The following is a 55,035-nucleotide window of genomic DNA, read 5'->3' on the forward strand; positions in this document are numbered from 1 at the left end:
CGCAGTGCTTTTCAGCCAGATGTTCACCAACGAGGCCAGCACGATGCCGATCAGCGCCATGAACAGCATGCTGCCGAAGCCGCTCAGATCGCGCTTGGTGGTGTAGCCGTACAGGCTCATCGCGCCGAACATGCCGGCGGTGACCACGAAGGTGCTGGCGATCGAGCTGTAGGTATAAGCGATGAAGATGCTCGACAGCGTCAGCCCGGTCAGCGCCGAGTACAGCATGAACAGCGAGGTGGCCACCGCGCCGCTCAGGCGGTTGACCATGCCGGAAATCACGAACACCAGCGCCAACTGGGCGATGATCAGACCGAAGAAGGTGATCTGGCTGGAGAAGATGAAGTTGAGGATCGCGGGCGTATTGGCCGCATACCAGGAAACGAACGCCGTCAGCAGCAGACCGCAGGTCATCCAGCCGTAAACCTGCGCCATGTAGGCCTGAATGCCGCTGTTGGCACGTTCGACGATTGAACCATTAGAGCGTGGATATCGGTCCATGACGGTTACCTTTTGCGTTGTAAACAAGATTCCGAAGCCCCGCGAACGGGGCTTCGCCTGCTATAAGCGTACCACAGAATAGGCCGCGCGAAAGCGGCAAAGGTCTTGATTTGTTTCCGCTGTTGACGCGCTATTTAGCCGCTTTTTGCCAGCGCTGCGCCGCCTCGCGATCGCTGTCGCGGGCGTCCACCCAACGATCGCCCTGGCCGGTGGCTTCGCGCTTCCAGAAAGGCGCTCGGGTCTTCAGGTAGTCCATGATGAACTCGCTGGCGGCGAACGCCATGCTGCGGTGCGCGCCGGTCACGCCAACGAACACGATCTCGTCGCCGGGATACAACGCGCCGACGCGGTGGATCACCGTCACGCGCTGCAGCGGCCAGCGGCTGCGCGCCTCGGCCACGATCTCCGCCAGCGCCTTCTCGGTCATGCCGGGGTAGTGTTCCAGCGTCAGCGCGCTGACGTCGTCCCCGAGGTTATGGTTGCGCACCTTGCCGGTGAAGGTCACCACCGCGCCGTCGGCGTCACACTGCGCCAGCCACTGATACTCGTCGCCGACGTTGAACGGCGCTTCGCCCACGCGAATGCGGGTGTTTTCCATGCTTACCCCCCGGTGACCGGCGGGAAGAAGGCCACCTCATCGCCGGCGCGCAGCGGATGATCCGCCGCCACCAGCGACTGATTGACCGCCGCCAACAGCTTGCCGGACTCCAGCGCCAGCGCCCAGCGATCGCCGCGCGCGCACAGCGCCTGGCGCAGCGCCTCGACGGTCGGGTAATCCGCCGGCATCGACAGCGTGCCGGTGCCCACCAGTTCGCGCACCTGCGCGAAGAAAAGAATATCGATCATGCGTTCACCTTAAAATCGCCGGATTTGCCGCCGCTTTTCGCCAGCAGGCGCACCGGGCCGATCACCATGTCTTTCTGTACCGCTTTGCACATGTCATAGATGGTCAATGCCGCCACCGAGGCGGCGGTCAGCGCCTCCATCTCGACGCCGGTTTTGCCGGTCAGCCGGCAGCAGGTTTCGATGCGCACCCGGCTGTGCTGCGTCTGCGCCTCCAGCTGCACTTCGACTTTGCTCAACATCAGCGGGTGGCACAGCGGGATCAGTTCCCAGGTGCGTTTGGCCGCCTGAATGCCGGCGATGCGCGCCGTGGCGAACACGTCGCCCTTGTGATGGCTGCCGTCGACGATCATCGCCAGCGTGGCGGGCAGCATCTCGACGAAGGCTTCGGCGCGCGCCTCGCGCACCGTTTCGGCCTTGGCGGAAACGTCAACCATATGGGCTTCGCCGGCGGCGTTAATGTGGGTTAGCTGTGTCATGACTCAGGGCTTCTTCAAATGGGGCTGGAAGTTGCACGGGCGATGGCGCGCGTCCAACTGCTCTTCGATAATCCGCTCCCAGGCGGTGCGGCAGGCGCGGGTGGAGCCCGGCATGGCGAAAATCACCGTGCGGTTGGCCAGGCCGGCCAGCGCGCGCGACTGGATCGTCGCGGTGCCGATCTCTTCGTACGACACCATGCGGAACAGTTCGCCGAACCCTTCCACCTCTCTGTCGAACAGCGGCAACAGCGCTTCCGGCGTGTTGTCGCGCGCGGTAAAACCGGTGCCGCCGGTGATCAGCACCGCCTGCACGTTGTCATCGGCAATCCACGCGGAAACCCGCGCGCGGATCTGGTAAATGTCATCTTTGACGATGGCGCGATCCACCACCTGATGGCCGGCTTCCCGCGCCGCGTCCTGCAGATATTGGCCGGAGGTGTCTTCCGCCGCGCCGCGGCTGTCGGACACGGTCAGGATGGCGATATGTGCCGCAATAAACTCGCTGCTCGCATGGCTCATGGTTCAATAGGCTCCTATTGGCTGTCAGCCGCCGATAAACGACAGGTTCTGGGTGATCCCGCTGTTGCCCTGATGCAGGAAATGGGTCTGCTTCTTGCTCAGCAGCCCGCTCTGGATGCGCGCCTTCAGCGCATCGAGCTGGCCGTCGTCCGCCAGCAGATCGCGCAGGGGCACCCCCTGCTCGCCGAACAGGCACAGGTGCAGATTGCCGATGGAAGAAACGCGCAGCCGGTTGCAGCTGGCGCAGAAGTCTTTTTCATACGGCATGATAAGACCCACCTCACCCTGGTAGTCCGGGTGGCTGAACACCTGCGCCGGGCCGTCGCTGCGGCCGCGCGCCTGGCGCTGCCAGCCCTGCTGTTCCAGCTGCCGGCGAATCACTTCGCCGGAAACGTGGTGTTTGCGAAACAGCTCGCCGCCCTCGCCGGTTTCCATCAGTTCGATAAAACGCAGCTGGATCGGCCGATCCTTGATCCAGGCGAGAAAGGCGCCGAGCTGCTGGTGATTGACGTCGCGCATCAGCACGGCGTTGACCTTGACCTTGCTGAAACCGGCGCTAAAGGCGGCGTCGATGCCGTCCATCACCTGGCGGAACTTGTCCTGACCGGTGATGGCGTGAAACTGACGGGGATCCAGGCTGTCGATGCTGACGTTGATCGCCGTCAGACCGGCGTCACGCCAGGCGGCGACGTCGCGCGCCAGACGGTAGCCGTTGGTGGTGACCGCCAGCGTGCGAATGGCCGGATTTTCCCGCACGGCGGCGATGATCTCGGTAAAGTCGCGGCGCAGCGAAGGCTCGCCGCCGGTCAGGCGCACCTTTTCGGTGCCCAGTTCGGCGAACGCGCGGCTGACGCGGCGGATTTCATCCAGCGACAGGAAGCTTTTCGGGCTGCCGCTCGGCTTGTAGCCGTCGGGCAGACAATAGGTGCAACGAAAGTTGCACACGTCGGTGATCGACAAGCGCAGGTAATAGAACTTGCGCTCATAAGCATCAATGAGTTGCGGTACCATAACACCTTTCCAAAGTCGGGAGATGCGAGCGTTTCCCCTCTGCACCCTGGTGGCTGACTTCGCCACGGCCCAGGCGCCATATCGTTCCGGATGAACAACGTAGGCGCAGGGGCTAGGAGTTTGATTTCTCTTCCCGCTACCTTGAGTAGCCGGAATGAAACCGTGGTTTTCAGCAGAATTCTAGCGCTAATCGGCAACGATAGCCAACGCGTTAATTCGCTATATAATTGTCTATACAGCGTTTTTAGACGCCGTCTATTCGGGTAAACCATGATAAACATCGCTTGCGTGGACGAATTGACCAGAATCACGCAAATGACACTCTTTATCGCGTTTTTATGCCGGATCCGCTACCTTATGCGGGCAGTTCAGCCCCTTTGTAAGGAAATTTATGCGTAATCGTACCCTGGCCGATCTCGACCGCGTGGTGGCGTTGGGCGGCGGACACGGCCTGGGCCGTGTGATGTCGGCTCTGTCGTCCTTAGGCTCCCGCCTGACCGGCATCGTCACCACCACCGACAACGGCGGTTCCACCGGCCGCATCCGCCGTTCGGAAGGCGGCATTGCCTGGGGCGATACCCGCAACTGTCTCAACCAGCTGATCACCGAACCGAGCGTCGCCTCGGCGATGTTCGAATACCGTTTCAGCGGCAACGGTGAGCTGGCCGGCCATAACCTGGGCAACCTGATGCTGAAAGCGCTGGATCACCTGAGCGTGCGCCCGCTGGAAGCGATCAATCTGGTGCGCAGCTTGCTGAAGGTGGATGCGGCGCTGATCCCGATGTCGGAGCAGCCGGTGGATTTGATGGCGCACGATCACGAAGGCAATCACGTTTACGGTGAAGTGAATGTCGATCAACTGGCCCACATGCCGCAGGAGCTGATGCTGTCGCCCCCGGTCAACGCCACGCGCGAAGCGCTGGACGCCATCGCGCAAGCCGACGTGATCCTGATCGGGCCGGGCAGCTTTCTCACCAGCCTGATGCCGCTGCTGCTGCTGGACGATCTCACCCAGGCGCTGCGCCGCAGCAGCGCCAGCATGATCTATATCGGCAACCTCGGCCGCGAGCTGAGCGTGGCCGCCGCGGCGCTGTCGTTAAAGGATAAGCTGACGCTGATGGAAGAGAAGATCGGCCGCCGGATGATCGATGCGCTGATCGTCGGCCCGGCGGTGGACGCCAGTGAAGTGCAGGATCGGGTGGTGATTCAACAGCCGCTGGAAGCGAGCGACATCCCCTACCGCCACGATCGCCAACTGCTGCGCCAGGCGCTGGATCACGCGCTGGTGGGGCTGGCCGCCCGCCGCTGACCGAATTTAACCGTCTCGCCCACGCAGCCAGGGATTATCGCTGGCCGGGGCGGGATGGCTGACCATATCGATATACAGATCTTCCACCTCTTTGCGCGCCCAGGGCGTGCGACGCAAAAACTTCAGGCTGGACTTGATGCTCGGATCGCTGCGGAAGCAGTTGATGCGAATGCGCGCGCCCAGTTCGGACCAACCGTAGTGATCCACCAGTTTATTCAGCAGTTGCTCCAGCGTCACGCCGTGCAGCGGGTCTTTAGACTGGTGTTGGCTCATGTTCGGTACTCTTCGTGGTCAAATCGGGCCGCACACCATAACAGCTTTGGCGCGGCCGACAAGGAATTTTGACGCCCACGGCGCGGGCGCCGTCCAACGGTCAGGAAATCGCGATGAACTGCTCGCGCAGCTGGTGGATCTCGTCGCGCAGCGCAGCCGCCTGCTCAAACTCCAGGTTCTGCGCATGGGTGTACATCTGCGCCTCCAGATCGCGGATTTTCTGATCCAGCGCTTTCGGCGTGAGGTTCTGCAGCTGAGCGCCGCCGTCCGCCGCCTTGCTCCTGCCTTTCCCCTTGGCGCGGTTGACCGGCTGGCCGATCTGCAGAATATCGCCGATCTTCTTGTTCAGCCCCTGCGGCACGATGCCGTTGGCTTCGTTATAGGCCTGCTGCTTGGCACGGCGCCGCTCGGTTTCACCGATCGCCTTGGCCATCGAATCGGTGATGCGATCGCCATACAGGATCGCCTTGCCGTTCAGGTTACGCGCCGCGCGGCCGATGGTCTGGATCAGCGAACGTTCGGAACGCAGGAAGCCTTCCTTGTCGGCGTCCAGAATCGCCACCAGCGACACCTCAGGCATGTCGAGCCCCTCACGCAACAGGTTGATGCCCACCAGCACGTCGAACTCGCCCAGACGCAGGTCACGAATGATTTCGACCCGTTCCACGGTATCGATATCCGAGTGCAGGTAGCGCACGCGCTCGCCATGCTCTTCCAGGTATTCGGTCAGGTCTTCCGCCATGCGTTTGGTCAGGGTGGTCACCAGCACGCGCTCGTTGATCGCCGCGCGCTTGCGGATCTCGGAGAGCAGATCGTCCACCTGGGTGGCGACCGGCCGCACTTCCACGATCGGATCCAGCAACCCGGTCGGCCGCACCACCTGATCGATCAGATCGCCGCCGGATTTCTCCAGCTCATATTTGCCCGGCGTGGCGGAAACATAGATGGTCTGCGGCGCCAACGCCTCGAACTCCTCGAAGCGCAAGGGGCGGTTGTCCAGCGCCGACGGCAGACGAAAGCCGTACTCCACCAGCGTTTCCTTGCGCGCGCGGTCGCCCTTGAACATCGCGCCAATCTGCGGAATGGTCACGTGGGATTCGTCGACCACCAGCAGGCCGTCCGCCGGCAGGTAGTCGAACAGCGTCGGCGGCGGCTCGCCCTCGGCGCGCCCGGAAAGGTAGCGCGAGTAGTTTTCGATGCCCGAGCAGTAGCCCAGCTCGTTCATCATCTCCAGATCGAACTGGGTGCGCTGCGTCAGGCGCTGCTCTTCCAGCAGCTTGTTGTTGGCCAGCAGCACCTTGCGGCGGTCCGCCAGATCGACCTTGATCTCTTCCATCGCCTGCATGATCCGCTCGCGCGGCGTCACGTAGTGCGATTTCGGGTAGATGGTAAAACGCGGCACCACCTGTTCAATCTGGCCGGTCAGCGGATCGAACAGCGACAACCGCTCCACTTCTTCGTCGAACAGCTCGACGCGCAACGCCAGCTCGTCCGATTCCGCCGGGAAGATATCGATCACCTCGCCGCGCACGCGGAAGGTGGCGCGCTGGAAAGCCTGATCGTTGCGGGAATACTGCAGCTCCGCCAGGCGGCGCAAAATGGAGCGCTGATCGATGATCATCCCCTGGGTCAGATGCAGCATCATCTTCAGGTAAAGATCCGGATCGCCCAGGCCGTAGATCGCCGACACCGACGCCACCACCACCACGTCGCGCCGCTCCAGCAGCGCCTTGGTGGCGGAAAGACGCATCTGCTCGATGTGCTCGTTCACCGAAGCGTCTTTTTCAATGAAGGTGTCGGAGCTGGGCACGTAGGCTTCCGGCTGGTAGTAGTCGTAGTAGGAGACGAAGTACTCCACCGCATTCTCCGGGAAAAACGCTTTCATCTCGCCGTACAGCTGCGCCGCCAGCGTCTTGTTCGGCGCCAGCACCATGGTCGGCCGATTCAGATCGGCTATCACGTTGGCGATGGTGAACGTCTTGCCCGAACCGGTGACCCCCAGCAGCGTCTGGTGCGCCAGGCCGTCTTCCAGCCCCTCTTCCAGCTTGCGGATGGCTTCCGGCTGATCGCCGGCCGGTTTGAACTCGGAATGCAGTTTGAAAAGTTTACTCATTGCTCGGCTACCCTGTGGAGATGCGCGCGCTCAGGCGGCCAGCCGGCTCTGCGCCGGACATAGCCCCTAATTATGGAAAGTGTCGGCGATTTGCGCCAGTGCCCATGATACTGGATATAAAACCAGCTTCAAGCGGATTCGTCGCCGCGCCCGGCACTGCGGCAATGCCGTTGCACCGTGACGTTACAGCGGGGTGACATTTTTATTGTCAATAACAGATTTATCCCCAGAACTTGCCGCGAATTAACTTATTGATAGCACCGCGTCGAAAAATCATACATAGAGGCCTGATCAATACCCCTGCGTCTTGATTTTAATTAATCTATTGATATATAAGATATTTAATAAAAAGACGAGAATGCGGGCAAAGCGAACAGAACCCGCGTCCGCTCTCGCTTTACAGCGTTTTTCTAAATCTAATGCACAAGGTTATCCACAGGAATAGTGGATAACTCTCACCGCCCCGCCCGGGGCGGGAGTTACAGAAAGAAAGCTTTTCGCCCTTTACACTCGCCAAAATGGCTTTTTTAGTTATTTTTTCATAAAAATATCGCTTTGTTTATGCCGATTAATACTAAAAATCCCCATTGCCAAAATCGCATCGGCCCCTTTCTCGCGGATCGCGCTTGACGGCGGCGCAATGCCTTGCACCATGCCCTCACCGAAGAGCACCACAAGAGTGCAAAAAACGTCCGGGTTAACTTCCCCGCGTATTTTCAGGCTGTCACGGCAGCGCGCGTCAGGCCTGACCAGCGGTTAACAAGGCGATAACAATCCCCGTTTTCACCCGGCGGTAAAACTGGCCTGAGAGTTGCTTTATCTTCCTGCGTATAAATGCGGTTCGACAGCGTGATGCGCTGCCAGCCGCAGCGTGTACCCCTCGCGGTGCTATCGCCTGTAAAAGCGCAAGAACGACACCAAGTCGTCACAAGCGTCGTTTTTAACGACATATTGACTGTCATTCCGTCCACCGCAGACCTTGCTCTGGCTCATTGGACGGACGGCATCTTGTTCCAGACATTGCCACACTCGGGAAATTCGCCGCGCATGCGGCCTTTGCTGTCCCCCGCCAACGAGTGAAACGAGCGTCTATGAGGAGAATGCCAAATGCTGAGCCTGAGATCGGTCAATCAATTCTACGGTCAAAACCACACCCTGTGGGACATCAACCTGGAGCTGCCGCGCGGCCAGTGCACCGTGCTGCTCGGGCGCAACGGCGTGGGCAAGACCACGCTGGTCAACTGCATCATGGGGCATTTGCCGGTGGTGAGCGGCAGCATGACCTGGCAGCCGGCGGATCAACCGCCGCAAAACCTGCTGCTGCAACCGATGGAGCGCCGCGCGGCACTGGGCATCAGCCACGTCCCGCAAGGGCGGCAACTCTTCTCGCAGCTGAGCGTGGAAGAGAATCTGCAGGTGGCGCAGATGGCCGTGCGCGGCGCCCCTCGCCGCATTCCGCCGCTGATCTACAGCCTGTTTCCCAATTTGCGCCAGATGCGTACCCGCCGCGCCGGCGATCTGTGCGAAGGCGCCCAGCGCCAGTTGGCGATCGGTCGTGCGCTGGCGCAGGAGCCGGCGCTGCTGATCCTCGACGAACCCACGGCGGGCGTGCCTCCCTCGATCGCCGCCGACATCGGCAACGTGATCCGCAGGCTCAACTATGAGTTGGGCATGACCATTTTGCTGGTAGAGCATCAGTTGCCGTTCGTGCGCCGGGTGGCGGACCGCTTTTGCCTGTTGGATAGCGGGCGCACCGTGGCGCACGGCGCGCTGGCGCAGCTGGATGAGGCGCTGATCGGCGCCGGGCTGGCGGGACAGGAAGGAAGATGAGGGGGAATCCCCCTCATGGGGCGTTTGTTTATAGCAGGCTGATATCCAGATACTGCCCCAACCGCGCCCGTTCGGCCTGCGGCAGGTGCGGGATTTCGCCCAGCAGCGGCGCCGGCAGCATGCGGCGCAGCGTGGCCAGGTATTCCTGATGCCGCCGCCCCGGCGGCGTCACGTCGTTGGCGATCCAACCGGCCAGCGTCAGCCCCGCCTGTTGCACCGCCTGCGCCGTCAGCACCGCGTGGTTGATGCACCCCAGTTTGATGCCCACCACCAGGATCACCGGCAGTTGCTCCTGCCGTACCCAGTCGGCGAAGGTGTACTCCGCCGACAGCGGAGTAAACCACCCGCCGGCGCCCTCGACCAGCACCCAGTCGGCGCGCTGCTCCAGCCGGCGCAGGCCGTCGGACAGCCGCGCCGCGTCGATCGGCCGGCCTTCATCGGCGCTGACGATATGCGGCGAGGTCGGTTCGGCAAAAACGTAAGGGTTCACTTCGTCGTAATCCAGCGCCACGCCGCTGTTGGCCTGCAGCGCCAGCGCGTCGCCGTTGCGCAGCCCCTCGGCGGTCATCTCGCTGCCGGAGGCCACCGGCTTATAGCCGGCGCTGCGGTAGCCCGCCCGGTTGGCGGCCTGCAGCAAGGCGCTGCTGGCGACGGTTTTCCCCACTTCGGTGTCGGTGCCGGTCACGAACCAACGTTTAATCACGATAAATCACTCCATAAGCCAGATGATAGCTGAGCGGGAACTGCCCCTGCCGGCACGGGTAAGCCGCCTGCAACGCGGCGAGACGGCCGCGCGACATCAGGCCGCCCTCGCGCCCCTGATGCAAATGCGTCGCCCCGATACCCTTGAGCGAACGCATCAGCGTCATCACGTCCGGGTAGTTCAGGGTGCGTAATTCCGTCACCAGCTCGTGTCGATAGGCAGCGCAGGCGGCGCGGATCTGCGTCAACGGCAAAAAGGCGTTCACGTGACGTTCGCCGTCCACCTGTTGCCAGGCGTCCCCCAATTCCTGCAGCGAGCCCGCCGCCAGCGTGGAAAACAGGATCACGCCGCCGGGACGGGTCACGCGATACAGCTCCGCCAGCGCGGCGGGCAGATCGCTGCACCACTGCACTACCAGGCTGCTGAAACAGATGTCCATCGCCGCGTCGGGCAGTGGCACCTGTTCGATATCGCCCAGCAGATAATGGTGCGCCGCCTGTTGCTGACGGGCGAACGCCAACATCCCCGGCGCCAGATCGAGCGCGGTCACCTGCTTGCCGCGCTCACGCCACATACGGCTGAAATAGCCGGTGCCGCAGCCGGCGTCCAGCAGCCGTTCGCCCGGGTGGGAACTCCCCATCCCCAGTAAGCGCTCGCCAACGTCACGCTGCAGCGCGGCGGCGGCGTCGTAGCTGCCGGCCGCGCGGCTGAAGGCCGAGGCGACCGCCTGTTTGTTCACCCTGTCATTGGCTGACGTCATGCAATACCTCCAGCAGGCGATCGATGTCCTGCGGCTGGTGCGCCGCCGTCAGGGTAATGCGCAGTCGCGCGCCGCCCGGCGGCACCGTCGGCGGACGGATGGCGCTCACCCACAGCCCCCGCTCGCGCAGGCGGGTCGCCAGATCGAGCGCGCGTTGATTGTCACCCACCAGCAGCGGCTGGATGGCGGTGTCGGAGTCCGTCAGGGTCAGCGCCAACGGCGCCGCGCCCTGGCGGAAACGGCGAATATTGTCCTGCAGCCGGGCGCGCAGTTCATCGCCCTCTTGAATGCAGGCCAGCGCCGCCTGCAGCGCGCAGGCCTGCGCCGGCGGCATCGCGGTGCTGTAAATCAGATGGCGGGCGAACTGCAGCAGATATTCGGCGGTCGCCTCATCGCACAGCACCGCCGCGCCGCTGACGCCGAACGCCTTGCCGAAGGTCGCCACCAGCAGTTCAGGGCGCACGCCCTGCTGCCAGCAGCTGCCGCGGCCTTGCTCGCCGCGCACGCCGACGCCGTGGGCATCGTCCACCATCAGCCAGGCGCCCGCCGCGCGGGTTAAGCGGTACAGTTCCGCCAATGGCGCGCCGTCGCCGTCCATGCTGAACACCCCTTCGGTCACCGCCAGCCGCTGCCCGTCGCAGGGTTTGGCCAGCAAATCCGCCAAAGCCTGCGGCTGATTGTGCTGGAACCGGCGCAGCTCGGCCGGCGACTGCGCCGCCGCCTCCAGCAGCGAAGCGTGGCTGAGGCGATCGGCCAAAATGCGATCGCCCTTCTGCATCAACGCCGCCAGCACCGCTTGGTTGGCGGCGTAACCGGAGATGAACAGCAGCGCGCGCGGATAGCCGAGCCACGCCGCCAGTTGCTCTTCCAGCGCCTGATGCGCCACGCTAAAGCCGGTGACGTGGCCCGAACCGCCGCTGCCGACGCCGTAACGCTGCGCGCCCTGCTGCCAGGCGGCGATCACCCGCGCATCCTGGCTCAGCCCCAGGTAGTCGTTACCGGAGAAGTTCAGATAGAGACGATCGCCGAGCCGGATCTGGCGGCCGTTGCCGCCCTCGGTGGCCTGTCGCCGACGGTAGGCGGCGTTGAAGCGCCGCTCCGCCAGCGCCTGCTCGATGCGTTGTGGCCAGCTCATCACGGCGCCGCGTTGTAAAACTCGGCGGTATCGGCGTTCAGCAGTTGCTTGGCCAGCACCTGCTGTTGCTGGTTGTCGCCGTGTTCGGTGGCGGTCTGCTGCGGGTTCAATCCCAGCTTGCGGAACAGCTGCAGATCCTTATCTTCTTCCGGATTCGGCGTGGTCAGCAGCTTGCAACCGTAGAAGATAGAGTTGGCGCCGGCCATGAAGCACATCGCCTGCGTCTGTTCGTTCATCTGTTCACGGCCGGCGGAAAGGCGGACATAAGAGGATGGCATCATGATGCGCGCTACCGCGATGGTGCGGATGAAGTCAAACGGATCGACGTCGTCATTATCCGCCAGCGGCGTGCCTTTCACCTTCACCAGCATGTTGATCGGCACGCTCTCCGGCGGTTTCGGCAGGTTGGCCAGCTGCACCAGCAGCCCAGCGCGGTCGCGCACCGTTTCACCCAGCCCGACGATGCCGCCGGAGCACACTTTGATGCCGGCGTCGCGCACCTTGTCGAGCGTATCCAGACGCTCCTGGTAGCTGCGGGTGGTGATGATGTTGCCGTAGAACTCCGGCGAGGTGTCGAGGTTATGGTTGTAGTAATCCAATCCGGCTTCCGCCAGCCGCTCGGCCTGAGTGCCGTCCAGCGTGCCCAGCGTCATGCAGGTTTCCATGCCCATCGCTTTCACGCCCTGCACCATCTGCTGCAAATAAGGCATATCGCGCTCGTGCGGGTTCTTCCAGGCCGCGCCCATGCAAAAACGGGTCGAGCCGTTCGCTTTGGCTTTGCGCGCCGATTCCAGCACCTGCTCGACCTGCATCAGTCGCTCCGACTCCAGGCCGGTCTTGTAGCGTGAGCTCTGCGGGCAGTATTTACAGTCTTCCGGGCAAGCGCCGGTTTTGATCGACAGCAGCGTGCTGACCTGCACCTGACGCGGGTCGAAGTGCCGGCGGTGTACGGTTTGCGCTTCGAACAGCAGTTCAAGCAGCGGTTTATCAAACAGGGCCTGGGCTTGCCCTACTGTCCAGTGAATGCGATCGGCCATCATGGCGTCTCCAAAACGAAAAAGTGTCGCCAGTTTAAATATTGTGGATATACTGTCAACCAATCTTAATTCAATTCGGTTTACAAGCATGTCTGTCACCGCTTCCGACCTGGCGTTTGACCAACGCCATATCTGGCACCCCTACACCTCCATGAGCCGCCCGTTGCCCTGTTACCCGATCGAGTCGGCCAGCGGCGTCGAGCTGCAGCTGGCGGATGGCCGGCGTCTGGTGGACGGCATGTCCTCCTGGTGGGCGGCGATCCACGGGTACAACCATCCGAGTCTGAATCAGGCCGCCAGTCAGCAACTGGAGAAGATGTCGCACGTGATGTTCGGCGGCATCACCCATCCGGCCGCCATCTCGCTGTGCCGTCGGCTGGTGGCGATGACGCCGGAAGCACTGCAGTGCGTGTTCCTGGCGGATTCCGGTTCGGTGGCGGTGGAAGTGTCGCTGAAGATGGCGCTGCAGTATTGGCAGGCGCGCGGCGAGCGCCGGCAGCGCATTCTGACGCTGCGCCACGGCTATCACGGCGATACCTTCGGCGCGATGTCGGTCTGCGATCCGGACAACTCGATGCACAGCCTCTATCAGGGCTATCTGGCGCCGCACCTGTTCGCCACCGCGCCGCAGTGCCGCTTCGATGAGGAATGGCGCGAAGAGGACATTGCGCCGTTCGCCGCGCTGCTGGAGCAGCACGCCGGTGAAGTGGCGGCGGTGATCCTGGAACCGGTGGTGCAAGGCGCCGGCGGCATGCGCATCTACCACCCAACCTACCTCAAGCGGGTGCGCGAGCTGTGCGATCGCCATCAGGTGCTGCTGATCGCCGACGAGATCGCCACCGGCTTCGGCCGCACCGGCAAGCTGTTCGCCTGCGAACACGCGCAGGTGGTGCCGGACATTCTCTGCCTGGGCAAGGCGCTGACCGGCGGCTACATGACGCTGTCCGCTACCCTGACCACCCGCCACGTAGCGGAGACCATCAGCAACGGCGCGGCCGGCTGCTTTATGCACGGGCCGACCTTTATGGGCAACCCGCTGGCCTGTGCGGTGGCGGACGCCAGCCTGGCGCTGCTGGCGGAAAATCGCTGGCAGGCGCAGGTGAGCGCCATCGAAGCCCAGTTGAAGCGGGAACTGCTGCCGTTGGCGGCGCTGCCGAAGGTGGCGGACGTGCGGGTGCTGGGGGCGATTGGGGTGGTGGAGATGCGCGAACCGGTGGATGTCGCCGAGCTGCAGCGCGGGTTCGTCGAGCGCGGGGTATGGATCCGGCCATTCGGCAAACTGATTTACCTGATGCCGCCTTACATCATCGAAGCGGAACAGCTCAGCCGCCTGACCGCCGCCGTGGCCGCCGCCGCGCGTTAATGCCTTACCAATGCTGGTCCAGATAGCGGGCCAGCAATCCCAGACACAGCAGCCAGAGTAAAATGATCATCGCCGCCGCCATGCGGCCGGTGGGGTTATCGACGCGCTTTTGCGCCTTCTCGCGCAGCTCGGCCATCAGCGGTTTGGGGATCAGGCGCACCGCCAGCATGATGCCCAACGGCACGATGATCACATCGTCCAGATAGCCCAGCACCGGAATGAAATCCGGGATCAAATCGATTGGCGAGATCGCATAGCCGGCCACCAGCAGCGCGATCAGCTTGGCGTACCACGGGGTGCGCTTATCACGGGCGGCCAGCCACAGCGCGTAGATATCGCGTTTGATGCCTTTGGCCCAACGGCGCAACCAGCCGAACCACGGCGTGCGTTTTTTCAGTGAAATCATGATTACTTCATATAAGAACGTAAAACGGTCATCAATTGCTCGATGTCCTGCTCACGCTGCCGCGGCGTAGCGTCCGCGGCAGCCAGATGTTCGCGCACATGCCCTTCCAGCACCTGCGCCATTAAACCGTTGACCGCGCCGCGCACCGCCGCGATCTGCTGCAGAACAGCAGAACATTCGCCACCGCTCTCCAGCGCGCGCTCCAGCGCTTCGGCCTGCCCTTTAATGCGGCGCACCCGCGCCAACAGCTTCTTTTGATCTCTGAGGGTATGGCTCATTATTTCCGCCCGATTGTTACTTACTATACTGGGGTATAGTATATTCCAGCACACTGCCTTTTGCTGAGGAACTTCACCATGACGTCTCACGCGCCCGCTTTGCACCGCGAGCACAGCCACGTTTTTGACGATGGTAACCCATTGGCCGAAAGAAACACCAGATGGGCGGTGATACTCACCGCCAGTATGATGGTCATCGAGATCGCCGGCGGTTGGCTGTTTAACTCGATGGCATTGCTGGCTGACGGCTGGCACATGAGCTCGCATGCGCTGGCTCTGGGCTTGTCGCTACTGGCTTACGGCGCCGCACGCCGGTTGGCCAAGGATCGCCGTTTCAGCCTCGGCACCTGGAAAATAGAAGTGCTGGCCGGTTACACCAGCGCGGTGTTGTTGGTGCTGGTGGCGGCGCTGATGCTGTTCCAGTCAGCGCAGCGGCTGCTGAATCCCAGCCCGATTCATTACAACGAAGCCATCGCCATCGGTACGATCGGGCTGGCCGTCAATCTGCTTTGCGCCTGGCTGTTGCGCGGCGGCGGCCACCATCACCACCACGGGGATAACCACGATGACCCTCATCATGACCTCAACCTGCGCTCCGCCTATATCCACGTCATCGCCGACGCCGCCACCTCGGTGTTGGCCCTCGTCGCGCTGTTTGGCGGCAAGCTTTGGGGCGCCGCTTGGCTCGATCCGTTGATGGGCATCGTCGGCGCGATGATGGTGGCCGCCTGGGCCTATAGCCTGATGCGCGATAGCGGGAAGATTTTGCTGGATGCCGAAATGGACGCCCCCGTGGCGCAAGAGATTCGTCAGACCCTGGCCACTTCCGGCCACCCACTCACGCTGACCGATTTGCACGTAGGCCGCATCGGTAAAGGAAAATATCATTGCGTCATCGCCCTGAGCAGCGCCGATCGCGCCCTCACCGCCGATCGGGTGCGCCAACTGTTGGCCGCGCATCCCGAACTGGTGCATGTCACCGTCGAGATCAACCGTCCGCCGTTGGCGCAAGGGGTTGTATTGTTCCACCGAAAAGATCTAGCTTAGGGGTCCGCGTTTATCGATAACTGGGAGTCATTATGGCTTTTCGTTTGTACAGCAACGATCTGCAGGACGGCGGCACAATGCCGCAGACGCAGGTCTTCAACGGCATGGGCTACCACGGCGACAACCTGTCGCCGCACCTGGCCTGGGACGGCGTGCCCGAGGGCACCAAGAGCTTCGTCGTCACCCTGTACGATCCCGACGCCCCAACCGGCTCCGGCTGGTGGCACTGGGTGGTGGCCAATATTCCGGCCGACGTGCGTGAGCTGCCGCAGGGCGCAGGCTCCGGCAAAGCGCCGCTGCCGAGCGCCGCGCTGCAAACCCGTACCGACTTCGGTTCGGCCGGTTACGGCGGCGCCGCGCCGCCGAATGGCGAAAGCCACCGCTATCAGTTCACCGTGCACGCGCTGGACGTGGAAAGCATTGAGGTGGATGAAGGGTCCAGCGGCGCACTGGTGGGCTTTAACGTGCATTTCCACAGCCTCGGCAGCGCCACGCTGACGGTGATGTTCAACTGATCCCCCGCCCATAAAAAGCGCGGCTCAACCGAACCGCGCTTTTTCCATACTCCTCTGACCGACGAATTACTTCGCCAGCACGCTGACCCACATCGGGCCTTTGCCCACCGGATAACGCGCCAGCGTGGTCAGCTCGCCGCTGGCCTGGTCAATTTCATGCACCGCGATGTGATCGGACTTCTGGCCGGACGAAATCACGAAGCGGCCGCTGTGATCGATATTGAAACCGCGCGGCTGCGTTTCGGTCGGATAATAGCCGACCACGCTCAACGTGCCGCCGTCTTCGGAGACGCTGAAGAGGGTCAGAATGCTGGCGGTGCGATCGCTGGTGTAGAGGAAACGGCCGTTCGGCGTGATATGAATGTCCGCCGCCCAGCGGGTGCCGTCGAAGTCGTCCGGCATGATATCCAGCGTTTGCGTCACGGTGTATTTGCCGCCGTTTTCCGAAATCGCCAGCACGTCCACCGTGCCGTTCAACTCATTGACGCAGTAGGCGAACTTGTCGTTATGGTGGAACGCCATATGGCGCGGGCCGGCGCCGGCGGCGATATCCACCGCCTCCTGCGCGTGCGGCGTCAGCTGGCCCGCCAGGCTCAGGTTGAACAGACGGATGCGGTCTTCTTTCAGACACGGCACCAGCACCAGCTGGTTGGTCGGATCGATGTTCGCCGAGTGCGGCGCGCTCAGGCCGTCGATCTGTTGGATCGGCGCCGTCACCACGCCGTCGTGGCCGATCGGGCTGATGCTGGCGCAGTTGCCGCTGTAGGAGGCGGAGAACAGGTAACGCCCCTGCAAATCGGTGGAGATATGGGTCGGGCTGCCCGGCAGCGGCGCCATGCCGGCCTGCTGCAGCGTGCCGTCCGCCTCGATGCGGTAGCTAACGATGCCGAACGCCGGACGCACGCCGACGTACAGGTGGGTCTTATCCGGATGAAGGGTCATCGGCTGCACCTGGCCCGGCACGTCAACGGTTTGCAGCAGCGCCAGCGCGCCGGCGTCGTCCAACTGCCAGACGTGGATCTGCTGGCTCTCCGGGCTGGCGACATAAACGATTTGCTTCATGTGTTCTCCTTGCAAAGGGTAAAAGAGGAACCGGTTTCAGGCCGTTCGATTGCTCCTAGCTTACCGCACATCCGTCGCATGGCAACCCTGCTTAGCACCGGAAGCTCACGCGGTTTTCTCCATAGGCTATCCGGTGTACCATCGGATTAATTTTATGGCTAACGATAACGAGAACCCTATGAGCTACCGCGTCATCGCCCTCGATCTTGACGGCACCCTGCTGGACAATCAAAAACGCATCTTACCGCAGTCGCTGGAAGCGCTGGCGCAGGCGCGCGCCGCCGGCGTCCAGGTGGTGGTGGTCACCGGCCGCCATCACGTCGCCATCCATCCGTTTTACCAGGCGCTGCAGATAGATACCCCGGCCATCTGCTGCAACGGCACCTACCTGTATGATTTTCAGCAGAAAAAGGTGCTGGCCGCCGATCCCTTGGCGAAGGAGCAAGCCAAGCAGGTGCTGCAGATGCTCAAACAGACCGACATTCACGGGCTGATGTACGTTGACGATGCCATGCTGTATCAGGAGCCGAGCGGCCATGTAATTCGCTCGCTGGCCTGGGCCGAAACCCTGCCGGCGTCGCAGCGCCCGACGCTGCTGCAGGTCGGCAGCCTGACGCAGGCGGCCGACGACGCGCAGGCGATCTGGAAATTCGCCACCTCGCACGCCGATATTCCGGCGCTGCGCGAGTTTGCCGACACGGTGGAAAAAGAGCTGGAGCTGGCGTGCGAATGGTCCTGGCACGATCAGGTGGATATCGCCAAAGGCGGCAACAGCAAAGGCAAACGCCTGCGCCAATGGGTGGAGTCGCAGGGGCTGAGCATGGATCAGGTGGTGGCGTTCGGCGACAACTACAATGACATCAGCATGCTGGAAGCGGTCGGGTTGGGCGTGGCGATGGGCAACGCCGATGACGCGATCAAGGAACGCGCCGATCTGGTGATCGCCGATAACCTGCAGCCGGGCATCGCCGAGGTGATCCGCACCCGCATACTCTAGTTTTTTCGCCCTCCCGCCGGGAGGGCCTGCCTTAGCGGCTCTCGCGGCTGATCGACACGCTCTTCACCTGCGCGTACAGCCACTGCCCGGGGCGGATCGCCAGTTCATCGCGCGCCCACGGCGTGATCCGCGCCCACAGCACGTGTTCCCCGACCGCCAGCTTCACTTCCACCTGCCCGTCCACGTCCAGACACTCGCTGACCTTGGCCGGCAAGACGTTGCGAATGCTGCTGTTGACCGGCGGTTGCAGCACCAGCGAGACGTCGGCGGCGTTGATGCGAATGCGCAGTTGGGTGCCCAATTCGGCGTCGATGCCGCTGACCCACAGCCGCTGATCGCCGAGCGCCAGCGCGGTCATAGCATAGCGTTGATGATGCTCAATCACGCTGACGCGCAGCACGCTGCTCTGATCTTCACGCTGCAGCCACGGCCGCAGCGCGCTGCTGGCCCAGACGGCTTCCAGCCCGCCGAACGCGCGCACCTCGCCGCGATCCAGCACCATCACCTGCTCGGCCAGGCGCAGGATCTCGTCCAGGCTATGGCTGACGTAGAGGATAGGGATGTTCACGTCCTGCGCCAACCGCTCCAGATACGGCAGCAGCTCGCGTTTGCGCGGCAGATCGAGCGAGGCCAGCGGTTCGTCCATCAGCAGCAGTTCCGGCGCGGTCAGCAGCGCACGGCCGATCGCCACCCGCTGTTTTTCACCGCCGGAGAGCGTCAGCGGCAGCCGATTAAGCAGCGGCCCGATGCCCAGCAGCTCGACAATGGTATTGAACTGCGCGCGCATGCCGGCCGCCATACCGTACTGCAGGTTGCCGCGCACCCGATAATGCGGGAACAGCCGCGCATCCTGAAACACGTAGCCGATGCGGCGCTTTTCCGGCGGCAGGCAAAGGCCCGCGGCGGTATCCACCAGCGTGCGGCCATTGAGCGCGATGCGCCCCTGCTGTAAACGGGTCAGGCCGCCGATGGCGTTGATCAGGGAGGTTTTTCCCGCGCCGGACAGGCCGAAAATCGCGGTGATGCCCTGCGCCGGCAAATCGGCGCGGACATTGAGATTAAGGTCGCCCAGCTGCTGCGAGAAGTCCAGCTCCAGCATTTACGCCCCCATCCGTTTGCGGCCCCAGCGGGCCAGCCATTCGGACACCATCAGCGAAGCTAGCGACAGCACGATGGCGATCACGCACAGACGCGCGGCGGCGGCCTCCGCCCCCGGCGTTTCAATCAGCGTATACATCGCCAGCGGAATGGTGCGGGTTTCACCGGGAATGTTGGAGACGAAGGTGATGGTGGCGCCGAACTCCCCCAGCGAGCGGGCGAAGGCCAGCACCACGCCGACAATGACGCCGGGCAGCGACAGCGGCAGCGTGATGGTGAAAAACACCCGCCACGGGTTGGCGCCCAGCGTGCGCGCCGCCAGCTCCAGCCGAGTGTCCACCGCCTCCAGCGCCAGCCGGATAGCGCGCACCATCAGCGGAAACGCCACCACCGCCGACGCCAGCGCGGCGCCGCGCCAGCTAAAGCTGAAGCTGAAGCCAAACCAGTCGTACAGCCGCTCGCCGATGACGCCGCGCCGCCCCATGGCGATCAGCAGCAAATAGCCGACCACCACCGGCGGCAGCACCAGCGGCAGGTGAATGACGCCATCCAGCAGCGCCTTGCCGGGAAAACGGCAACGCACCAGCACCCAGGCCATCAGAATGCCGAACGGCAGGCTGCAGACTACCGCCAAACCGGAGACTTTCAGGCTCAGCTCAACCGCCTGCCACTCATACTCGCTCAGAATCATTTACGCGGGGTGAATCCATAATGTTCGAAAATAGCGGCCGCTTCCGGACTCTTCAGATAGGTATAGAAAGCGCTGACCGTCGGAGTTTGACGATCTTTCACTATCGCCATCGGATATTCAACCGGTTTGTGGCTGTCTTCCGGGAACACGCCCACCACTTTCACCTTGTCGCTGGCGACCGCATCGGAGCCGTAGACGATGCCGAGCGGCGCTTCACCGCGTTCCACCAACGCCATCGCGCTGCGCACGTTGTTGGCGCGCGCCAGCTTCGGCTCCAGCAGGCTCCAGGCGCCCAGATGCTCCAGCGCCTCTTTGGCGTAGATGCCGGCCGGCACGTGATCCGGATCGCCCACCGCCAGGCGGCCGCCGCTGAGCAGCTTGGCCCAGTCGGTCTGCTTGTCGATGGCAATCTTGTCGTGTTTATCGCTCTTGGCGGCGATCAGCACCAGTTCGTTGCCCAGCAGCGTGTAACGGGTGTCTTTCACCATCTGCTGCTTGTCGATGGCGTAATCCATCCACTGCTGATCGGCGGAGATAAACAGATCGGCCGGAGCGCCCTGCTCAATTTGGCGCGCCAGCGTCGAGGACGACGCAAAGGAGGAAACCACCTGCACGTCCTTGCCTTTTTGATATTGGGTGGCGATGTCCTGCAGCGCGTTGGTCAGCGACGCGGCGGCGAACACGGTGATCTTTTCCGCCGCCGAAGCCTGAGCCACCAGGCCCGATGCCAGAACGATCCCGCCAACCCATTTGGTCCATTGCTGTTTCATTGTTTTTCTCCGCAAGTTAACGTGCATTATCACTCTTCGTTATATAAAAAATAATATAACGTTGCGCGAAAGCTTGTCATGCGGTTTATCGGCAAAGCGTGAGATAACTTGAGGAATGCCCGCCGGGGGATGCCGGCGGGTATCGGGATGGGGAACGGTCAGTGCTGGGTGCGGTTTTCTTTCGAACGGCCCACTTTGGAGAAGACGTTGAACACTTCGCCAAAACCGTAGATCAGGCCGAGAATGAGCGCCATGACCACCGGCACCATCACCACGGCGAACAACAGACTTTTCAATAATTCCAACATGATAGCCTCGCTTAACTGCCCATTGAGCGGCAAATGCCTTTCACCGCATATCGGGTTATTCTAACCCAAAAAAATCGCTAAAACCGGAGTTATTTTAGCCAGCGAGGCGAAATTGTGATCGGCCAAACGTGCCCTTTCAGCCTCCCTCATCCCGGCGCGGGGTAATAGATCAACGGCGGCGCATAGCCGGCGGGCGCCGCCAGCTTGGCCTCCACACCATATACCGCGTGAATGTTCTCCGGCGTCAGCGCCTGCCGCGGCGCGCCTGCCGCACCGATCCCGCCCCGCTGCAGCAACGCGATCCGATCGCAATAACAGGCCGCCAGATTCAGATCGTGCAGCGTCACCACCACGCTGAGTTTCAGCCGCCGCAGTAAGGCCATAAACTGCTGCTGATGGGCGATATCCAGATGATTGGCGGGTTCGTCCAGCAGCAGCCACGGCGTTTGCTGCGCCAGCGCGCGCGCCAGATGCACCCGCTGCCGTTCACCGCCGGACAGCCGCTGCCAATCGCGATCGGCCAGGTGGCTGATGCCCACTTGCTCCATCGCCTGCCCGGCGAGGCGGCGATCCTCGGAACCAAAACCACGCCAGCGGCCGACATGGGCCAGACGCCCCAACAATACCGCCTCCTTCACCGGCAGCGCGAAGGCGCCGGGGGCGGATTGCTCGAGAAAAGCGATGCGTCTGGCGCGTTCCCGTCCGGAAAATGCGGCGATTTCGCGCCCTTCCAGCCAAACGCGGCCGCCGGCGGCGGGCTGCAGCCCGGCCAGCAACTTAAGCAGCGTCGATTTACCGCTGCCGTTGACGCCGAGCACGCCGGTGATCTCACCGGGCAAGGCGCAGAAACTGAGATTTTCCAGCACCGTGCGCGCCCCCGCTCGCCAGCTCACCGCTTCGGCGCACAGGCCGGATCGCGCTTTTTCAATCGTCATGCATTGACCTTTCGATACAGCAACAGCAGGAATATCGGCACCCCCAGCAGCGCCGTCAGCACGCCGACCGGCAGCTCGCGCGGCGCAAACAGCGTTCTGGCCAGCGTGTCCGCCGCCACGGCGAACAGGGCGCCGCACAACGCGCTGGCCGGCAACAGCAGCCGATGCCGCGAGCCCACCAGCCGCCGGGCGACATGCGGCACCGTCAGCCCGATAAACCCCACCGCGCCGCTGAACGCGACGATCACCGCCGTCAGCGCGGTGGTCACCACATACAGCAGCAGCTTCAGCGGGGCCACCGCCACCCCCAGCGAAGCGGCGGTCACGCCGCCAAACGCCAGCGCGTCCAGTTCGCCCGCCCGCAGCCAGCAAAGCAGCAGCGTCGCCACCAGCGCCAGCCCGCACAGCCCGACCTGCGGCCAGCGCGCGTCGCTGAACGATCCCAGCAGCCAGAACATCACGCCGCGCGTGGCGTTGGCGTCCGCCTGCCAAAGGGTGATCAGCGAAGTCAGCGCGGAGAGCAGTTGCGTCACCGCCACCCCGGCCAGAATAAACAGCGTGGACTCCCCCTCCAGCGAACGTCCGGCCAGCAGCATCACCAATGCAAACGCCGCCAGCGCGCCGATAAACGCCCCGCCGGACACCGACAACAGGCCGCCCCCCAGCCCCAACACCAACACCGTCACCGCCCCCACGCCGGCGCCGGAGGAGATCCCCAGCACCCAGGGATCGGCCAGCGGGTTGCGGGTCAGCGACTGCAGCACGGTGCCCGCCAGCGCCAGCCCGGCACCGGCCAGCGCCGCCAGCAGCGCGCGCGGCATCCGCAGCGACCAGATGATGCGCTGATACACCTCGGTATCGGTCTGCGCACCGCCGCTGACGCCGAGCACGATGCGCCAGGCGTCGTGCCACGCGATCGGCGCGGGCCCCGACAAGGTGGCGCCCAGCAGGGCCAGCGGCAGCGCCGCCGCCAGCAGCAACAACCCGCCGGCCTCACGGCCGGGCAGTAACCGCCGGCTCATGCTATTTCCAGCCTGCGATCACATAGTCGTCCAACAGTTGCCATACCGTCCCCGCCTCGCTGAAACCGGCTTGTCTGAGGGCCGCGAGCTGGAAATCCACCGGCGTCGGCGGCGGTACCGGCCGGCCGGCGAACAGCGCTTCGCGCTCGGCCTGATAAGCGGCCAAGGCCGGCGATTGCAGAGCGCCGGCGAACCAACGATCCCAATCCTCAACGCCGCTGTCCCAGGCGCGCTGTTGGGTCTGCTCGTCGTGCCGTTCGGCCAACGCTTTCAGCCGTGGCTGACGGTGGTCATAGCGCTGATGATCGGCATTGAGGAATACGCCGCCGGCGGCCAGCAGCCCGGCGACGTTACGGTACAACGCCAGCTGCTGCTCCGGCATCAGCCAGTGCAGCGCCGTGCTGGACACCGCCGCCTGCGGCGTGGGGCCGGACAGCACGGAAAAACAGGCAGGATCCGCCAGATCGGCCTGCAGAATGCGGATCCGATCGCCGTACGCCGCCAGCGCGCCGCGCGCCACCGCCAGCAGCAGCGGATCGAGATCGATGGCGGTCACCCTGGCCTGCGGAAAGCGCTGCAAAATACGCAGGCTCAGCGATCCCGGGCCACAGGCCAGATCCAGCACGTGAAAATCCTGGCCGACGGCCAGCGCCAGCACGTCCAGCTGGGCGTTAAAACGCGCTTCGCGTTCGGCGATGTAAGCCGCCTGCTGGCGATCCCAGGAGTCCAGCAGCGAAGAGAATGAAACGGCAGTCATATCAAGGTTCCTTGTTGGAAAGCGTCGGAGTCTGCGGCGGCAAGGCCGCCAGGCCCCGAATCAAACGGCCCAGCGCCGCCACGGTGCGGGCGGAAGGGTCCATGTCGTAACCGGGGAGGATCACGTAGCGCCGCTGACGTACGGCGCGCAGCGTAACGGTCAGCGGGTGATGCTCCAGAAAGGCGATCTTGTCGGCCGCGCTGTCCCCGAAGCCACCGCGCGGCAGATCGCCAAGCACGATCGCATCCGGATCGCGGGCGGCGATAATCTCCCAGGATACCGTCGGCCACAGCTCGGGCAGATCGCCGAACAGGTTCTCGCTGCCGACGCTGCGGCTCAGCAAACCTGGCGCGCCGCAGCAACCCGCCACGTAGGGCGTCTGCGTGCCGGCATACCACCACAGCAGACGCCGATGCGGCAATGGCGCGCGCTGCGGTTCGAGCGCCTTCAGCTGCTCGCGCAGCCGCGCGATCAGCGCTTCACCGGCGCGGCCAGCGTTAAAAATGCGCGCCAGCTCCCGCAGCTCGGTGAAAATGTCTTCGAACGTCAGCGCGGCGGCGATCGCGCTTTGCTGGCCGCTGCAGGCGCCGGGGGAGAGATAAGTGTCGATGCCCCATTCCGCCAACCGCGCCCGATCGGGCGTTTCCGGGCTGTGCAGCCAGTAATAGCTGGCCGAATAGACAAAATCCGGCCGCATCAGCAGCAACGCTTCCGCCGTGGGCGGCGCCGGGCCGGCGGGCGCCCGCAGCGTATCGGCCGACGCCGTCGGCGCGGGATCGCGCGTGCGGTCATACCCGACCACGCCGATCGCACGGCCAGCCAGCCCCAGCGCCAGCAGGTTTTCCAGCGCCGGATTGGCGTAGACCAGCACCCGCTGCGGCGGCTGCGGGTAATCGCGCATTGCCCCGCAATTGTGCAGGCTGACGGCATAGGCGTGCAGCGGCACGCCCCAGCCCAATCCCAGGGCGCACAACAACAGGTAAAGCGAACGTTTCACGACGTCAGAACCTGACCGACACGAAGGTTTCATAGCTGCGCGGCGGCGCGATCAGCGCCTGATCCGGGTAGGTGCGCTGATAGGCGTACAGCTGGTTGGTGGCGTTGCGAATGCGGAAACCGACATCGACGATCGGCGTCAGCTGATAATCCGCCGCCAGATCAAGCGTGGTGTACGCGCGCATCTTGCGCTGGTTGGCGTCGTCGTTGTAACTGCTGCCGACATAGCGCAGCGAAGAAGCCAGCCCCAAACGTTCCGTCGCCTGATAATGCACGCTGAGGTTGGCGGTCCAGTCCGGGATATAGGCCGGGCGATTGCCGTTGTAGCTGCGCAGCGGGCTGCCGCCGCGATAGTCGTCGTAGCGGGCGTGCGTATAGGCGGCGTTGCCGGCCAGCTCCCAACGATCGTCGGGACGCAGCACCACGCCAAGCTCGATGCCGCGCGACGTCTGCCTGCCTACCGCGTTCAACGCATCCGGCCGCTGCGCATCGGGCACAAACAGGTTGTCCTTGCGCAGTTCATACAGCGCCAGCGTCGCCTCGCCCTTGTGATCCCAAAATTGCCCTTTGGCGCCGGCCTCCCACTGGCGCGCTCGCGTCAGCGGCAGATCGGTCTGCGTCGGGCTGAGGAAGAACAGATCGTTGCCCGGCTCCTGGCCGGTGGTGTAGTTGGCGTAAAGCGTGAGGTTATCGGTCAGCGCATAGCTGGGGCCCAGGCTCCAGGTGCTGAAAACATAGGTGCGCGCGCGGCTGTCTTCCTGCGGCCCCTGGAAGCGCCAGTCCATGTCCATATGGTTGTAGCGCAGTTGGCCCAGCAACGCTAAACGCTCGGTCAGGCTGAAGCGATCTTCAAGAAAAGCGGCGTACTGATTCTGAGTAACGTGGCGCACCGGCGCGCGTTGACTGGCGGTGCCCTGAGCGAACGGTTCTCTGGGCGGCGCGCCGAGCGGCACGTCCTCGGAGCCGGGGAAACCGTTGGAGTAGTACTGAAAATGCCGCTTGCTCAGATCGAAGCCGACCAGCAACCGGTTATCGAAACCGGCGATAACGCGATCGAACACCAGCGAACTGCGGTTGCCGATCAGATCGTCGTCGTGCGCCAGAGCGCCGAAAGAGTCGCGGTTGACGTCGCCGGGCCGAGCCGCCGCCGCGACGCGGAAACGTTCGACGTTGCGCCATTCGCGAAAGCCGCTGTAGTAATAGAATTGGTTATGCCACTCCACTTCGGGCGTCATAAACCAGTCCAGACTGGCCTGAAACGCGGTGGCGTTGCTCTGGATGCGGCTGTCGGTCAGGTTGTTGTAATTGATGTCGCGCAGCTCGCCGGCAATGCGCCCATTCAGCAGCGGCGTGCCGTAGTAAGGGTTGTTGGTGCGGTTGAGCATGCGGTCCAGGCTCAGCGTCAGCAACGCATCGTCCGTCAATTTAAACAGCAGCGAGCCGGAAACCCGCTTCTGCCGATCGCGTTCATACTGCACGTTGCTGCCGCTGTCGTTGCCGCTGACGTCTAACCGGTACGCCACCGCATCGTCCACCAGCGCGCCGCCGGCCCCCAGATGCAGACGCTGGCTGCGGTAGCTGCCGAAGCCATAGTCGAGTTCAACCGGCTGGCGGCTGAAGGTCGGCCGCCGCGAGATCAGGTTGACGCTGCCGCCTGCGGCGCTCAGTCCGTTCAATGCCGACCCCGGCCCGCGCAGCACCTCGATGCTGTCGTAATGCGCCGGATCGCCCAGCTGCAGCGTGCTGCCGGGCATCTCTACGCCGTTATACAGCCAGGCGATCGGCCGAAAACCGCGCGCGGAAAAGTTGTTGGACAACGTTGGCGAAGCGACGCCGGACAGACCGGTGGCGCGTTCGACGGCGGCGGCCAGCGAGCGATCGCCCCGCTGTTGGATCGCCCGCGCGCGGATGATATCGACGCTGCGCGGCGTCTCCCGAGCGCTCAGCCCGAGCTGTGACGCGCTGCGGCTCAGGGCGTTCAACGCATCGTAACGCCCGGCGGAGGCCGCCGCCTCCACGGTGAGATGTTCTTCACATCCCGTGGCATTGCGGGCTTTATCGCAGTCGGCGGCGAAAGCCAGCGGCGCCGTCAGTGCGCCGCCGACCCAGGCGGCAAGGCATAAAGATTTTCTGGGCGTGCCAAGACGCCGGCGTGTCGTACTCATGTGGTGCATCCCTGTGGTGAAATAAAAACCGGCCGCAGCCGGCGTAAAGCCTTATTGTTTTTCTGTTATGTTATATTATAACAATAAAGCAATGCCAGTCTTTATTACCCCGCTCTCCAGCGCACTGCGTTTGGCGCTTTGTCGCCAAATCGGCGACAATAAGATTTTTGCCGCCGACAGGATGCGCTATGCAGGCCGAAATTCTTCTGACTCTCAAACTCCAGCAAAAGCTGTTCGCCGATCCGCGCCGCATCGCGCTGCTGAAACAGGTACAGCACACCGGCTCCATCAGCCAGGGCGCCAAACTGGCGGGCATCAGCTACAAAAGCGCCTGGGACGCCATCAATGAGATGAACCAACTGGCGGAACACACGGTGGTGGACCGCGCCACCGGCGGAAAAGGCGGCGGCGGCGCGCAGCTGACGCACTACGGCCAACGGCTGATCCAGCTGTATGACCTGCTGGGCCAGGTGCAGCAAAAGGCCTTCGATGTGTTGCAGCAGGACGATCTGCCGCTCGACAGTCTGCTGGCGGCCATCTCGCGCTTCTCGCTGCAAACCAGCGCGCGCAATCAATTTTTCGGCACCGTCATCGAGCGCGATCATCAGCAGGTGCAGCAGCATCTGGCGATCTTGTTGAACGACGGCAGCACTCGCCTGACGGCGGCCATCACCCAGCAAAGCGCCGACCGGCTGCAACTGACGCCGGGCAAAGAGGTGCTGGCGCTGATCAAGGCGCCCTGGGTGCGGTTAAGCGTCGAGACGGCGGAACATGCCGACGCGGATAACGCGCTGGCGGGCGTGGTGGCCGGCATTCAGCCGGGCGCCGAACACAGCGAGGTGCTGGTGACGCTGGCGGGGGGCGAAACCCTGTGCGCCACGCTGACGACGGCGGAGTTGCAGCGCCTGCAGCTGAGCGTCGGCGCCGCCGTACACGCCCTGTTCAACGCCGACCACGTGATTGTCGCCACGTTGTGTTAAGCGCAACGTAACGTTGCATTTTTGTTGATTGACATCCCCCTGCAATACGCCTATTTCTAAGGCAAATAATTGCAAAAAAAGGAACAGGTGATGTCGTCGTTGCATATTTCGCAAGGTTCATTCCGCTTAAGCGATACCCGCACCCTGACGCTGGATGCACTGGCGATCCAGGCCGGCGACAGCTGGGCCTTCGTCGGCGCCAACGGCAGCGGCAAATCCGCCCTGGCGCGCGCGCTGGCCGACGAACTGGTTCTGTTGAGCGGCGAGCGCCGCAGCGACTTTCAGCACGCGGTGCGCATCTCCTTCGAACAGCTGCAAAAAATGGTCAGCGACGAGTGGCAACGCAACAACACCGATCTGCTCAGCGCGGACGAAGACGACACCGGCCGCACCGCGGCGGAGATCATTCAGGAAGAGGTGAAAGACGCCGCGCGCTGTGAGCGGCTGGCCGCGCAGTTCGGCATCACCGCCCTGCTGACGCGCCGCTTCAAATACCTCTCCACCGGCGAAACGCGCAAGACCCTGCTGTGCCGGGCGCTGATGCCCGAGCCCGACCTGCTGATCCTCGACGAACCCTTCGACGGGCTGGACGTGCACTCGCGCGCGCAGCTCGCCGCGTTGCTGAGCGAGCTTTCCGCCCAGGGCCAAACCGTGGTGCTGGTGCTCAACCGGTTCGACGAAATACCGGATTTTGTCCGCCAGGTGGGCGTGCTGGCGGACTGCACCCTGACCAGCCGCGGGCCGCGCAGCCAGGTAATGGCGGACGCGCTGGTGGCGCAGTTGGCGCACAGCGAAAACCTCAGCGGGCTGGCGCTGCCGGAAACCGAGGATCCGACGCAAAAAGTGGCCCTGCCGGCGGATCGGCCGCTGATCGTCCTGCGCGACGGCGTGGTCAGCTATAACGATCGGCCGATCCTCAATCATCTCGACTGGCAGGTTAACCCCGGCGAGCACTGGCAGATCGTCGGCCCGAACGGCGCCGGCAAATCCACGCTGCTCAGCTTGATCACCGGCGATCATCCACAGGGCTACAGCAACGATCTGACGCTGTTCGGCCGCCGCCGCGGCAGCGGGGAAACCATCTGGGAAATCAAACGCCATATCGGCTACGTCAGCAGCAGCCTGCATCTGGATTATCGCGTCAACACCAGCGTGCGCAACGTGGTGCTGTCAGGGTTCTTCGATTCGATCGGCATTTATCAGGCGGTCTCGGATCGTCAGCGGCAGCTGACAGAGCAATGGCTGGCGCTGCTCGGGCTCAACGGCGCGCGCGGTGACGCCCCGTTCCACAGCCTTTCCTGGGGCCAACAGCGGCTGGCGCTGATCGCCCGCGCGCTGGTGAAACACCCGGCGCTGCTGATCCTCGACGAGCCGCTGCAGGGGCTGGATCCGCTCAATCGCCAGCTGGTGCGCCGCTTTATCGACGTGCTGATCGGCCAGGGCGCCACCCAGTTGCTGTTCGTCTCGCACCATGCCGAAGATGCGCCGCAGTGCATCACTCACCGCCTCAGCTTCGTGCCCGACGGCGAAGGCGGCTATGGTTACCAACAGCAACGGCTGGAGGCGGCCTCCGCCTGAAACGCGGCGTAAACATATCCGGCAACACTTCACCGCAGCACATCACATTTGGCCTTTTATCATAGAAAGGAAGAAGGCCATTTTTGGAGACGCCATGTCCGCTGCGTTGATTATCATCGACCTGATCGAAGATCTGATCGGGCCCAAAGGGCGCGCCAACCACTGCCGCGAACAGGTGATGACGACCCACCTGCTTGCCAACGTCAATGCCGCCGCGGCCTATGCCCGGGTGCGAAAAATCCCGGTGATTTGGGTGCGGGTGGGATTCGCCGACGATTATCATGACATCCCGCCCCATTCGCCGCTGTTCAACCATCTCAAGCAGATCGGCGCGCTGCGGCTAAATGGCCCGGGCTGCCGCTGGATGCCCGAACTGCATCAGGAAGAGACCGATCTGCAGTTTGAAAAAACGGCAGTCAGCGCTTTCTCCGGTAACAATTTGTTAGCCTGGCTGCGGCAACATCGGTGCCATCACCTGCTGCTGGCGGGCATCAGCACGCCGCTCGCCATCGAGAGCACCGCGCGGCAGGCGCACGACGCCGGCTTTCAGGTGACCGTGCTGCACGATCTGTGCGCGGCCCCCACGCAGGAGATCCACCAGCAGAGCCTGGATACCCTGCAAAACCTGGCCGAAATCACCCGTTCGCAGGCATGGATGAAAGGCTAACCCTCCTCGCCGCCGGTCGTGTGGGCCGGCATCATGCACAAATGCATCACTGCCCCGACCTTTAGCGTCATCCTGGTGTGCTACTATCCGCTCTAGCGCTCAATTTTGCCATCATCGCACGCCGCAAAGGCGCTGAGCGCCGTGTACATATTTAAAGGGACATATCATGTGGGGCGTACTGGCTGCTTCGTTATTTTTCTTGCCGTTTAATCGGCTGATAGCCTGGGTGATCCTGGCCGCCTCGGCGGGCATGGGGCTTTATCATGGGGTACTGACGCCGCTCAGCCTGAGTTATCTGCTGGCGATCATAGCGCTGGCGGGGTTGCGCCACCATTTTCGCGCGCAGCGTAATCTGGCGATTGTGCTCGAAGGGCTGGTGGTCGCCGGCTGCGTGGCGCTGTTCTTGCACCTGGTGCCCGGCATCCACAATCAACTGATGATCGACGGCGAAAAAGCCGGTCCGCTCAGCGCGCCGTTCACCATGTATTACAACTTCGATAAGGCGATGGTGCCCTTCCTGCTGTTCGCCTGCTTGCCCACGCTGTTTTCCGCCGAACGCGGCGGCAACGCCAGCAGAGCGGGCTGGATTGCGCTGCTGCTGGCCGTGCCGGCGCTGTTGCTGCTGGCCGTCGCGCTGGGCGGCTTAAAAATTGAGTGGCATGCGCCCGCCTGGATCCTGCCTTTCGTGATGGCGAACCTGTTCTTTGTCTGCATGGCCGAGGAAGCGCTGTTTCGCGGCTACCTGCAACAGCGCCTCAGCCAGTGGCTGGGCGCCTGGCCGGCGCTGATCGTCGCCTCCCTGGTGTTCGGCGCCGCGCATCTGGCGGGCGGTACGCTGATGGTGATCTTCGCGACCCTCGCCGGGGTGATCTACGGCCTGGCGTGGATGTGGAGCGGCCGTCTGTGGGTGCCGATTCTGTTCCATTTCGGGCTTAATCTGACCCATCTGCTGTTCTTCACCTATCCGCTGTACCAGCATTCTTAACGGCTGAAGCCGGCAGAGAGCCCCTCTCTGCCGGCTGGTCGGGTGAAAACGCTATCACCGGCACTTCACCGCAATGCCCTCAATCACGTTGCCGCCTGCTTTTCTTCGCCCCTCCTGCGCTTTGCAATGAAGTGTAAACGATTCCATTTTTCGCGTTAGATCACCTTTTTACCGCCGCGGGCGTGCTATCTTTCTGCGCAACAGCCTCTCCCTGTTCAGCAACGGGCGTCTCAAGACGGTAATTGGAAGCGATTACACTTTCGTCGGCGCCAAGAAAGGAACCGTATGACGGAATTTAACCCTATCGATCATCCGCACCGCCGCTACAATCCGCTGAGCGGCCAGTGGGTGCTGGTCTCACCGCACCGCGCCAAGCGCCCCTGGCAGGGCCAGCAGGAGGCCGTCCCCACAGAAACGCTGCCGGCGCACGATCCCGACTGTTTCCTGTGCCCGGGCAACGCGCGCGTCACCGGCGATCGCAATCCGGATTATCGCGGTACCTATGTTTTCACCAACGATTTCGCCGCGCTGATGAGCGATACGCCGCCGGCGCCCAACAGCCAGGATCCGCTGATGCGCAGCCAGAGCGCGCGCGGCGTCAGCCGGGTGATCTGCTTCTCTCCCGATCACAGCAAGACCCTGCCCGAACTGACGCTGCCGGCGCTGGAGCAGGTGGTCGCCGCCTGGCAGGCGCAAACCGATGAGCTGGGCAAGCACTACCCCTGGGTACAGCTGTTCGAAAACAAAGGCGCGGCGATGGGCTGCTCCAACCCGCACCCGCACGGGCAGGTCTGGGCCAACAGTTTTCTGCCGAACGAGGCCGAACGCGAAGATCGCCTGCAGCACGACTATTTTCGGGAACACGCCTCCCCGCTGCTGCTGGATTATGCACAGCGCGAGCTGGCCGCAGGCGAACGCATCGTGGTGAACACCGAACACTGGCTGGCGGTGGTGCCCTACTGGGCCGCCTGGCCGTTTGAAACGCTGCTGCTGCCGAAAACGGCGGTGCAGCGCATCACCGAACTCGGCGCGGCGCAGAGCAGCGATCTGGCGCTGGCGCTGAAGAAGCTGACCAGCCGCTACGACAACCTGTTCCAGTGTTCCTTCCCCTATTCGATGGGATGGCACGGCGCGCCGTTCAACGGCGCCGACAACCGGCACTGGCAGCTGCACGCCCATTTCTATCCGCCGCTGCTGCGTTCAGCCAGCGTGCGCAAATTTATGGTCGGTTACGAGATGCTGGCGGAAACCCAGCGCGACCTGACAGCCGAACAGGCCGCAGAGCGTCTGCGCGCCGTCAGCGATATTCATTACCGTGAAGCCGGAGCCCAAGCATGAGCCTGAAACCGCTTACCCATTCCCTGTTTACCGAACACTTCGGCTACGCGCCGGCGTTGACCATCCAGGCGCCGGGGCGGGTGAACCTGATCGGCGAGCATACCGATTACAACGACGGCTTCGTGCTGCCCTGCGCCATCGATTACCAAACCGTCATCGCCTGCGCCAAGCGCGACGACCGCCAGATCCGCGTGCTGGCCGCCGATTATCAGAATCAGCAGGATCAATTCTCGCTCGACGAGCCGATCGTCAGCCACCCCGATCAGCGCTGGTCCGACTATGTGCGCGGCGTGGTGAAACATCTTCAGCGCCGCAACGCCGACTTCGGCGGCGCGGATCTGGTGATCGCCGGCAATGTGCCGCAAGGGGCGGGGCTCAGCTCCTCCGCCGCGCTGGAGGTGGCGGTGGGCCAGGCGCTGCAGGCGCTCTATCAGCTGCCGCTGGACGGCGTGGCGCTGGCGCTGAACGGCCAGGAGGCGGAGAACCAGTTCGTCGGCTGCAACTGCGGCATCATGGACCAGTTGATCTCCGCGCTCGGCCGGCGCGACAGCGCTCTGCTGATCGACTGCCGCTCGCTGGAGACCCGTGCGGTGCCGATGCCGGACAGCGTCGCGGTGGTGATCATCAACTCCAATGTGCAGCGCGGGCTGGTGGACAGCGAGTACAACACCCGCCGCACACAGTGCGAAGAAGCGGCGCGGTTCTTCGGCGTCAAGGCGCTGCGCGACGTCAGCCCGGAACAGTTTGCAGCGCGTCAACATCAGTTGGATCCGTTGGTGGCCAAACGCGCGCGCCATGTCATCAGCGAGAACGCCCGCACGCTGGCGGCGGCCGACGCGCTGGCGGCAGGCGACCTGCAGCGCATGGGCCGGCTGATGGCGGAGTCCCACGCCTCGATGCGCGATGATTTTGAAATCACCGTGCCGCCGATCGATCGGTTGGTCGAGATCGTCAAAGCGACGATCGGCCCGCGAGGTGGCGTGCGCATGACCGGCGGCGGCTTTGGCGGCTGCATCGTCGCGCTGATGCCGCAGGATCTCGTGGAGACGGTGCGTGCCGCCGTGGCGCACGAGTATCCGCGGCAAACCGGCGGATTGCAGGAAACCTTCTATGTCTGCCAGGCTTCGCAGGGGGCCGGTACATGCTGACGGCAACCACGGCAGCGGCGCCCGATGGGCGGCCTTACCAGCTGACACAGCTGCAAAACGCCGACGGCATGACGGTGACGCTGATGGACTGGGGCGCCACCTGGCTGTCCGCCGTCTTGCCGCTCAAATCCGGTGAAAAACGCGAACTGCTGCTCGGCTGCCGCAGCCCGGCGGACTACCCGCATCAAGGCGCTTATCTGGGCGCCACCGTCGGCCGTTACGCCAACCGCATCGCCAACGCCAGTTTGCCCATCGACGGGAAACCCCATGCGCTGGCCGCCAATCAGGGTGCCCACCAGCTGCACGGCGGCCCCGACGGTTTCCATGCCCGCCGCTGGCGCCGGGTACAGCACGAGGCGCAACAGGTTTGCTATGCGCTGCACTCGGCGGAGGGCGATCAGGGTTTCCCCGGCAATCTCGACGTGCAGGTTTGTTACCGCCTGACCTCGGATAATCGTCTGGAAATCAACTATCTGGCGCAGGTCGATCGCCCCTGCCCGGTCAATCTGACCAACCACGCCTATTTCAATCTCGACGGCGCCGGCACCGACGCCCGCGCCCATCGGCTGCAGCTGTTCGCCGATCGCTACCTGCCCGTCGACGCCGAGGGCATTCCCTGTGCCGATCTGACGGCGGTGGACGGCAGCGGCATGGATTTTCGTCAGCCGAAAACGTTGTTACAGGATTTCCTGCGCGATCGCGACCAGCAGCGGGTGAAAGGCTACGATCACGCCTTTCTGCTGCAGCGTACCTGTGGGGCGCTGGAGAGCCCGGCGGCGCATTTGTGGTCCGCCGACGGGCAAGTGCAAATGAGCGTGTTCACCGACGCGCCTGCGCTGCAGCTCTACAGCGGCAATTATCTGGCCGGCACGCCGGCGCGCGATGGCGGCAGCTACGCCAACCATGCCGGCGTGGCGCTGGAGAGCGAGTTTTTGCCGGACAGCCCGCACCATCCCGAGTGGCCGCAGCCGGACTGTTGGCTGCAACCGGGGAGCCGCTACCGCAGCGCCACGCATTATCAGTTTTATCCTATCTGACCCGCTACGCCCCTCGCCGTGCGGCCGGGGGCAATTTGTTATAAATGCTTACCTTTTAGCGCCATCCCCCCACCGGCGCCCACCTTCCCTTATTCCAAAGCGCGCACTACACTCAGGCTACCGTGATAAGCACAACGCCTTGTGCAACGTCACCATTTTCGGCCGATGGCGGCCAATCAATAGCTGAAGGAACACCTATGCGTCTGATTACTGCACTTCCATTGCTGGCGGGCTTAATGCTGAGCACCAATCTGATGGCGGCCGACGCGACGACGGCGACGAAAACGCCTTCGCCGGCGCAGGCGGCCCAACAGAAACGCATGACCGATTGCAACCAGCAGGCATCCACCAAGTCGCTGAAAGGCGCCGATCGCTCCACCTTTATGAGCACCTGCCTGAAGTCCGAAGGCACCGCGGCGTCCGGCAAAAACCTGACGCCGCAGCAGCAGAAAATGAAAAGCTGCAATGCCGACGCCAAGACCAAGGATCTGAAGGGCGACGCGCGTAAAACCTTCATGAGCAACTGCCTGAAAAAATCGGCCTGATTTTCCCCACGCCACGGCGCGTCCGGAGCGATTCCGACGCGCCGTTTCTCCCCCTTCCGCATCAGCCTGAACGATTCAGCTTTTTCCTTTCGCCAGCCCTTACTTTGCGGCAAGAAATTGGCTATGGTTAGACACTATCGATTGCCGAGCCCCGGCCCGCGGCAATATAATGATTTTCGTTATCATTGAAATGTCAGATTATTAAGGAGTTAAGCTATGGCTGTAACTAAGCTGGTTCTGGTGCGTCACGGCGAAAGCCAGTGGAACCAAGAAAACCGCTTCACCGGTTGGTATGATGTTGATCTGTCCGACAAGGGCCGCACCGAAGCGAAAGCAGCAGGCAAGCTGTTGAAAGAAGAAGGTTTCACTTTCGACTTCGCTTACACCTCCGTACTGAAGCGCGCGATCCACACCCTGTGGAACATCCTCGACGAGCTGGATCAGGCCTGGTTGCCAACCGAAAAATCCTGGAAGCTGAACGAACGTCACTACGGCGCGCTGCAGGGTCTGAACAAAGCGGAAACCGCGGAAAAATACGGCGACGAGCAGGTGAAACAATGGCGTCGCGGCTTCGCGGTGACCCCACCTGAGCTGACCAAAGAAGACGAACGTTACCCTGGCCACGATCCGCGCTACGCCTCGCTTAGCGAGCAAGAGCTGCCGCTGACCGAAAGCCTGGCGCTGACCATCGATCGCGTTATCCCTTACTGGGACGAAGAGATCCTGCCACGCATCAAGAGCGGCGAGCGCGTGATCGTTGCGGCGCACGGCAACTCCCTGCGCGCGCTGGTGAAATACCTGGATAACCTGAGCGAAGATGAAATCCTCGAGCTGAACATCCCAACCGGCGTGCCGTTGGTGTATGAGTTCGACGAGAACTTCAAACCAACCAAACGTTACTACCTGGGTAACGCCGACGAGATCGCAGCAAAAGCGGCGGCCGTAGCGAACCAGGGTAAAGCGAAGTAATTTCGCCCGTTCACGAAAAAGCCCCCGGTTTTCACCGGGGGCTTTTTTATTGCTGCTGCGCCATCGCCTCGTTCACCGCGTCCAGCCGTTCCTGCATCGCCGGATGGGTGCTGAGCCAGGCAGGCAGCGCCCAGTCATCGGCCTTTTCTCGTTCAGGCGCCTGCGCCAACGCGCGGTAGATCGCCGCCATTTCCGCCAACGAACGCCCCTGGCGCTGCATTTCCGCTATCGCAAACGCATCCGCCTCACGCTCCATCCCGCGAGAAAACTGCATCTCATTCACGAAGGATGCGGACTGCAGCAGCGTGTCGCCGATGCCGCTGACGTCACCCGTCATCCACATCAGCGTCAACGCCACCAGTGACGAACGCACCAACATGCGCATCGGGTGACGATGGGCGTGATGCCCCATCTCATGCAGCATCACCGCCGCCAAGCCATCGTCGTTTTTTGACAAGGTGACCAGGCTGTCGCTGAGCACCAGCGTGCCGTCCGGCAACATAAAGGCGTTCGGCGCACCGGGCGCCGCCATCAGCTTCAGCGAGAGCGGCGTGCGCTCCTGGCGCATCTCGGCCGGCATCACCTGCCGGAACAACTGCTGCAGCGCCCGTTGCCGTTCGGCCGGCAGTGCGGAGGGCGCGAAGCCGCTCTGGTCCAAAAACGTCTGCGTATGTTCGCCCAGCGTCTGTTCCACCGAGGTGGGGATGCGCATGGCGATCTCGCTGCTCGCCCACGGCAGCACCACGTAAACGTAAGCCACTACCGCCAGCAGCGTCATCAGCAGCGCCAAGGCGACGCCGCGTTTATGGCGTTCCAGGCGATGCACCCACCCCGGCGAACGGCGTTGATAGAACCAGCGGCGAAAGGCCGCGTCGTCGTCAGGCACAAAGCGCCCGCCGCCCTTGAAGGTGAGCGTCAGCGGAATATTGCCCAGCGCGGCAGAAACGGTGATGTCCGTCAGCGGGATGTAACGCTGTTCATCCTGCCGCTGCAACGTCACGCCTTCGCCGCTTTCGTTCACCAGCAGACGAGCCGCCTCACGTGCGGCCCGTCCCGGCAACTGATAAGCGCCTTCAAGGATCATCGGCGCCTCAGAAGTTGCCGCCCAGATCCAGCGCCTGCAGCGCTTCTTCGGCCACCGCGCTGTTGGCGGTTTCCTGATGCGCCGTAATGTCCAGCAGCGCCAGATCGCCTTCAACCGCCGTGCAGGCCGCCAGATAACGGGCATGACGCACTTCCGCCACCGGCGCCGCCAAACCGAGCGAGAACAGGGTAATCAGGGTATTGGTGATCAACAATCCCATATACGGCAGCGTTTTCATTGAGGAATGCAGCTTGATGTCGCCGTTCAGCCTTGCCTGGTTAAACAGATAGTTGCGCTGGGCAACGACCTGGTAGCTGCTGGCCACCAGCGCGCCAATTAGCAGCACCACCATCATCAGCAGAAGGCTGCTGATATTATCCAGCACCAGCACATCAATGGCTTCATTGGTTAACATGCCCATCAACACCATCTGATAGAGGGTAAGGAAGAACGAACCGATGCACACCAGCGCGACCAACATGAACGGCAGGAATATGAGCAGGCCAATCAAGGCAAATTTGATAAAGGCCGATTTCTTCAGTTCGGCAATAAACGGTGTCTTTCCGAAAAACAGGTTATTAACGTACAAATCATGCTGCAGTGCGCTAATAATGCCGTTTACCGCCGCAAATGCCGGCACGGCCAAAATCAGCGTCAGCACCAGCATAAAAGCGATGGCGTTGATGCTGCCAAGACCGCTGCCAATGCCGAGCAAGATGATCAGACCGACATACAGCCCGATAATCAGCAATAACGGGCAGAACAGTAAAGCCCAATAGGCGCGCCCGGTGCGGCAGACATAATTAAAACGCACGCCGCGATAGCTCGACATAATCGCATTGTAGCGCCAGCTGCGGATAACGATCCACGGCAGCAGGGCAAGCAACACCAGCAAAGCCAGCAGCCCCAGCAGGGGTGTTATCATCAGCAAGATATAAAACACAATGATGCCGCCGATCACCAACAGCCGCCCTTTCAGAATTTGCAGCGGTTGTGCATGGTAGTCGAAACGATCGCCGTCCAATTCCGTGTTGCCGTAAAAATAGCGGCGACGGCGCACCGTCGCCCAGGCGGAATAGATGCCCAGGGTCAGGGCGGTCAATAATGCATTGACTAACCAAATAGCGAAGTACTCACCACCTTTCCCATGGAATTTAATCCGGTGCAGCCCCAGCGGCTGCGAGGTATTGTTTGTCATAATTCTTTCATCCTGAAAGGAATAAGGTCATACCACTCCCCACTTATTAGGCCTGCGGGGTTTATGGAATAAAAAAAGCGTCTTATATAAGCACAATGCCGCGAGTAGTGACAATTATTCTTTTCTTAAATAGGAATAATGCGAAGAGGGCCGCTTAAGGACTTAATTGGCCTATTAACTGTAAGCCTTAAAGTCGTGGAATATAGAGAAGTGCAATGGCAAGGATAAAACAAGGGCCCGTTATCGGGCCCTTGTCATTGTTTGCGGTTATCCGCGGCGCGCTTTCACCGCCGCCGCCAGATCGCGCAGCACGGTTTCGGTGTCCTGCCAGCCGATGCAGCCGTCGGTCACGCTCTTGCCGTAAACCAGCGGTTCGCCGCTTTCGAGGTTCTGGTTGCCTTCCACCAGGTGACTTTCGATCATCACGCCGATGATCGCTTTTTCACCGCCGCTAATCTGCCCGCAAACGTCAGCGCTCACGTCCATCTGCTTTTTGAACTGTTTGCTGCTGTTGGCATGGCTGAAGTCGATCATCACCTGCGCAGGCAGCCCGGCTTTGCTCAGGCCGGCTTTGACGTCCTTCACGTGCGCCGCGCTGTAGTTCGGCTCTTTGCCGCCGCGCAGAATAATGTGGCAGTCGCCGTTGCCGCTGGTATTAACGATCGCCGAGTGACCCCACTTGGTCACCGACAGGAAGCAGTGCGGCGCGCCGGCGGCGTTGATGGCGTCGATCGCCACCTTGATGGTGCCGTCGGTGCCATTCTTGAAACCGACCGGGCACGAGAGGCCGGAGGCCAGCTCGCGGTGCACCTGCGATTCCGTGGTGCGCGCGCCGATGGCGCCCCAGCTCATCAGATCCGCCAGGTACTGCGGCGTGATCATGTCGAGGAATTCGCCGGCGGCCGGCAGACCGCTGTCGTTGATCTCCACCAGCAGTTTGCGCGCCAGGCGCAGGCCGTCGTTGATGTTGAAGCTGTTGTCCATCTGCGGATCGTTGATCAGGCCTTTCCAGCCCACGGTGGTGCGCGGTTTTTCGAAGTATACGCGCATCACCACTTCCAGCTCGCCGCTCAGTTCTTCACGCAGCGCCAGCAGGCGCCCCGCGTACTCTTTGGCGGCTTGGGTATCGTGGATGGAGCAAGGGCCAATCACCACCAGCAGGCGATCGTCGCTGCCGCGGAGGATATTGTGAATCGCGCTGCGGGCCTGGGACACCGTCTTTGCCGCGCGTTCGGTAGCCGGGAATTTCTCCAGCAGAGCCACCGGCGGCAGGAGTTCCTTAATATCATTAATGCGTAAATCGTCGTTTTGGTAATTCATAGCTTTTCCATTCGGTATCGAGGGGTATTTCGCAGTGCGTAACGGTGTAGATCCCAACAATCTAGCCTGTGGGAATGGCGCTGTAAATCACCTTTGCCCCCCTCCGCTGGAACCGCCAAATTAACAGCAGATTGTGCTGTTTCATCAGGGGAGCGCAGAGCCTCCTTTTTCGCTATGCTAGCGATCGGAATATAAAGCGACCCGAGTTGAACATGCCTTCTCTGTTATTAGTTGATGACCACCCGGTGGTTCATGTCGCACTGGAAGCGGCGCTAATGAAATCATCCCGCCCCTACCGCCTGCAGGCGGCGCAGGACGACGTCCAGGCGTTGGCTCTGCTGGCCGAGGCCGCTTTCGGCCTGGTGATCCTGGATATCGGCCTGCCGCAGGTCGATGGGCTGCAGCTGTTGAAAAAAATCCGCCGCCGCTACCCGCAACAAAAGATCCTGATCTATACCGCGCAAGAGGCCGATGTGTATGCGCGCATGGCGCATGCCGCCGGCGCCGACGGTTTCGTCAATAAAGGCAGCTCGCTGGCGGAGTTGGTGCTGGCGATCGAGCAGGTGCTGGACGGTGAAGCCAGTTTCCCCGCCGCCGCGCTGGCCGAAGAAGCGCCGACGGCGGACGGCGGGCTGCTCACGCCCAAGGAGCTCGAGGTGCTGGGTTTGCTGAGCCAGGGGCTGTCCAACCTGCAGATCGCCGACCGGCTGCACATCAGCAACAAGACCGTCAGCACGCACAAGAAAAACATCCAGCGCAAAACCGGCGCCGGTAATCTGCTGGAGCTGGTGGCGGTATTTAAAGAGCTGGCGCCATGATGCGCCGCGCCCTGCTGCTGCTGATCCTGTGGTGCGGCCTGGCGCAGGCGGGGGAGCCGGTGCGCTATCAGCTGGTCAGCAATCTGAATACCCCCGAGAACATGCTGATCGTCGGCGAGAAAAACCCCTGGCGCGACCGCACGCTGCGCGTCGGCATCATCAGTGAGAACACCAGCCCGTACAACATCATTGTGGATGACGATCTGTATGGGCTGAACGCCGACTACCTCGGCTATATCCAGCAGGTAACCGGCATTCGCTTCGCCATTTACGGCTTCGCCGATCTGACGCAGCTGGAGCAGGCGCTGCACGACGGCAAAATCGATCTGCTGTATGGCATCCCGCAAAGTGAAGCGCTGCACGGATTGGCGATCTCTCAGCCCTATTACGTCAGCAACCTGCGCGTATTGCGCGACCGCAGCAACGATCGGCCGGTGATGCTCAACTCCGCCAATGCCCGCGTCGCGATCGGCGCGCTGACCGACATGCAGTCTGGCGGCGCCCTGCAGGCGGTGGCGTCGCAGATCCAGCGCTACGACAACAACCTGCAGGCGGTCTATTCGCTGCTCAACGGCAGCAGCGACTACTTTATCGCCGACGAGGCCAGCGCCAGCTTTATCATCGACCAGTTGCAGCTCGGCCAGCTCTATCAGATTGAAAGCAACGAGAACCTGGGCAACCTGTCCTTCGTGTTCGCCGCCGCCGACCCGCGGCTGATAGATACGCTGGACACCGCCATCGCCGACGCGCCGATGGAGCTGATGAATGCCCTGCAGAGCCGCTGGAGCAAAAAGATCCCCAGCTACCTCGATACCGGCAATGCCGATCTGACGACGATGGAGAAGAATTGGGTGGCGAGCCACCGCGTGGTTTACTACGCCGCCATCGAGAACAATTTCCCGTTCGCCTACCGCGGCTCCGACGGCCAGCCGCGCGGCTACGCCATCGATATTCTCAACATCATCGCGCAAAACACCGGGCTGCGTTTCGCGCCGCTGTGGGCGCGCAACGCCGAGCAGGCCGATCAGCTGGTGCAATCCGGCCAGGCCAGCTTCCGCGCCGCCCTGCCGCTGGCGCGCGGCGTCAAGGCGCGCTACAGCGCCAGCATGCCGATCCACCGTTCGCTGTGGGGCGTTTACGTCGGCCAGTATGCCAACGGCGTCTCGACCTGGGGCGATCTGGCCGGCAAGCGCATCGGCGTGCTGCAGGGCGATTTGGCGCAGGGGCTGGTGCCGGAGCAGGAACAGACCGTCAGCTTCGCCGACAGCAAGTCGATGTACGACGCGCTGGCCAACGGCCAGCTGGATGCGCTGGTGGATAACGTCATCTCCGCCAACTTTTTGGCGCTGTCGCGCTATTCCGGCGCCATCAAGCTGGCCTTCGCCGCCAACAATATCCCCTATCCGGTGGCTTTCGGCGTGCGCCGCGATCAGCCGCTGCTGCTGGCGATCCTCGATAAGAACCTGATGCAGATCCCAGCGGACACCCTGCAATCGCTGCGCGACGAGTGGATCGTCGATCGCAGCAACCTGATCGACGCGGTGAACGACAACCGCATGCCGCCGCAGACCACCTGGCTGCTGGCGCTGTTGGCCGCCGCTACCGTGCTGCTGTTGGCGCTGACTCTGCGCCGTTTCATGCTGCAGCGCCGTGAAAAACGCGAACGCGAAGAGCTCGAGCAGGCGCGCCGCCGCGCCGAAGCGGAAAATCGCATGAAGAGCAAATTCCTCGCCACCGTCAGCCATGAACTGCGCACGCCGATGCACGCCATCCTCGGCCTGCTGGAACTGGAGCTCAAACGCCAACCTGCGCCGGAAGGCCTGCCGGTGATTTACAGTTCGGCCTCATCGCTGCTCAACCTGCTCAACGACCTGCAGGATCACGCGCGGTTGGAAACCGGGTCGTTGACGTTGGCGCCAAAACCGATGGCGCTGCGCCCCTGGGTCGCGCGCATCGACGCCCTTTACCGACCGCTGATCGGCGATCGGCCGTTGACGCTGAGCGTGGTGGCGGATCTGGCGCTGCCGGAGGCGGTGGTCATTGATGGTGAGCGTTTACTTCAGGTGGCTAACAATCTGATAAACAACGCGATAAAGTTCACGCCGCGCGGCGCCATTCAGGTCGAAGTCGGCTGGCGCGCGCAGGATGAGCGGCAGGGGGAATTGCATCTGACGGTGAACGACAGCGGCTGCGGCATCGCCGCCGATGAGGTAGGCAAGCTGTTTCAACCGTTTTACCGCGCGCGCGGCGCGCAACGCATCTCGGTGCAAGGAACCGGTTTGGGCCTGTCGATCTGCAAAGAAATCGTCGAACAGATGGGCGGCCGCATCGCGTTGCACTCGCAGCCGGGCGTCGGTACACGCGTCGAGGTCGCGATACCGGTCGAGCTGAGCGGCGCGCCGCCGGCTGTCGCCCCGGCAGAGCGTAGCTTTGCTCTGCCGTCTTCCGCCATGCGTACCGCGCTGATCGACGATCATCCCACCAATCTGTTGCTGCTGGAACGCCAGCTGCGCCACTTCGGGCTGCAGCCGGCCCGCTTTGAACAAGGCTATGCGCTGCTGCAGGCCCAGCGCCGGCAGCCGTTCGATCTGCTGTTTATCGACTATAACATGCCGCGCCCGGACGGACTGACGCTGGCCAGGCTGATCCGGCGCGACGAACAGCGGCTGCAGCGCCCGCCTTGCCGCATCGTGCTCTGCTCGGCAGACGTGCAGGAGTTTACCCGTATCCCGCCGGGCCTGGTGGCGATCGATCACTTCCTGACCAAGCCGATTTCACTGGCGGCAATCGGCCAGGTATTGGCTCAGCAACCGCAGGTTCAGGAGGAAAAGTCAGTCCTTACTGACCTACGGCAAACGCTGGCTGAGATGGCGGGCGGCGATCGCGCCATGATGCAGCGGCTGGCGCAGACGCTCAACGACACGCTGCGGCAAGACCGGCAGCGGCTCGCGGATGCCGTCGCCGCGAGCGACTGGCCACGCCTGGAACAGGCGGCGCACCGCATCAAGGGCAGCCTGCTGATGCTGCAGTTGCCGGAAGCCGCGCGGCTGTGCCAGCAACTGGTGGAAACCGCACGTCGGGGCGAACTTGCCGCCGCCGCTTATACTAAATTAAAGGCGTCAGTGGCGCAGATAGAACCGGAGCTGGACGCTCTGCTCGCCGCCGCCCCCACTTTCGCTATGCATAAGGATGAATAATGTCGGACACTCCACACGTACACCTGCCGAAAGACAGTAATAGTAAACGCCTACTGACCGCTTTTTTAGTCACCGCCGTCTTTATGGTGGCCGAAGTGGCCGGCGGCCTATTGTCCGGCTCGCTGGCGCTGTTGGCCGACGCCGGGCACATGCTGACCGATGCCGCCGCGCTGTTGGTGGCGCTGATGGCGGTGCACTTTTCCCAGCGCAAGCCCAACGCGCGCCACACCTTCGGCTATCTGCGCCTGACCACCCTGGCGGCCTTCCTCAACGCCGCGGCGCTACTGGTGATCGTGGTATTCATCCTGTGGGAGGCGATACGGCGTTTCTTCGAACCACAGCCGGTGATGGGTACTCCGATGCTGATCATCGCCATAGCGGGGCTGCTGGCGAACCTGTTCGCCTTCTGGCTGCTGCATCGCGGCAGCGAAGAGAAAAATATCAACGTGAGGGCGGCCGCGCTGCATGTGTTGGGCGACCTGCTCGGCTCGGTGGGCGCCATCGTCGCCGCCATCGTCATTCTCGCCACCGGCTGGACGCCGATTGACCCGATCCTGTCGGTGCTGGTCTCCTGTCTGGTGCTGCGCAGCGCCTGGCGGCTGCTGAAGGAGAGCTTCCACGAGCTGCTGGAAGGCACGCCGCAGGAGGTCGACATCGCCAAGCTGCAAAAAGACCTGTGCCTAAACATCCCGGAAGTGCGCAATATCCACCACGTACACGTCTGGCAGATCGGCGAACAGAAGCTGATGACGCTGCATGCGCAGGTGATCCCGCCGCATGACCACGATGGGCTGTTGCAACGTATCCAGGCTTATCTGTTGGAACACTACAAGATCGGCCACGTGACCATTCAGATGGAGTACCGGCACTGCGAGACGCCGGACTGCGGTATCAACCGGGCACCGGAGCCGAGTGAACACTCACATGCCGAAGCGCATTCCCATCTGGGGCATCACCACTAAGCCACGAGGGCGCCATCACGGCGCCCTCTGCGTTGTTACGGTGCGGAAGAGAGCGGATTGGAACGGTTGCGCCCGGCGCTCTTGATCCACAGCCAGGAGCCGTTCAGGGCGATCAGCGTCAGAATGACATACTCCAGCGCCATCGCGTACACGCCCTGGTAGGCGAAGATCGCCACGCTGATGACATCGATAACCACCCACAGCAGCCAGTTTTCCACGTACTTGCGCGTCATCAGGATCATCGCCACGATGGAGAGCACCATCATCGCCGAATCCCAGAACGGGAACGCGTCCGGCTGCAGCGTCGGCATCTGCACGTTCAGCCCCAGCCCTTGCATCACCGCCACCGCAATCTGCGTCAGCCAGGCGAACACGCGGTCGATGTTGAAGGTCATCAGGCCGATGCCGATGACGCAAACCGCCGCCCAGGCCAACGCTTTCGGCAGCGGCAGCCAGCGGATCTGCAGCTCGGCCTGATTATCCTGGGTTTGGCGGCTCCAGGCATACCAACCGTAAATATTGGCGCCGAAGAAAAACAGCTGCAGCAGCAGGCTGGCGTACAGCTGGATCTGGAAGAAAATCACCGCGAACAGCGTGACGTTGATCAGGCCGAACAGGTAGTTGATGATTTTTTCCTTGCTGGCGTACCAGATGCACAGCAACCCGAACAGTGTGCCGATGGCTTCGATCCACGACAGATCGTAACCGCCCGCGCCAAGCGGAATATGCACCAGAATATTGCTGGTACTGAAGAAGCTCATGAGGTCATCCTTTTAAACGGTTAAGCGTTGCCTTTAACCTGCATCTTAAGCTGAGCGGCGAAATCCAGCATGCGGTTCAGCGGCACCAGCGCCTTTTCACGCAGCGCGGCGTCCACGTGGATCTCATGCTGCGCGCCCCCCTGCTCCAGCCCTTCGGCAATCGCCTTCAGGCCATTCATCGCCATCCACGGGCAATGCGCGCAGCTGCGGCAGGTCGCGCCTTCACCGGCGGTCGGCGCTTCGAACAGCTCCTTGTCCGGACAAGCCTGCTGCATCTTGTAAAAGATACCGCGATCGGTGGCGACGATCAGCTGTTGATGCGGCAATGTTTTCGCCGCCTGAATCAGTTGGCTGGTCGATCCCACCGCATCCGCCAGCTCGACCACCGCCTGAGGCGATTCGGGATGCACCAGGATGGCCGCCTGCGGATAGAGCGCCTTCATGCGCCGCAGCGCCTGGGTCTTAAACTCGTCATGGACAATGCAGGCGCCTTGCCAACACAACACGTCAGCGCCGGTCTGCTTCTGCACGTAGCTGCCGAGATGACGATCCGGCGCCCAGATAATTTTCTCGCCCAGGCTATCCAGATGCTCGATCAGTTCGACGGCGATGCTGGAGGTCACCACCCAGTCAGCGCGCGCTTTGACCGCCGCCGAGGTATTCGCATAGACCACCACGGTGCGATCGGGATGGCTGTCGCAAAACGCATGAAATTCCTCTTCCGGGCAGCCCAGATCCAGCGAACATTCGGCAAACAGCGTCGGCATCAGCACCTGCTTTTCCGGGCTGAGGATCTTGGCGGTTTCCCCCATGAAACGCACGCCGGCCACCAACAGCGTGGAAGCCGGATGCGCGCTGCCGAAGCGTGCCATTTCCAGCGAATCCGCCACGCAGCCGCCGGTTTCTTCCGCCAGCGCCTGGATTTCCGGATCGGTATAATAGTGGGCGACCATCACCGCGTTGCGCTGCTTGAGCAGGGTTTTGATCTTTTCGCGATAAAAGGCTTTTTCGGCTACGTCCAGCGGTACCGGTTTAGGCGGGAAGGGATACACCGCCGCATTGACATCAAACATTTCACTCATCGCTGCAATCTCATGCTAGGCTGGGCGCCTGCCGCTTGAATATTGCCTGCCGCAACGCCCTTCGTTTTATATACTAAACAAAATACCTAAATCAGCGCGAAAAGTCCGCTGATATTTTCAATTTTGCGCACCTATTGTTTAATAGATTAAAAACACAGGCATTGCCCGCGCAGTTCACAGCGGATAACCGCTTGGCGAGAACGTATAGCCGTTCAGAAAAGCGCGGGATGACGATCGGTGTGTTGTTGAAACGAGAAAGCAGCGGATTCAGATTGCGGTGATGCGGATGCGATAAAAGGCGCTTTTTCTGAATGGGTGGGTCGTGCAGGATTGATTCGGCCTGTGGCCTCACCCTGCGGGCAACGCTGCGCGTTGTCGTATCTCTGAACCTGAGCGCAGGATCTCACCCGCACGACTCGGTGACCATGTTAGCGAGAAGATGAGGTCAGGTTTGGATGTTACAGAAACGAAAAAAGCGCCCAAAGGCGCTTTTTTCTGAATTGGTGGGTCGTGCAGGATTCGAACCTGCGACCAATTGATTAAAAGTCAACTGCTCTACCAACTGAGCTAACGACCCGCAGTGTGGTGGGTGATGACGGGCTCGAACCGCCGACCCCCTCCGTGTAAAGGAGATGCTCTACCAACTGAGCTAATCACCCACTGCTGTGGTACTGCTATTTTTCACATCTTGTCCACTCAAAGCGTGGTGGATCGTACAGGATAACTCGGCCTTTGGCCTCGCCCTTCGGGCCATCACCGGAGTGATGTTGTCTCGCTTCGCGAGACTCGAACCTTTACGGTTCTCATCCTGACGATTTAACACCTTGCTCTATTAAAGAGTGGTGGGTCGTGCAGGATTCGAACCTGCGACCAATTGATTAAAAGTCAACTGCTCTACCAACTGAGCTAACGACCCACTGATGTGGTTTACTGCTGATGGCGAATAGGTTATTGGAACCGACTCGCGGAAAACAAGGATGGGGATGTTCAGGACAACTCGACGGGTACTCGACTCGGACCTTTACTTTGCCACATCAAACCGATTCTGAAGCTGCCATTCTTAAAGAATGGTGGGTCGTGCAGGATAACTCGGCCTTTGGCCTCGCCCTTGCGGGCCATCACCGGAGTGATGTTGTCTCGCTGCGCGAGACTCGAACCTTTACGGTTCTCATCCTTTACGATTCTCTGTCGCAGCCATTCTTAAAGAATGGTGGGTCGTGCAGGATTCGAACCTGCGACCAATTGATTAAAAGTCAACTGCTCTACCAACTGAGCTAACGACCCATAACAGTGGTGGGTGATGACGGGCTCGAACCGCCGACCCCCTCCGTGTAAAGGAGATGCTCTACCAACTGAGCTAATCACCCACTGTTGTGGTTACTGCTACTTCAGAAATTGGTGGGTCGTGCAGGATTCGAACCTGCGACCAATTGATTAAAAGTCAACTGCTCTACCAACTGAGCTAACGACCCAATTTCCCTGCCGCTTTAACATCTTGCAAGATGTCTTGGCAACGGCGGCATATATTACTAATTTATCTTGGCAGCGCAACCTAAATTTTTTACCGATGCGTTCAACTGCTTGTTCTTCACGCGAATGAGCCCAGAAATCGGTCAAATCGACTAACTTCTGGGCTCATTTTTCTAACCGTTAACCGCCTACGCGACTTTTCGCCTGCTTGGCCGCCGCACTGGTTGGGTATTGTTTGATCACCTGCTGGAACACGGCCTTGGCTTTATCGGCCTGCCCTTTTTCCTGCATGATGATACCCACCTTGTACATGGCGTCCGGCGCCTTCGGTGATTTAGCGTAATTCTTCACCACCACCGCAAAATAATAGGCCGCATCGTCTTTTTTACCCTTGTTGTAGAACAACTGGCCCAGCCAATAGTTGGCGTTGGGCTGGTAAGTAGACTTCGGGTACTGTTTTACGAAGGACTGAAAGGCGGAAATCGCCTGGTCATACTGTTTTTTTTCCAGCGCCAGAGAAACAGCGGCGTTGTAGTCGCTGTTCTCATCACCGCCGCTCGGCGTTGCAGAAGCGGCTGCAGGCGCGCTGCTGCCCGCATCGGAAGATGCGCCTGCGGCTGCCCCGCCGGCAGCGCCCGCTGCCGCAGAGGCGCTCTGAGCGCCGCCCTGGCTGAGGCTATCCATCTGTTGATAGATTTGCTTCTGGCGTTCAACGACCTGATTCAACTGATACTGGCTTTCCTGGATTTGCCCACGTAGAGAATCAATGTCGCGTTGATTGTCAGAGAGTTGTTGCTGGAGTTGGTTTAAAAGCTGGCCTTGAGCATTGCTGATGCGCTCAAGCGAGGTGACGCGGTCTTCGACCGAGCCGGAGCCGACATTACTGATTGGCGCTTGGGCAGTAGCGGCCCAAGGGGCCGCTACGCCAACCAGTAACGACAGACTCAACAGGTGACGTCTGAAGTTACTGTTCATGCGATTCTCTTAGTAAACCAGAACGGCACGACGGTTTTTAGCATAAGCCGCTTCGTCGTGGCCCAGTACTGCTGGTTTTTCTTTACCGTAAGAAACGATAGAGATCTGGTCAGCGGAAACGCCTTTACCCTGCAGGTACATTTTAACGGCGTTAGCACGACGCTCACCCAGAGCGATGTTGTATTCCGGCGTGCCGCGTTCGTCAGCGTGGCCTTCAACGGTCACTTTGTAAGACGGGTTGTTACGCAGGAATGCAGCGTGCGCGTCCAGCATCTGAGCGAATTCGGAGCTTACGTCATACTTGTCCAGGCCGAAGTAAACGATGTTGTTCTTCTGCAGTTCTTGCATCTGCAGACGAGCTTGTTCTTCGGAAGACAGGTTGCTGCTGCCGTTTTCCATACCAGTGCCGGCGCCAGCGCCCATACCAGATTGGTCGTTGTTCGCGCTTTTGTTAGAACTACAAGCTGCTACAGCCAGAACTGGCAGTGCCAGCAGAAGCCCTTTCAGCACTTTGTTCAGTTGCATTTCTTTGATCCTTTTATAGTTTGCCATACATATTTACACATGCATCACAGATACGGCGACCAGGCAGGGAATTTGACCTGTCCATCAGTTGCCGGAAGACGCGCTTTGAAACGCCCATCAGTTGACACCAACTGCAGCACGGAGCCCATACCTTGCGTGGAGCTATAGATCACCATGGTGCCGTTTGGCGCAATACTAGGCGTTTCATCCAGGAAGGTGCCGGTCAAAACCTGAACGGCGCCCGATCCAAGATCTTGTTTGGCGATGTGTTGTGCACCACTGTTGGTGCTCACCATCACCAGGAATTTACCGTCGGAGCTGACTTCAGAATCCTGGTTCTGAGAGCCTTCCCACGTCAGACGCTGTGCGGCACCGCCGCTGGCGCTGATTTTATAAATCTGCGGACGCCCGCCCTGGTCGGAGGTAAACGCCAGAGACTGGCCATCCGGGAACCAGGTCGGTTCGGTGTTGTTGTTGCGGCCATCGGTCAGCTGCGTGATCTGGCCGGAGCCGAGGTTCATCACGTACAGGTTCAGGCTGCCGCTCTTGGACAGCGCGAAGGCCAGCTTGCTGCCGTCCGGCGAGAACGCCGGCGCACCGTTGTGGCGCGGGAACGAAGCGATCTGGCGGATGGCGCCGTTAGCCAGGGTTTGCACCACCAGCGCGGAACGGCCGCTCTCGAAGGTCACGTAAGCCAGTTTGCTGCCGTCCGGCGACCAGGCCGGCGACATCAGCGGCTCAGGCGAACGGTGCACCGTGAACTGGTTGTAACCGTCGTAATCCGCTACGCGCAGCTCGTACGGGAATTTCCCGCCGTTGGTCTGCACCACGTAGGCGATACGGGTGCGGAACGCGCCCTTGATGCCGGTCAGCTTCTCGAACACTTCGTCGCTGGCGGTATGTGCAGAATAACGCAACCACTGTTTGGTCACTTTATACTGGTTCTGCGCCAATACGGTGCCCGGCGAACCCGAAGTATCCACCAACTGGTAGGAGATCAGGTAGCTGCCGTCGGCGCCAGGTTGAACCTGACCGACCACTACGGCGTCGATGCCCAATGCAGTCCAGGCCGCCGGCGTCACTTCAGACGCGGAGGTCGGTTGCTGCGGCATGCGCGCCACGTCGATCGGGTTGAATTTGCCGCTGTTGCGCAGATCCGCGCCGACAATCTTGCCGATATCTTCCGGCGGCGTGCCTGGGCCCGCCCATTTAAACGGCACCACGCCAATCGGACGAGCGGAGTCGACCCCTTGGGTGATTTCAATGCGAACTTCCGCGTGCAACACGGACGCCCACAGAATTAAAAAACCTAGCGCTACTCGAAATGCCTGCTTCATCTCATCTCCCTTATCCAGGCGGGATGCCTGCGATAAATTAGCAGAATTTTAACAAACCAACTCACGTAAAACTACATAATCCCTGTTGGTTACCTTAGTACATCCCTGTGATCTTACTCAGCTCAAACAACCATTATTCCGGCCTGAACGTAAGGGGAGCATTCTTAAACACCTCATACACCGCCTGGCTTGGCGGTTTCGGGATCTTCGCCTGTTTCGCCGCGGCTATCGCCGCCTGACACAGTGCCGGATCGCCCCCTTCAGATTTAACGTCTACCAGAAAACCGTCCGGCGCCAGCTTGATTCGCAGGTCACATTTACGGCCCTTGTACAGATCCGCATCGTAGAACTTGCTTTGAATCGCAGCGGTAATCTGGCCAAGATAGCCATTGATTTCCGCCCCGCTGGCGCCAGCCGTTTTGGCATTGCCCTGGCCAGCCGGTTTACCGTCACCCTTCTGCTTGCCGCCACCTTTCGGCGCGTTCTTGCCGTCCGCCAGGCCACCAAACAGGTCATCAACTTCCGCCGATTGCTTCGCAGCCTCGGCGGCGGCTTTTTTCTTCTCTGCAGCAGCTTTCTTGGCTGCCGCAGCTTTCTCAGCGGCGGCCGCTTTCTTCTCTGCCTCGGCGGCAGCCTTCTTCTCGGCTTCCGCTGCGGCTTTTTTCTCGGCTTCAGCAGCCGCTTTCTTCTCCGCAGCCTCTGCAGCTTTTTGCTCTGCGGCAGCGGCGGCGGCTTTCTTCGCCTCTTCCGCCTGTTTCTTGGCGGCGGCGGCAGCGGCCGCTTCTTTCTTGGCTTCCGCTTCGGCTTTCTTCTGCGCGTCCGCCTGCGCCTTGGCGACCTTGTCCGCTTCGGCCTTCGCCTTGGCGGCGGCGGCTTCGGCGACCTTCTGTTGCTCTTTGGCTTTCGCTGCAGCGGCTTCCGCCGCTTTTTGCTGCTCGGCGGCCTGCTTCTGCTGCTCCGCCGCCTTCTGCTGTTGCTCAGCCTGCGCTTTGGCGTCCTGCGCGGCTTTCTCCTGCGCCGCCAAACGCTCTTTCTCCAGCTCTTTCAGGCGCTGCTGTTGCTCCGCCTGCTTCTGCTGAAGCTCTTCGGCCTGTTGCTCCGCTTTTTTCTGGCGCTGCTTCTCGGCACGCTGCGCATCGTTGCTCTGCTGCTGCTGGCGGTTGTACTGCTCCACCACCGCGCCGGGATCGACCATTACCGCGCCCACTACAGAACCATCGCCGCCGCCGCCGGCGCTCATGTCGACCTTTTCCTGCAGCGATCCCCAAATCAGCAGGGCAATCAGTATGAAGTGCAGAACGACCGAAACAATAACGGCGCGGTTCAGCTTATCGTTTTGCTCAGTTGCCTTTACCAAAATAGATTCCCAAAAACTGGTGTTGCTTATACGGGGTTCCTGGGCCGCAGCGCAGGAACCGGGTTGCCGTTCGCCTTACGGTCAGATCGGCTGGGTCATCAGCCCCACGGAAGCTACGCCCGCCTGATGGAGAATATTCAATGCCTTGATAATCTCATCGTAAGGGACTTCCTTCGCACCGCCGATCAAAAAGACCGTTTTCGGGTTAGCCGCCAAACGCGACTTGGCTTCGGCCGCGACTTGTTCAGGCGGCAGCAGCTCCATACGGTTGTGATCCACCACCAGGGTGTATTGACCTACGCCGGAAACCTCAAGGATCACCGGCGGATTGTCATCGCTGGACACCGTTTTGGAATCGGTGGCGTCCGGCAGGTCAACCTCCACGCTCTGCGTGATGATTGGCGCAGTTGCCATAAAGATCAGCAGCAGCACCAGCAACACGTCGAGCAGCGGAACGATGTTAATTTCGGACTTCAGCTCGCGCCGACTACGTCCACGTACTCTCGCCATGCTACCTCCTACTTATTTGCTGTCGCTGGAGAAGGCCTGACGATGCAGAATAGCGGTGAACTCTTCCATAAAGTTGTCGTAATTCTGCTCAAGCTTGTTGACGCGCTGGTTGAGACGGTTATAGGCCATTACCGCCGGGATGGCGGCGAACAGACCGATCGCGGTGGCGATCAGCGCTTCGGCGATACCCGGCGCCACCATCTGCAGCGTGGCTTGCTTCACCGCGCCCAGCGCGATAAAGGCGTGCATGATCCCCCACACGGTGCCGAACAGACCGATGTACGGACTGATCGAACCGACGGTGCCGAGGAACGGAATATGGGTTTCCAGCGTTTCCAGCTCGCGGTTCATCGAAATGCGCATCGCGCGCGACGCCCCTTCGATCACCGACTCCGGCGCATGGTTGTTGGCGCGGTGCAGGCGGGCGAACTCTTTGAAACCGGAATGGAAGATCTGCTCGGAACCGGTCAGGCTATCGCGACGCGCCTGACTTTCCTGGTACAGACGGGAAAGCTCGATACCGGACCAGAATTTGTCTTCAAAGGCTTCGGCGTCGCGCGTCGCCGCATTGAGGATGCGGGTGCGCTGAATGATGATCGCCCAGGAGGCTACCGAGAAGCATATCAAAATCAACATGATAAGCTTAACCAGCAGGCTCGCCTTCAAGAATAAATCTAGGATGTTCATGTCAGTCACTGCTTAAACTCCGCGACAATAGACTTAGGAAGCGCTCTTGGCTTCATTTGGTGTGGATCAATACAGGCAATCAGGACATCTGCCTGGCTCAGTAGGGCCCCGTCAGAATTGACAATGCGTTGAGCAAACGTGAGAGAAGCCCCGCGCAGAGAGGTGATTTCACTCTGGACCTCCAGTTGCTCGTCGAGACGAGCCGGAGCCAGATAATCCACCGTCATGCGCCGGACGACAAAAGCGACTTGTTCACTGAGCAGCTGCTGTTGATGAAAGTTGTGCTGACGCAGCATCTCTGTGCGCGCTCTTTCAAAAAAGGCGACGTAGCGGGCGTGATAGACCACACCACTGGCATCGGTATCCTCGTAGTAAACGCGAACCGGCCATCGAAACAACGTATTACTCACTCTACTTCCCAGCAATGCAATTTAACGCTGCTACTATACGCAAGACGGATCGGGTTGGGAATGGGTTACAAGATGGGAATGAAAATAATTATGGGCCGTGAGGGCCCATAACGTGGGGACATCGGGGAGATTATAAAGAAACGTAAAGTAATCCTGCGCACAAGATCACAATTGCGGGAAGCGGCGCGAAAAAAGCGCGCCAGACGCTGCGCTGCGGGCGGAATCCGAAACCGTGGATCACCCCGGCGCATACGGCCCAAATCAGCAACAGCCCTTCCCAAATCTCCAGCGAGCTGGTTTTGGCGGCGAAACGCGTCGGATCCCAGAACACGCACCCCGCCAAAATCAACGCCAGCACCAGGGAAAGGGCCCGAACCGGGCCCTTGTCGGTGACAGCGTACAGCTTGTCAATCACGGACGAGCTCATCACTTACCGTCTTGCTGAGCTTTGGTCGCTTCGCTCTGCTCAAGCGCCAGCGCCGTGATGATGCCGAAGGCGCAGGCAAGAAGCGTTCCGAGAATCCAGGCAAAATACCACATGGTTTAGCTCCTTATCCTTAGTACAGCGAATGCTTGTTGTTTTCGATGTAATTCTTGTCGAGGCGACCGAACATTTTGTAGTACGACCAGCTGGTGTACGCCAAAACGATAGGCACGAAGATCGCCGCCACGACGGTCATCACTTTCAGCGTCAACAGGCTCGAGGTCGCGTCCCACATGGTCAGGCTGACGTTAGGCACGGTGCTGGACGGCATCACGAACGGGAACATGGTGACCCCGGCAGTGAGGATGACGCAGGCGATGGTCAGCGACGAGGTGACGAACGCCAGCGCGCCTTTCTCCAGACGCGAGAACAGGATGGTGAACAACGGCAGCACCACGCCCAGCGCAGGCAACGCCCACAGCAGCGGATACTTGTTGAAGTTGATCAGCCATGCGCCGGCCTGATGCGCCACTTCTTTACGCAGCGGGTTGGATTCCGCCATGGTGTCCAGCGCCGAAGTGATCACGTAGCCGTCGATGCCTTTCACCAGCCACACGCCCGCCAGCAGGAAGCATACCGCCATGATCAGCGTCGCGATCTGCGCTGCGGCGCGTGACCGCAGGTGGATCTCGCCGGTGGTGCGCATCTGCAGGTAAGTCGCGCCCTGAGTGACCAGCATGGTCAGACT

At 61.6% G+C, this 55,035-nt stretch carries 58 protein-coding genes, 6 tRNA genes, 3 other RNA genes and 1 riboswitch (2 of these 68 running past the window's edge); of the genes, 18 read left to right on the plus strand and 49 right to left on the minus strand.

What is annotated here, in order from left to right:
- The 6 genes from ACMGGK_RS17180 to moaA all read right to left on the minus strand — a co-directional run.
- On the minus strand, positions 1-501 hold the 5' portion of the coding sequence (locus ACMGGK_RS17180; RefSeq protein WP_004939761.1) for a Bax inhibitor-1 family protein. Its footprint begins 210 nt before the window's first position; the window shows 501 of its 711 coding nt (coding positions 1-501); it begins with the start codon at positions 499-501; the stop codon falls past the left edge of the window.
- A 130-nt stretch (positions 502-631) separates the two neighbouring features.
- Positions 632-1,099 (minus strand): molybdopterin synthase catalytic subunit MoaE, encoded by a 468-nt coding sequence (gene moaE / locus ACMGGK_RS17185; RefSeq protein ID WP_049299450.1) that lies wholly within the window; start codon positions 1,097-1,099, stop codon positions 632-634.
- A gap of 2 nt (positions 1,100-1,101) precedes the next feature.
- Positions 1,102-1,347 carry a molybdopterin synthase sulfur carrier subunit gene (gene moaD, locus ACMGGK_RS17190; RefSeq protein ID WP_049187156.1) on the minus strand — a complete coding sequence of 82 codons (246 nt, stop codon included), beginning with the start codon at positions 1,345-1,347 and terminating at the stop codon, positions 1,102-1,104.
- Positions 1,344-1,823 carry a cyclic pyranopterin monophosphate synthase MoaC gene (gene moaC, locus ACMGGK_RS17195; protein ID WP_048794855.1) on the minus strand — a complete coding sequence of 160 codons (480 nt, stop codon included), beginning with the start codon at positions 1,821-1,823 and terminating at the stop codon, positions 1,344-1,346. The genes moaD and moaC overlap by 4 nt, the downstream gene beginning before the upstream one ends.
- Before the next feature lie 3 nt (positions 1,824-1,826).
- On the minus strand, positions 1,827-2,342 hold the full coding sequence (gene moaB / locus ACMGGK_RS17200) for a molybdenum cofactor biosynthesis protein B (RefSeq protein WP_021503999.1): 516 nt from the start codon (positions 2,340-2,342) through the stop codon (positions 1,827-1,829).
- 24 nt (positions 2,343-2,366) lie between these two features.
- Positions 2,367-3,353: a GTP 3',8-cyclase MoaA gene (gene moaA, locus ACMGGK_RS17205; RefSeq protein WP_033641045.1), complete on the minus strand. Its 987-nt coding sequence runs from the start codon at positions 3,351-3,353 to the stop codon at positions 2,367-2,369.
- A riboswitch (molybdenum cofactor riboswitch) is annotated at positions 3,340-3,484 on the minus strand. It overlaps the preceding gene by 14 nt.
- A 260-nt stretch (positions 3,485-3,744) precedes the next feature.
- Between moaA and ACMGGK_RS17210 the strand changes: the two genes are divergently transcribed.
- Positions 3,745-4,662 carry a gluconeogenesis factor YvcK family protein gene (locus ACMGGK_RS17210; protein WP_049203797.1) on the plus strand — a complete coding sequence of 306 codons (918 nt, stop codon included), beginning with the start codon at positions 3,745-3,747 and terminating at the stop codon, positions 4,660-4,662.
- A 6-nt stretch (positions 4,663-4,668) separates the two neighbouring features.
- Here the strand turns inward: ACMGGK_RS17210 and ACMGGK_RS17215 are convergent, their stop codons facing one another.
- The 3 genes from ACMGGK_RS17215 to ACMGGK_RS17225 form a co-directional block, all read right to left on the minus strand.
- Positions 4,669-4,935, minus strand: coding sequence for a VF530 family DNA-binding protein (locus ACMGGK_RS17215; protein ID WP_004939783.1), 267 nt, complete (start codon positions 4,933-4,935; stop codon positions 4,669-4,671).
- A 100-nt stretch (positions 4,936-5,035) separates the two neighbouring features.
- On the minus strand, positions 5,036-7,048 hold the full coding sequence (gene uvrB, locus ACMGGK_RS17220; RefSeq protein ID WP_004939786.1) for an excinuclease ABC subunit UvrB: 2,013 nt from the start codon (positions 7,046-7,048) through the stop codon (positions 5,036-5,038).
- A gap of 531 nt (positions 7,049-7,579) precedes the next feature.
- On the minus strand, positions 7,580-7,702 hold the full coding sequence (locus tag ACMGGK_RS17225) for a hypothetical protein (protein ID WP_254925154.1): 123 nt from the start codon (positions 7,700-7,702) through the stop codon (positions 7,580-7,582).
- Between the two features lie 453 nt (positions 7,703-8,155).
- On the opposite strand from ACMGGK_RS17225, the gene ACMGGK_RS17230 reads away from it, so the two are divergent.
- A complete protein-coding gene (locus ACMGGK_RS17230; protein WP_016928685.1) occupies positions 8,156-8,878 on the plus strand; it encodes an ATP-binding cassette domain-containing protein in 723 nt (240 codons plus the stop codon).
- A 28-nt stretch (positions 8,879-8,906) separates the two neighbouring features.
- Here the strand turns inward: ACMGGK_RS17230 and bioD are convergent, their stop codons facing one another.
- From bioD to bioB, 4 genes are read right to left on the minus strand one after another with little or no spacing between them, the layout of a single operon-like run.
- On the minus strand, positions 8,907-9,581 hold the full coding sequence (bioD, locus tag ACMGGK_RS17235) for a dethiobiotin synthase (RefSeq protein ID WP_033641046.1): 675 nt from the start codon (positions 9,579-9,581) through the stop codon (positions 8,907-8,909).
- Complete coding sequence (gene bioC, locus ACMGGK_RS17240; RefSeq protein ID WP_028128263.1) at positions 9,574-10,341, minus strand: malonyl-ACP O-methyltransferase BioC; 768 nt, start codon at positions 10,339-10,341, stop codon at positions 9,574-9,576. Before bioC ends, bioD begins: the two co-directional genes overlap by 8 nt.
- A complete protein-coding gene (bioF, locus tag ACMGGK_RS17245) occupies positions 10,325-11,476 on the minus strand; it encodes an 8-amino-7-oxononanoate synthase (protein ID WP_016928688.1) in 1,152 nt (383 codons plus the stop codon). Before bioF ends, bioC begins: the two co-directional genes overlap by 17 nt.
- Positions 11,476-12,513, minus strand: a complete 1,038-nt coding sequence (gene bioB / locus ACMGGK_RS17250) for a biotin synthase BioB (RefSeq protein ID WP_028127661.1) — start codon at positions 12,511-12,513, stop codon at positions 11,476-11,478. The genes bioF and bioB overlap by 1 nt, the downstream gene beginning before the upstream one ends.
- Before the next feature lie 88 nt (positions 12,514-12,601).
- Between bioB and bioA the strand changes: the two genes are divergently transcribed.
- Positions 12,602-13,876 carry an adenosylmethionine--8-amino-7-oxononanoate transaminase gene (gene bioA, locus ACMGGK_RS17255; protein ID WP_049299448.1) on the plus strand — a complete coding sequence of 425 codons (1,275 nt, stop codon included), beginning with the start codon at positions 12,602-12,604 and terminating at the stop codon, positions 13,874-13,876.
- A gap of 4 nt (positions 13,877-13,880) precedes the next feature.
- On the opposite strand, the gene ACMGGK_RS17260 is transcribed toward bioA, so the two are convergent.
- A complete protein-coding gene (locus ACMGGK_RS17260) occupies positions 13,881-14,282 on the minus strand; it encodes a YkvA family protein (RefSeq protein ID WP_025301916.1) in 402 nt (133 codons plus the stop codon).
- Positions 14,283-14,284: 2 nt separating this feature from the next.
- Positions 14,285-14,560, minus strand: coding sequence for a metal/formaldehyde-sensitive transcriptional repressor (locus tag ACMGGK_RS17265; protein ID WP_143778703.1), 276 nt, complete (start codon positions 14,558-14,560; stop codon positions 14,285-14,287).
- A gap of 78 nt (positions 14,561-14,638) precedes the next feature.
- On the opposite strand from ACMGGK_RS17265, the gene dmeF reads away from it, so the two are divergent.
- Together dmeF and ACMGGK_RS17275 are read left to right on the plus strand one after the other, a co-directional pair.
- The gene (dmeF, locus tag ACMGGK_RS17270) at positions 14,639-15,607 is read left to right on the plus strand and encodes a CDF family Co(II)/Ni(II) efflux transporter DmeF (protein WP_072009686.1); all 969 of its coding nucleotides are present in this window, start codon (positions 14,639-14,641) and stop codon (positions 15,605-15,607) included.
- Between the two features lie 32 nt (positions 15,608-15,639).
- The gene (locus tag ACMGGK_RS17275) at positions 15,640-16,122 is read left to right on the plus strand and encodes a kinase inhibitor (RefSeq protein WP_016928694.1); all 483 of its coding nucleotides are present in this window, start codon (positions 15,640-15,642) and stop codon (positions 16,120-16,122) included.
- 66 nt (positions 16,123-16,188) lie between these two features.
- On the opposite strand, the gene pgl is transcribed toward ACMGGK_RS17275, so the two are convergent.
- Positions 16,189-17,184: a 6-phosphogluconolactonase gene (gene pgl, locus ACMGGK_RS17280; protein WP_016928695.1), complete on the minus strand. Its 996-nt coding sequence runs from the start codon at positions 17,182-17,184 to the stop codon at positions 16,189-16,191.
- A gap of 178 nt (positions 17,185-17,362) precedes the next feature.
- Here pgl and ACMGGK_RS17285 point away from each other — a divergent pair, with 178 nt between their 5' ends.
- Positions 17,363-18,181, plus strand: a complete 819-nt coding sequence (locus ACMGGK_RS17285) for a pyridoxal phosphatase (RefSeq protein ID WP_420277466.1) — start codon at positions 17,363-17,365, stop codon at positions 18,179-18,181.
- A gap of 31 nt (positions 18,182-18,212) precedes the next feature.
- Here ACMGGK_RS17285 and modC read toward each other — a convergent pair whose 3' ends face one another.
- The 9 genes from modC to ACMGGK_RS17330 form a co-directional block, all read right to left on the minus strand.
- Complete coding sequence (modC, locus tag ACMGGK_RS17290; protein WP_016928697.1) at positions 18,213-19,280, minus strand: molybdenum ABC transporter ATP-binding protein ModC; 1,068 nt, start codon at positions 19,278-19,280, stop codon at positions 18,213-18,215.
- Entirely contained in the window at positions 19,281-19,970 is a 690-nt protein-coding gene (gene modB / locus ACMGGK_RS17295) for a molybdate ABC transporter permease subunit (RefSeq protein ID WP_115436362.1), read from the minus strand. It lies immediately after the preceding gene.
- Entirely contained in the window at positions 19,967-20,740 is a 774-nt protein-coding gene (gene modA / locus ACMGGK_RS17300) for a molybdate ABC transporter substrate-binding protein (RefSeq protein WP_097102587.1), read from the minus strand. Before modA ends, modB begins: the two co-directional genes overlap by 4 nt.
- Positions 20,741-20,898: 158 nt before the next feature.
- Complete coding sequence (locus ACMGGK_RS17305) at positions 20,899-21,048, minus strand: AcrZ family multidrug efflux pump-associated protein (protein ID WP_004939813.1); 150 nt, start codon at positions 21,046-21,048, stop codon at positions 20,899-20,901.
- Positions 21,049-21,194: 146 nt separating this feature from the next.
- On the minus strand, positions 21,195-21,983 hold the full coding sequence (locus ACMGGK_RS17310; RefSeq protein ID WP_016928700.1) for an ABC transporter ATP-binding protein: 789 nt from the start codon (positions 21,981-21,983) through the stop codon (positions 21,195-21,197).
- A complete protein-coding gene (locus tag ACMGGK_RS17315; protein ID WP_420277068.1) occupies positions 21,980-23,005 on the minus strand; it encodes a FecCD family ABC transporter permease in 1,026 nt (341 codons plus the stop codon). The genes ACMGGK_RS17310 and ACMGGK_RS17315 overlap by 4 nt, the downstream gene beginning before the upstream one ends.
- Position 23,006: 1 nt before the next feature.
- Complete coding sequence (locus ACMGGK_RS17320) at positions 23,007-23,762, minus strand: class I SAM-dependent methyltransferase (RefSeq protein WP_197758176.1); 756 nt, start codon at positions 23,760-23,762, stop codon at positions 23,007-23,009.
- A 1-nt stretch (position 23,763) separates the two neighbouring features.
- Positions 23,764-24,759: an ABC transporter substrate-binding protein gene (locus ACMGGK_RS17325; RefSeq protein WP_053090357.1), complete on the minus strand. Its 996-nt coding sequence runs from the start codon at positions 24,757-24,759 to the stop codon at positions 23,764-23,766.
- Between the two features lie 4 nt (positions 24,760-24,763).
- Complete coding sequence (locus ACMGGK_RS17330; protein ID WP_079450907.1) at positions 24,764-26,923, minus strand: TonB-dependent receptor; 2,160 nt, start codon at positions 26,921-26,923, stop codon at positions 24,764-24,766.
- A gap of 188 nt (positions 26,924-27,111) precedes the next feature.
- Here ACMGGK_RS17330 and modE point away from each other — a divergent pair, with 188 nt between their 5' ends.
- From modE to gpmA, 9 genes are all read left to right on the plus strand, one after another.
- A complete protein-coding gene (gene modE, locus ACMGGK_RS17335; RefSeq protein WP_033641058.1) occupies positions 27,112-27,903 on the plus strand; it encodes a molybdenum-dependent transcriptional regulator in 792 nt (263 codons plus the stop codon).
- A gap of 90 nt (positions 27,904-27,993) precedes the next feature.
- Complete coding sequence (gene modF / locus ACMGGK_RS17340) at positions 27,994-29,481, plus strand: molybdate ABC transporter ATP-binding protein ModF (RefSeq protein WP_033641473.1); 1,488 nt, start codon at positions 27,994-27,996, stop codon at positions 29,479-29,481.
- Between the two features lie 94 nt (positions 29,482-29,575).
- Positions 29,576-30,148, plus strand: coding sequence for a cysteine hydrolase family protein (locus ACMGGK_RS17345; RefSeq protein WP_016928708.1), 573 nt, complete (start codon positions 29,576-29,578; stop codon positions 30,146-30,148).
- A gap of 166 nt (positions 30,149-30,314) precedes the next feature.
- The gene (locus ACMGGK_RS17350) at positions 30,315-31,133 is read left to right on the plus strand and encodes a CPBP family intramembrane glutamic endopeptidase (protein WP_420277069.1); all 819 of its coding nucleotides are present in this window, start codon (positions 30,315-30,317) and stop codon (positions 31,131-31,133) included.
- Positions 31,134-31,418: 285 nt separating this feature from the next.
- Positions 31,419-32,471, plus strand: a complete 1,053-nt coding sequence (gene galT, locus ACMGGK_RS17355) for a galactose-1-phosphate uridylyltransferase (RefSeq protein WP_420277070.1) — start codon at positions 31,419-31,421, stop codon at positions 32,469-32,471.
- On the plus strand, positions 32,468-33,619 hold the full coding sequence (gene galK, locus ACMGGK_RS17360) for a galactokinase (RefSeq protein ID WP_016928711.1): 1,152 nt from the start codon (positions 32,468-32,470) through the stop codon (positions 33,617-33,619). The genes galT and galK overlap by 4 nt, the downstream gene beginning before the upstream one ends.
- The gene (gene galM / locus ACMGGK_RS17365) at positions 33,613-34,656 is read left to right on the plus strand and encodes a galactose-1-epimerase (RefSeq protein WP_420277071.1); all 1,044 of its coding nucleotides are present in this window, start codon (positions 33,613-33,615) and stop codon (positions 34,654-34,656) included. The genes galK and galM overlap by 7 nt, the downstream gene beginning before the upstream one ends.
- Positions 34,657-34,853: 197 nt before the next feature.
- Complete coding sequence (locus tag ACMGGK_RS17370; protein WP_265260882.1) at positions 34,854-35,201, plus strand: PsiF family protein; 348 nt, start codon at positions 34,854-34,856, stop codon at positions 35,199-35,201.
- A gap of 216 nt (positions 35,202-35,417) precedes the next feature.
- A complete protein-coding gene (gpmA, locus tag ACMGGK_RS17375) occupies positions 35,418-36,170 on the plus strand; it encodes a 2,3-diphosphoglycerate-dependent phosphoglycerate mutase (protein WP_016928714.1) in 753 nt (250 codons plus the stop codon).
- A 46-nt stretch (positions 36,171-36,216) separates the two neighbouring features.
- Here gpmA and ACMGGK_RS17380 read toward each other — a convergent pair whose 3' ends face one another.
- From ACMGGK_RS17380 to aroG, 3 genes are all read right to left on the minus strand, one after another.
- Positions 36,217-37,254, minus strand: coding sequence for a M48 family metallopeptidase (locus tag ACMGGK_RS17380; RefSeq protein WP_016928715.1), 1,038 nt, complete (start codon positions 37,252-37,254; stop codon positions 36,217-36,219).
- 7 nt (positions 37,255-37,261) lie between these two features.
- Positions 37,262-38,452 carry a YjgN family protein gene (locus tag ACMGGK_RS17385; RefSeq protein WP_016928716.1) on the minus strand — a complete coding sequence of 397 codons (1,191 nt, stop codon included), beginning with the start codon at positions 38,450-38,452 and terminating at the stop codon, positions 37,262-37,264.
- A gap of 267 nt (positions 38,453-38,719) precedes the next feature.
- On the minus strand, positions 38,720-39,772 hold the full coding sequence (aroG, locus tag ACMGGK_RS17390) for a 3-deoxy-7-phosphoheptulonate synthase AroG (protein ID WP_016928717.1): 1,053 nt from the start codon (positions 39,770-39,772) through the stop codon (positions 38,720-38,722).
- Positions 39,773-39,984: 212 nt separating this feature from the next.
- Between aroG and ACMGGK_RS17395 the strand changes: the two genes are divergently transcribed.
- The 3 genes from ACMGGK_RS17395 to zitB are packed head-to-tail and all read left to right on the plus strand — an operon-like array spanning position 39,985 to position 44,749.
- Positions 39,985-40,590 (plus strand): response regulator, encoded by a 606-nt coding sequence (locus tag ACMGGK_RS17395; protein WP_028127666.1) that lies wholly within the window; start codon positions 39,985-39,987, stop codon positions 40,588-40,590.
- Positions 40,587-43,787: an ATP-binding protein gene (locus ACMGGK_RS17400; RefSeq protein ID WP_420277072.1), complete on the plus strand. Its 3,201-nt coding sequence runs from the start codon at positions 40,587-40,589 to the stop codon at positions 43,785-43,787. The genes ACMGGK_RS17395 and ACMGGK_RS17400 overlap by 4 nt, the downstream gene beginning before the upstream one ends.
- Positions 43,787-44,749, plus strand: a complete 963-nt coding sequence (gene zitB / locus ACMGGK_RS17405; RefSeq protein WP_028127667.1) for a CDF family zinc transporter ZitB — start codon at positions 43,787-43,789, stop codon at positions 44,747-44,749. Before ACMGGK_RS17400 ends, zitB begins: the two co-directional genes overlap by 1 nt.
- A 35-nt stretch (positions 44,750-44,784) precedes the next feature.
- Here the strand turns inward: zitB and pnuC are convergent, their stop codons facing one another.
- From pnuC to cydB, 21 genes are all read right to left on the minus strand, one after another.
- Complete coding sequence (pnuC, locus tag ACMGGK_RS17410; protein ID WP_016928721.1) at positions 44,785-45,510, minus strand: nicotinamide riboside transporter PnuC; 726 nt, start codon at positions 45,508-45,510, stop codon at positions 44,785-44,787.
- Positions 45,511-45,530: 20 nt separating this feature from the next.
- Positions 45,531-46,592: a quinolinate synthase NadA gene (gene nadA, locus ACMGGK_RS17415; protein ID WP_015376982.1), complete on the minus strand. Its 1,062-nt coding sequence runs from the start codon at positions 46,590-46,592 to the stop codon at positions 45,531-45,533.
- Between the two features lie 313 nt (positions 46,593-46,905).
- Positions 46,906-47,019, minus strand: a non-coding RNA gene (locus tag ACMGGK_RS17420) — RtT sRNA.
- Positions 47,020-47,093: 74 nt separating this feature from the next.
- A tRNA-Lys gene (locus ACMGGK_RS17425) sits at positions 47,094-47,169 on the minus strand.
- 6 nt (positions 47,170-47,175) lie between these two features.
- A tRNA-Val gene (locus tag ACMGGK_RS17430) sits at positions 47,176-47,251 on the minus strand.
- A 45-nt stretch (positions 47,252-47,296) separates the two neighbouring features.
- Positions 47,297-47,419, minus strand: a non-coding RNA gene (locus ACMGGK_RS17435) — RtT sRNA.
- A gap of 13 nt (positions 47,420-47,432) precedes the next feature.
- Positions 47,433-47,508: transfer RNA gene (locus tag ACMGGK_RS17440), tRNA-Lys, on the minus strand.
- Positions 47,509-47,660: 152 nt separating this feature from the next.
- Positions 47,661-47,785, minus strand: a non-coding RNA gene (locus ACMGGK_RS17445) — RtT sRNA.
- Between the two features lie 15 nt (positions 47,786-47,800).
- Positions 47,801-47,876 (minus strand) — tRNA-Lys (locus ACMGGK_RS17450).
- Positions 47,877-47,883: 7 nt separating this feature from the next.
- Positions 47,884-47,959: transfer RNA gene (locus ACMGGK_RS17455), tRNA-Val, on the minus strand.
- 29 nt (positions 47,960-47,988) lie between these two features.
- Positions 47,989-48,064, minus strand: a tRNA-Lys gene (locus tag ACMGGK_RS17460).
- A 178-nt stretch (positions 48,065-48,242) separates the two neighbouring features.
- Positions 48,243-49,037, minus strand: a complete 795-nt coding sequence (gene cpoB, locus ACMGGK_RS17465) for a cell division protein CpoB (RefSeq protein WP_004939852.1) — start codon at positions 49,035-49,037, stop codon at positions 48,243-48,245.
- Positions 49,038-49,046: 9 nt separating this feature from the next.
- Positions 49,047-49,562 carry a peptidoglycan-associated lipoprotein Pal gene (gene pal / locus ACMGGK_RS17470; RefSeq protein WP_004939853.1) on the minus strand — a complete coding sequence of 172 codons (516 nt, stop codon included), beginning with the start codon at positions 49,560-49,562 and terminating at the stop codon, positions 49,047-49,049.
- A 44-nt stretch (positions 49,563-49,606) separates the two neighbouring features.
- The gene (gene tolB / locus ACMGGK_RS17475; protein ID WP_004939856.1) at positions 49,607-50,899 is read right to left on the minus strand and encodes a Tol-Pal system beta propeller repeat protein TolB; all 1,293 of its coding nucleotides are present in this window, start codon (positions 50,897-50,899) and stop codon (positions 49,607-49,609) included.
- Positions 50,900-51,032: 133 nt separating this feature from the next.
- Complete coding sequence (gene tolA, locus ACMGGK_RS17480; RefSeq protein WP_016928724.1) at positions 51,033-52,256, minus strand: cell envelope integrity protein TolA; 1,224 nt, start codon at positions 52,254-52,256, stop codon at positions 51,033-51,035.
- An 81-nt stretch (positions 52,257-52,337) separates the two neighbouring features.
- On the minus strand, positions 52,338-52,766 hold the full coding sequence (gene tolR / locus ACMGGK_RS17485; protein ID WP_004939859.1) for a colicin uptake protein TolR: 429 nt from the start codon (positions 52,764-52,766) through the stop codon (positions 52,338-52,340).
- A 12-nt stretch (positions 52,767-52,778) separates the two neighbouring features.
- Positions 52,779-53,462, minus strand: coding sequence for a Tol-Pal system protein TolQ (tolQ, locus tag ACMGGK_RS17490; protein WP_004939862.1), 684 nt, complete (start codon positions 53,460-53,462; stop codon positions 52,779-52,781).
- Positions 53,459-53,863 (minus strand): tol-pal system-associated acyl-CoA thioesterase, encoded by a 405-nt coding sequence (gene ybgC / locus ACMGGK_RS17495; RefSeq protein WP_004939863.1) that lies wholly within the window; start codon positions 53,861-53,863, stop codon positions 53,459-53,461. The genes tolQ and ybgC overlap by 4 nt, the downstream gene beginning before the upstream one ends.
- A gap of 130 nt (positions 53,864-53,993) precedes the next feature.
- Positions 53,994-54,290: a cyd operon protein YbgE gene (ybgE, locus tag ACMGGK_RS17500; protein WP_004939866.1), complete on the minus strand. Its 297-nt coding sequence runs from the start codon at positions 54,288-54,290 to the stop codon at positions 53,994-53,996.
- Positions 54,290-54,403 (minus strand): cytochrome bd-I oxidase subunit CydX, encoded by a 114-nt coding sequence (gene cydX, locus ACMGGK_RS17505; protein WP_004939868.1) that lies wholly within the window; start codon positions 54,401-54,403, stop codon positions 54,290-54,292. Before cydX ends, ybgE begins: the two co-directional genes overlap by 1 nt.
- A gap of 17 nt (positions 54,404-54,420) precedes the next feature.
- Positions 54,421-55,035 carry the 3' portion of a cytochrome d ubiquinol oxidase subunit II gene (gene cydB / locus ACMGGK_RS17510; RefSeq protein WP_016928727.1) on the minus strand. Its footprint extends 525 nt past the window's final position, so 615 of the gene's 1,140 nt are visible here — the last part of the coding sequence; the start codon falls outside the window, past its right edge; it ends in the stop codon at positions 54,421-54,423.

This window comes from Serratia sp. BNK-33-b, from assembly GCF_048684565.1.
GTDB classification, from domain to species: domain Bacteria; phylum Pseudomonadota; class Gammaproteobacteria; order Enterobacterales; family Enterobacteriaceae; genus Serratia; species Serratia marcescens.

Bases quoted from the DNA above. Each gene is read 5' to 3' on its own strand.
- bioF (WP_016928688.1), bottom strand. From the start codon at position 11,476: ATGAGCTGGCCACAACGCATCGAGCAGGCGCTGGCGGAGCGGCGCTTC.
- ACMGGK_RS17385 (WP_016928716.1), bottom strand. From the start codon at position 38,452: ATGACAAACAATACCTCGCAGCCGCTGGGGCTGCACCGGATTAAATTC.
- ACMGGK_RS17320 (WP_197758176.1), bottom strand. From the start codon at position 23,762: ATGACTGCCGTTTCATTCTCTTCGCTGCTGGACTCCTGGGATCGCCAG.
- pal (WP_004939853.1), bottom strand. From the start codon at position 49,562: ATGCAACTGAACAAAGTGCTGAAAGGGCTTCTGCTGGCACTGCCAGTT.
- zitB (WP_028127667.1), top strand. From the start codon at position 43,787: ATGTCGGACACTCCACACGTACACCTGCCGAAAGACAGTAATAGTAAA.
- modE (WP_033641058.1), top strand. From the start codon at position 27,112: ATGCAGGCCGAAATTCTTCTGACTCTCAAACTCCAGCAAAAGCTGTTC.
- modB (WP_115436362.1), bottom strand. From the start codon at position 19,970: ATGATTCTGAGCGAGTATGAGTGGCAGGCGGTTGAGCTGAGCCTGAAA.
- ACMGGK_RS17380 (WP_016928715.1), bottom strand. From the start codon at position 37,254: ATGATCCTTGAAGGCGCTTATCAGTTGCCGGGACGGGCCGCACGTGAG.
- ACMGGK_RS17230 (WP_016928685.1), top strand. From the start codon at position 8,156: ATGCTGAGCCTGAGATCGGTCAATCAATTCTACGGTCAAAACCACACC.
- uvrB (WP_004939786.1), bottom strand. From the start codon at position 7,048: ATGAGTAAACTTTTCAAACTGCATTCCGAGTTCAAACCGGCCGGCGAT.
- moaB (WP_021503999.1), bottom strand. From the start codon at position 2,342: ATGAGCCATGCGAGCAGCGAGTTTATTGCGGCACATATCGCCATCCTG.
- cydX (WP_004939868.1), bottom strand. From the start codon at position 54,403: ATGTGGTATTTTGCCTGGATTCTCGGAACGCTTCTTGCCTGCGCCTTC.
- gpmA (WP_016928714.1), top strand. From the start codon at position 35,418: ATGGCTGTAACTAAGCTGGTTCTGGTGCGTCACGGCGAAAGCCAGTGG.
- dmeF (WP_072009686.1), top strand. From the start codon at position 14,639: ATGACGTCTCACGCGCCCGCTTTGCACCGCGAGCACAGCCACGTTTTT.
- pgl (WP_016928695.1), bottom strand. From the start codon at position 17,184: ATGAAGCAAATCGTTTATGTCGCCAGCCCGGAGAGCCAGCAGATCCAC.
- ACMGGK_RS17305 (WP_004939813.1), bottom strand. From the start codon at position 21,048: ATGTTGGAATTATTGAAAAGTCTGTTGTTCGCCGTGGTGATGGTGCCG.
- ACMGGK_RS17330 (WP_079450907.1), bottom strand. From the start codon at position 26,923: ATGAGTACGACACGCCGGCGTCTTGGCACGCCCAGAAAATCTTTATGC.
- tolR (WP_004939859.1), bottom strand. From the start codon at position 52,766: ATGGCGAGAGTACGTGGACGTAGTCGGCGCGAGCTGAAGTCCGAAATT.
- bioA (WP_049299448.1), top strand. From the start codon at position 12,602: ATGTCTGTCACCGCTTCCGACCTGGCGTTTGACCAACGCCATATCTGG.
- galM (WP_420277071.1), top strand. From the start codon at position 33,613: ATGCTGACGGCAACCACGGCAGCGGCGCCCGATGGGCGGCCTTACCAG.
- moaA (WP_033641045.1), bottom strand. From the start codon at position 3,353: ATGGTACCGCAACTCATTGATGCTTATGAGCGCAAGTTCTATTACCTG.
- ACMGGK_RS17310 (WP_016928700.1), bottom strand. From the start codon at position 21,983: ATGACGATTGAAAAAGCGCGATCCGGCCTGTGCGCCGAAGCGGTGAGC.
- ACMGGK_RS17265 (WP_143778703.1), bottom strand. From the start codon at position 14,560: ATGAGCCATACCCTCAGAGATCAAAAGAAGCTGTTGGCGCGGGTGCGC.
- ACMGGK_RS17370 (WP_265260882.1), top strand. From the start codon at position 34,854: ATGCGTCTGATTACTGCACTTCCATTGCTGGCGGGCTTAATGCTGAGC.
- cpoB (WP_004939852.1), bottom strand. From the start codon at position 49,037: ATGAACAGTAACTTCAGACGTCACCTGTTGAGTCTGTCGTTACTGGTT.
- ACMGGK_RS17395 (WP_028127666.1), top strand. From the start codon at position 39,985: ATGCCTTCTCTGTTATTAGTTGATGACCACCCGGTGGTTCATGTCGCA.
- moaD (WP_049187156.1), bottom strand. From the start codon at position 1,347: ATGATCGATATTCTTTTCTTCGCGCAGGTGCGCGAACTGGTGGGCACC.
- bioC (WP_028128263.1), bottom strand. From the start codon at position 10,341: ATGACGTCAGCCAATGACAGGGTGAACAAACAGGCGGTCGCCTCGGCC.
- ACMGGK_RS17285 (WP_420277466.1), top strand. From the start codon at position 17,363: ATGAGCTACCGCGTCATCGCCCTCGATCTTGACGGCACCCTGCTGGAC.
- moaC (WP_048794855.1), bottom strand. From the start codon at position 1,823: ATGACACAGCTAACCCACATTAACGCCGCCGGCGAAGCCCATATGGTT.
- modF (WP_033641473.1), top strand. From the start codon at position 27,994: ATGTCGTCGTTGCATATTTCGCAAGGTTCATTCCGCTTAAGCGATACC.
- ACMGGK_RS17275 (WP_016928694.1), top strand. From the start codon at position 15,640: ATGGCTTTTCGTTTGTACAGCAACGATCTGCAGGACGGCGGCACAATG.
- ACMGGK_RS17350 (WP_420277069.1), top strand. From the start codon at position 30,315: ATGTGGGGCGTACTGGCTGCTTCGTTATTTTTCTTGCCGTTTAATCGG.
- nadA (WP_015376982.1), bottom strand. From the start codon at position 46,592: ATGAGTGAAATGTTTGATGTCAATGCGGCGGTGTATCCCTTCCCGCCT.
- ACMGGK_RS17400 (WP_420277072.1), top strand. From the start codon at position 40,587: ATGATGCGCCGCGCCCTGCTGCTGCTGATCCTGTGGTGCGGCCTGGCG.
- ACMGGK_RS17315 (WP_420277068.1), bottom strand. From the start codon at position 23,005: ATGAGCCGGCGGTTACTGCCCGGCCGTGAGGCCGGCGGGTTGTTGCTG.
- aroG (WP_016928717.1), bottom strand. From the start codon at position 39,772: ATGAATTACCAAAACGACGATTTACGCATTAATGATATTAAGGAACTC.
- pnuC (WP_016928721.1), bottom strand. From the start codon at position 45,510: ATGAGCTTCTTCAGTACCAGCAATATTCTGGTGCATATTCCGCTTGGC.
- galK (WP_016928711.1), top strand. From the start codon at position 32,468: ATGAGCCTGAAACCGCTTACCCATTCCCTGTTTACCGAACACTTCGGC.
- tolB (WP_004939856.1), bottom strand. From the start codon at position 50,899: ATGAAGCAGGCATTTCGAGTAGCGCTAGGTTTTTTAATTCTGTGGGCG.
- modA (WP_097102587.1), bottom strand. From the start codon at position 20,740: ATGAAACAGCAATGGACCAAATGGGTTGGCGGGATCGTTCTGGCATCG.
- ACMGGK_RS17210 (WP_049203797.1), top strand. From the start codon at position 3,745: ATGCGTAATCGTACCCTGGCCGATCTCGACCGCGTGGTGGCGTTGGGC.
- ACMGGK_RS17345 (WP_016928708.1), top strand. From the start codon at position 29,576: ATGTCCGCTGCGTTGATTATCATCGACCTGATCGAAGATCTGATCGGG.
- ybgE (WP_004939866.1), bottom strand. From the start codon at position 54,290: ATGAGCTCGTCCGTGATTGACAAGCTGTACGCTGTCACCGACAAGGGC.
- ACMGGK_RS17260 (WP_025301916.1), bottom strand. From the start codon at position 14,282: ATGATTTCACTGAAAAAACGCACGCCGTGGTTCGGCTGGTTGCGCCGT.
- moaE (WP_049299450.1), bottom strand. From the start codon at position 1,099: ATGGAAAACACCCGCATTCGCGTGGGCGAAGCGCCGTTCAACGTCGGC.
- galT (WP_420277070.1), top strand. From the start codon at position 31,419: ATGACGGAATTTAACCCTATCGATCATCCGCACCGCCGCTACAATCCG.
- ACMGGK_RS17225 (WP_254925154.1), bottom strand. From the start codon at position 7,702: ATGGTGCAAGGCATTGCGCCGCCGTCAAGCGCGATCCGCGAGAAAGGG.
- bioB (WP_028127661.1), bottom strand. From the start codon at position 12,513: ATGGCCGATCGCATTCACTGGACAGTAGGGCAAGCCCAGGCCCTGTTT.
- modC (WP_016928697.1), bottom strand. From the start codon at position 19,280: ATGCTGGAGCTGGACTTCTCGCAGCAGCTGGGCGACCTTAATCTCAAT.
- ACMGGK_RS17215 (WP_004939783.1), bottom strand. From the start codon at position 4,935: ATGAGCCAACACCAGTCTAAAGACCCGCTGCACGGCGTGACGCTGGAG.